Annotated in this window: 47 protein-coding genes and 3 pseudogenes; 27 read left to right on the top strand and 23 right to left on the bottom strand. The window is 64.4% G+C overall.

Annotation, left to right across the window (positions count from 1 at the left end):
* Window positions 1-109: 109 nt before the first annotated feature.
* Both FVD38_RS24005 and tssA read left to right on the top strand, forming a co-directional pair.
* A complete protein-coding gene (locus FVD38_RS24005; protein ID WP_147937108.1) occupies window positions 110-2746 on the top strand; it encodes an AAA family ATPase in 2637 nt (878 codons plus the stop codon).
* 423 nt (window positions 2747-3169) lie between these two features.
* Window positions 3170-4351, top strand: a complete 1182-nt coding sequence (tssA, locus tag FVD38_RS24000; RefSeq protein WP_147937107.1) for a type VI secretion system protein TssA — start codon at window positions 3170-3172, stop codon at window positions 4349-4351.
* Window positions 4352-4388: 37 nt separating this feature from the next.
* Here the strand turns inward: tssA and FVD38_RS23995 are convergent, their stop codons facing one another.
* From FVD38_RS23995 to FVD38_RS23970, 6 genes are all read right to left on the bottom strand, one after another.
* The gene (locus FVD38_RS23995) at window positions 4389-4880 is read right to left on the bottom strand and encodes an META domain-containing protein (RefSeq protein WP_123070567.1); all 492 of its coding nucleotides are present in this window, start codon (window positions 4878-4880) and stop codon (window positions 4389-4391) included.
* A 154-nt stretch (window positions 4881-5034) separates the two neighbouring features.
* Window positions 5035-5739 (bottom strand): potassium channel family protein, encoded by a 705-nt coding sequence (locus tag FVD38_RS23990; protein WP_147937106.1) that lies wholly within the window; start codon window positions 5737-5739, stop codon window positions 5035-5037.
* The gene (locus tag FVD38_RS23985; protein ID WP_147937105.1) at window positions 5732-7060 is read right to left on the bottom strand and encodes a TrkH family potassium uptake protein; all 1329 of its coding nucleotides are present in this window, start codon (window positions 7058-7060) and stop codon (window positions 5732-5734) included. Before FVD38_RS23985 ends, FVD38_RS23990 begins: the two co-directional genes overlap by 8 nt.
* 12 nt (window positions 7061-7072) lie before the next feature.
* Window positions 7073-8293 (bottom strand): Na+/H+ antiporter NhaA, encoded by a 1221-nt coding sequence (gene nhaA, locus FVD38_RS23980; RefSeq protein WP_147937104.1) that lies wholly within the window; start codon window positions 8291-8293, stop codon window positions 7073-7075.
* A 304-nt stretch (window positions 8294-8597) separates the two neighbouring features.
* Window positions 8598-10043: a carboxylesterase/lipase family protein gene (locus FVD38_RS23975; protein WP_147937103.1), complete on the bottom strand. Its 1446-nt coding sequence runs from the start codon at window positions 10041-10043 to the stop codon at window positions 8598-8600.
* 51 nt (window positions 10044-10094) lie between these two features.
* Window positions 10095-10985: a LysR family transcriptional regulator gene (locus FVD38_RS23970; protein ID WP_147937109.1), complete on the bottom strand. Its 891-nt coding sequence runs from the start codon at window positions 10983-10985 to the stop codon at window positions 10095-10097.
* Window positions 10986-11281: 296 nt separating this feature from the next.
* Between FVD38_RS23970 and FVD38_RS23965 the strand changes: the two genes are divergently transcribed.
* From FVD38_RS23965 to FVD38_RS23950, 4 genes are all read left to right on the top strand, one after another.
* Entirely contained in the window at window positions 11282-13009 is a 1728-nt protein-coding gene (locus FVD38_RS23965; RefSeq protein ID WP_147937102.1) for a diguanylate cyclase domain-containing protein, read from the top strand.
* A gap of 20 nt (window positions 13010-13029) precedes the next feature.
* Window positions 13030-13761 carry a helix-turn-helix domain-containing protein gene (locus FVD38_RS23960; RefSeq protein WP_147937101.1) on the top strand — a complete coding sequence of 244 codons (732 nt, stop codon included), beginning with the start codon at window positions 13030-13032 and terminating at the stop codon, window positions 13759-13761.
* A gap of 182 nt (window positions 13762-13943) precedes the next feature.
* Entirely contained in the window at window positions 13944-14921 is a 978-nt protein-coding gene (locus FVD38_RS23955) for a porin (RefSeq protein ID WP_147937100.1), read from the top strand.
* A gap of 87 nt (window positions 14922-15008) precedes the next feature.
* Complete coding sequence (locus FVD38_RS23950; RefSeq protein ID WP_147937099.1) at window positions 15009-15443, top strand: hypothetical protein; 435 nt, start codon at window positions 15009-15011, stop codon at window positions 15441-15443.
* On the opposite strand, the gene FVD38_RS23945 is transcribed toward FVD38_RS23950, so the two are convergent.
* From FVD38_RS23945 to FVD38_RS23935, 3 genes are all read right to left on the bottom strand, one after another.
* A complete protein-coding gene (locus FVD38_RS23945) occupies window positions 15405-16424 on the bottom strand; it encodes an SDR family oxidoreductase (protein ID WP_147937098.1) in 1020 nt (339 codons plus the stop codon). The genes FVD38_RS23950 and FVD38_RS23945 overlap by 39 nt on opposite strands.
* 227 nt (window positions 16425-16651) lie before the next feature.
* The gene (locus FVD38_RS23940) at window positions 16652-17653 is read right to left on the bottom strand and encodes a sulfate ABC transporter substrate-binding protein (RefSeq protein ID WP_147937097.1); all 1002 of its coding nucleotides are present in this window, start codon (window positions 17651-17653) and stop codon (window positions 16652-16654) included.
* A gap of 123 nt (window positions 17654-17776) precedes the next feature.
* The gene (locus tag FVD38_RS23935; RefSeq protein WP_123069738.1) at window positions 17777-17989 is read right to left on the bottom strand and encodes a hypothetical protein; all 213 of its coding nucleotides are present in this window, start codon (window positions 17987-17989) and stop codon (window positions 17777-17779) included.
* A gap of 139 nt (window positions 17990-18128) precedes the next feature.
* On the opposite strand from FVD38_RS23935, the gene FVD38_RS23930 reads away from it, so the two are divergent.
* Window positions 18129-18878 (top strand): phosphatase PAP2 family protein, encoded by a 750-nt coding sequence (locus tag FVD38_RS23930; protein ID WP_147937096.1) that lies wholly within the window; start codon window positions 18129-18131, stop codon window positions 18876-18878.
* Window positions 18879-18892: 14 nt separating this feature from the next.
* Window positions 18893-19729 (top strand): metallophosphoesterase family protein, encoded by an 837-nt coding sequence (locus FVD38_RS23925; protein ID WP_147937095.1) that lies wholly within the window; start codon window positions 18893-18895, stop codon window positions 19727-19729.
* A 171-nt stretch (window positions 19730-19900) separates the two neighbouring features.
* Here the strand turns inward: FVD38_RS23925 and cls are convergent, their stop codons facing one another.
* Window positions 19901-21289 (bottom strand): cardiolipin synthase, encoded by a 1389-nt coding sequence (cls, locus tag FVD38_RS23920; RefSeq protein WP_147937094.1) that lies wholly within the window; start codon window positions 21287-21289, stop codon window positions 19901-19903.
* The gene (locus FVD38_RS23915; protein WP_147937093.1) at window positions 21286-23463 is read right to left on the bottom strand and encodes a site-specific recombinase; all 2178 of its coding nucleotides are present in this window, start codon (window positions 23461-23463) and stop codon (window positions 21286-21288) included. Before FVD38_RS23915 ends, cls begins: the two co-directional genes overlap by 4 nt.
* Before the next feature lie 258 nt (window positions 23464-23721).
* On the opposite strand from FVD38_RS23915, the gene FVD38_RS23910 reads away from it, so the two are divergent.
* The 3 genes from FVD38_RS23910 (at window position 23722) to FVD38_RS23900 (ending at window position 25937) form a co-directional block, all read left to right on the top strand.
* The gene (locus tag FVD38_RS23910; RefSeq protein ID WP_187271691.1) at window positions 23722-24708 is read left to right on the top strand and encodes an extracellular catalytic domain type 2 short-chain-length polyhydroxyalkanoate depolymerase; all 987 of its coding nucleotides are present in this window, start codon (window positions 23722-23724) and stop codon (window positions 24706-24708) included.
* A gap of 34 nt (window positions 24709-24742) precedes the next feature.
* A complete protein-coding gene (locus FVD38_RS23905; protein ID WP_147937091.1) occupies window positions 24743-25018 on the top strand; it encodes a hypothetical protein in 276 nt (91 codons plus the stop codon).
* Between the two features lie 82 nt (window positions 25019-25100).
* Window positions 25101-25937: a branched-chain amino acid aminotransferase gene (locus tag FVD38_RS23900; RefSeq protein WP_147937090.1), complete on the top strand. Its 837-nt coding sequence runs from the start codon at window positions 25101-25103 to the stop codon at window positions 25935-25937.
* Window positions 25938-26002: 65 nt separating this feature from the next.
* On the opposite strand, the gene FVD38_RS23895 is transcribed toward FVD38_RS23900, so the two are convergent.
* From FVD38_RS23895 to FVD38_RS23880, 4 genes are all read right to left on the bottom strand, one after another.
* Window positions 26003-26671 carry a YiaD family glycine zipper/OmpA-like lipoprotein gene (locus FVD38_RS23895; RefSeq protein ID WP_123069557.1) on the bottom strand — a complete coding sequence of 223 codons (669 nt, stop codon included), beginning with the start codon at window positions 26669-26671 and terminating at the stop codon, window positions 26003-26005.
* A 105-nt stretch (window positions 26672-26776) separates the two neighbouring features.
* Window positions 26777-26923 (bottom strand): lmo0937 family membrane protein, encoded by a 147-nt coding sequence (locus tag FVD38_RS23890; RefSeq protein ID WP_005671362.1) that lies wholly within the window; start codon window positions 26921-26923, stop codon window positions 26777-26779.
* 87 nt (window positions 26924-27010) lie between these two features.
* The gene (locus tag FVD38_RS23885) at window positions 27011-27304 is read right to left on the bottom strand and encodes a hypothetical protein (RefSeq protein ID WP_229493965.1); all 294 of its coding nucleotides are present in this window, start codon (window positions 27302-27304) and stop codon (window positions 27011-27013) included.
* Window positions 27305-27417: 113 nt separating this feature from the next.
* Window positions 27418-28137: an outer membrane lipoprotein gene (locus FVD38_RS23880; protein ID WP_147937089.1), complete on the bottom strand. Its 720-nt coding sequence runs from the start codon at window positions 28135-28137 to the stop codon at window positions 27418-27420.
* A gap of 198 nt (window positions 28138-28335) precedes the next feature.
* On the opposite strand from FVD38_RS23880, the gene FVD38_RS23875 reads away from it, so the two are divergent.
* Entirely contained in the window at window positions 28336-29058 is a 723-nt protein-coding gene (locus tag FVD38_RS23875; RefSeq protein ID WP_147937088.1) for a Crp/Fnr family transcriptional regulator, read from the top strand.
* A 46-nt stretch (window positions 29059-29104) separates the two neighbouring features.
* Here FVD38_RS23875 and FVD38_RS23870 read toward each other — a convergent pair whose 3' ends face one another.
* From FVD38_RS23870 to FVD38_RS23860, 3 genes and pseudogenes are all read right to left on the bottom strand, one after another.
* Entirely contained in the window at window positions 29105-29326 is a 222-nt protein-coding gene (locus FVD38_RS23870; protein ID WP_123069561.1) for a YMGG-like glycine zipper-containing protein, read from the bottom strand.
* A 20-nt stretch (window positions 29327-29346) separates the two neighbouring features.
* A complete protein-coding gene (locus FVD38_RS23865; protein WP_147937087.1) occupies window positions 29347-29673 on the bottom strand; it encodes a BON domain-containing protein in 327 nt (108 codons plus the stop codon).
* Window positions 29674-29832: 159 nt separating this feature from the next.
* A pseudogene (locus FVD38_RS23860) lies at window positions 29833-30456 on the bottom strand (IS1595 family transposase); the annotation flags it as partial.
* Window positions 30457-30576: 120 nt separating this feature from the next.
* On the opposite strand from FVD38_RS23860, the gene FVD38_RS23855 reads away from it, so the two are divergent.
* The 7 genes from FVD38_RS23855 (at window position 30577) to FVD38_RS23825 (ending at window position 35191) form a co-directional block, all read left to right on the top strand.
* Window positions 30577-30963, top strand: coding sequence for a DUF4398 domain-containing protein (locus FVD38_RS23855; protein ID WP_147937086.1), 387 nt, complete (start codon window positions 30577-30579; stop codon window positions 30961-30963).
* A gap of 79 nt (window positions 30964-31042) precedes the next feature.
* Window positions 31043-31945, top strand: coding sequence for an OmpA family protein (locus FVD38_RS23850; RefSeq protein WP_147937085.1), 903 nt, complete (start codon window positions 31043-31045; stop codon window positions 31943-31945).
* Between the two features lie 30 nt (window positions 31946-31975).
* On the top strand, window positions 31976-32509 hold the full coding sequence (locus FVD38_RS23845) for a ferritin-like domain-containing protein (RefSeq protein ID WP_123069565.1): 534 nt from the start codon (window positions 31976-31978) through the stop codon (window positions 32507-32509).
* A 91-nt stretch (window positions 32510-32600) separates the two neighbouring features.
* Window positions 32601-32945 carry an ElaB/YgaM/YqjD family protein gene (locus tag FVD38_RS23840; protein ID WP_229414938.1) on the top strand — a complete coding sequence of 115 codons (345 nt, stop codon included), beginning with the start codon at window positions 32601-32603 and terminating at the stop codon, window positions 32943-32945.
* 16 nt (window positions 32946-32961) lie between these two features.
* Window positions 32962-33348: a phage holin family protein gene (locus tag FVD38_RS23835; RefSeq protein WP_147937084.1), complete on the top strand. Its 387-nt coding sequence runs from the start codon at window positions 32962-32964 to the stop codon at window positions 33346-33348.
* Window positions 33349-33369: 21 nt separating this feature from the next.
* Window positions 33370-33753 (top strand): hypothetical protein, encoded by a 384-nt coding sequence (locus FVD38_RS23830; protein ID WP_147937083.1) that lies wholly within the window; start codon window positions 33370-33372, stop codon window positions 33751-33753.
* Window positions 33754-34048: 295 nt separating this feature from the next.
* Window positions 34049-35191 (top strand): DUF3616 domain-containing protein, encoded by a 1143-nt coding sequence (locus FVD38_RS23825; protein WP_147937082.1) that lies wholly within the window; start codon window positions 34049-34051, stop codon window positions 35189-35191.
* A gap of 51 nt (window positions 35192-35242) precedes the next feature.
* Here the strand turns inward: FVD38_RS23825 and FVD38_RS23820 are convergent, their stop codons facing one another.
* Both FVD38_RS23820 and FVD38_RS23815 read right to left on the bottom strand, forming a co-directional pair.
* Window positions 35243-35590 carry a hypothetical protein gene (locus FVD38_RS23820; RefSeq protein ID WP_147937081.1) on the bottom strand — a complete coding sequence of 116 codons (348 nt, stop codon included), beginning with the start codon at window positions 35588-35590 and terminating at the stop codon, window positions 35243-35245.
* A 30-nt stretch (window positions 35591-35620) separates the two neighbouring features.
* Complete coding sequence (locus FVD38_RS23815; protein WP_147937080.1) at window positions 35621-36085, bottom strand: outer membrane lipoprotein; 465 nt, start codon at window positions 36083-36085, stop codon at window positions 35621-35623.
* 284 nt (window positions 36086-36369) lie between these two features.
* Between FVD38_RS23815 and FVD38_RS23810 the strand changes: the two genes are divergently transcribed.
* The 3 genes from FVD38_RS23810 to FVD38_RS23800 all read left to right on the top strand — a co-directional run bounded on the left by FVD38_RS23810 (window position 36370) and on the right by FVD38_RS23800 (window position 38612).
* Window positions 36370-36921, top strand: coding sequence for a hypothetical protein (locus tag FVD38_RS23810; RefSeq protein ID WP_123069570.1), 552 nt, complete (start codon window positions 36370-36372; stop codon window positions 36919-36921).
* 84 nt (window positions 36922-37005) lie between these two features.
* On the top strand, window positions 37006-37320 hold the full coding sequence (locus tag FVD38_RS23805) for a BON domain-containing protein (protein ID WP_147937079.1): 315 nt from the start codon (window positions 37006-37008) through the stop codon (window positions 37318-37320).
* Between the two features lie 44 nt (window positions 37321-37364).
* Window positions 37365-38612: an AI-2E family transporter gene (locus FVD38_RS23800; RefSeq protein WP_147937078.1), complete on the top strand. Its 1248-nt coding sequence runs from the start codon at window positions 37365-37367 to the stop codon at window positions 38610-38612.
* 42 nt (window positions 38613-38654) lie between these two features.
* Here FVD38_RS23800 and FVD38_RS23795 read toward each other — a convergent pair whose 3' ends face one another.
* The gene (locus FVD38_RS23795) at window positions 38655-39569 is read right to left on the bottom strand and encodes a YihY/virulence factor BrkB family protein (protein WP_123069573.1); all 915 of its coding nucleotides are present in this window, start codon (window positions 39567-39569) and stop codon (window positions 38655-38657) included.
* Window positions 39570-39632: 63 nt separating this feature from the next.
* Window positions 39633-40661, bottom strand: coding sequence for an OmpA family protein (locus tag FVD38_RS23790; protein ID WP_147937077.1), 1029 nt, complete (start codon window positions 40659-40661; stop codon window positions 39633-39635).
* A gap of 527 nt (window positions 40662-41188) precedes the next feature.
* On the opposite strand from FVD38_RS23790, the gene FVD38_RS23785 reads away from it, so the two are divergent.
* From FVD38_RS23785 to FVD38_RS27115, 5 genes and pseudogenes are all read left to right on the top strand, one after another.
* Window positions 41189-41812: a winged helix-turn-helix domain-containing protein gene (locus FVD38_RS23785; RefSeq protein ID WP_147937076.1), complete on the top strand. Its 624-nt coding sequence runs from the start codon at window positions 41189-41191 to the stop codon at window positions 41810-41812.
* Window positions 41813-42040: 228 nt separating this feature from the next.
* A complete protein-coding gene (locus tag FVD38_RS23780; RefSeq protein ID WP_123069576.1) occupies window positions 42041-42787 on the top strand; it encodes a glutathione peroxidase in 747 nt (248 codons plus the stop codon).
* A gap of 2 nt (window positions 42788-42789) precedes the next feature.
* Window positions 42790-43677 carry a M90 family metallopeptidase gene (locus tag FVD38_RS23775; RefSeq protein WP_147937075.1) on the top strand — a complete coding sequence of 296 codons (888 nt, stop codon included), beginning with the start codon at window positions 42790-42792 and terminating at the stop codon, window positions 43675-43677.
* 132 nt (window positions 43678-43809) lie between these two features.
* Window positions 43810-44364, top strand: coding sequence for a hypothetical protein (locus FVD38_RS23770; RefSeq protein ID WP_147937074.1), 555 nt, complete (start codon window positions 43810-43812; stop codon window positions 44362-44364).
* 159 nt (window positions 44365-44523) lie between these two features.
* Window positions 44524-44694 (top strand): annotated as a pseudogene (locus tag FVD38_RS27115) (SDR family NAD(P)-dependent oxidoreductase); the annotation flags it as partial.
* A 25-nt stretch (window positions 44695-44719) separates the two neighbouring features.
* Here FVD38_RS27115 and FVD38_RS27295 read toward each other — a convergent pair.
* Window positions 44720-44845: pseudogene (locus FVD38_RS27295) on the bottom strand (IS481 family transposase); the annotation flags it as partial.

The raw sequence follows: 44845 nt of genomic DNA, 5'->3' as shown, positions 1-44845 counted from the left end.
CTGAACCCAACAATCAATTCGCCCAGCATAGCTTTTGCACGGAACAAAGGCCAGCTACGGCGAGGAACATGATCGCACGATACTGAACAGTTAGGAGAAGGGGAAGTCAGTGACGATTCTGCAAGAAATACATATATGGTCTAAGGACCTCGCTGCATGGCAACAAGATGCTATTGCAAGGTTGTATTCCGATCGGACACTTAGTGCAGCCGACTTAGACGACCTCTACGCCTTGGCCAAGGTAGAGGTAGGTATCCCGGACCCACAAGGGCGTGAACACAAAAAGCTCAAGGATGCCCAGGTCGCGCCTCCGGCCGATCCAACTCGAGTGGTTCTGCTGACGGCCATCAAGGAACTCGCCAACGTCAATGCGCTGGCGAAAGGCGCGCGGCTTCCCGTTGCGCGAGCCGGCGTGACAGCCATCTACGGCGAGAACGGCGTCGGCAAATCCGGGTATTCGCGAGTGTTCAAGAAAGCCTGCCGGGCCCGTGACCGGCGTGAGCCGATTTTGCCCAATGCGAATCTGGAGCCAGGGGCGTGTGGACCAGCCGAGGCGACGTTTGAGGCGGAAATCGACGGCACTCCGATTGACCTACCTTGGAAGGATGGCGAGGAGCCACCCCATCCTCTGTCGGACATTGCGATCTTCGATACTCACTGTGCTCGTGCCTATATCGACAACCAAGGCGATTTTGCCTACTCTCCATACGGGCTAGACATCTTGGAGGGACTGGTTGGGGCATGCAACAAGCTTAAGGTTCGGGCCACAGCAGAGAAGGCTGCGAGTGCACCGAGCAACGCTGCCTATATCGTCCTCGCTGGGGAGCAGACCGAGGTCGCTAAGAAACTGCTTGGAATCCCAGCTAAAACAAAGGCCGAAGAAATCGAGACTTTGGCCACTATCAGTGAAGCTGAGTTGGAGCGGCTCGCGCTACTGAACAGGACCTTAGCCGAAGCCGATCCCAAGCAGAAGGCCTTGGCTCTTCGGCAGAAGGCGAGTCGCCTCACCTCGTTAGTCGGACGTATAGCTACTGCGATCGACGTCGTGAGCGAAGGGAAGGTCGCGTCGCTACGGGAGCTAATCGGTAAATCGAATGCCGCCAAGGCCGCGGCGGAACTCGCTGCAACTGAGTTTAAGGCGACACCCGGTCAACTGGCCGGCACCGGCGGTGAGGAGTGGAAGGCACTTTTTCAAGCTGCAAGGGCTTTTGCCGAGATCAGCCACGCGGACCATGAATTCCCCGACCTTCCCGTTAATGCAGCATGCCCCCTTTGTCAGAACGCACTCGGGCATCAGGGGGTTGCACGGCTGCTGCGATTCGACGCTTTCGTCAGAGCGGCAGCAGAGAAGGCGGCGAAGGATGCACGCGATGCCGCTGCCATCCCTTTCAGAGTCGTTCAACAGGCGAGCGTAGATCTGATGTTCCGCGATGACCTGGTCGAGGAAGTGTCCGAACTCAGCCCGGAAGTCGCGGCTGGCTGCACAGCCCTCCAGGTGTCCCTGAGAGTACGCCAACCGGCCGTGCTCCACGCCGCCGCAGGCAAACTCGCCTGGGGTGAGCTCCCCAAACTATCCGACAACCCGCAGCCCGGCCTCGACGAGATTCTCGGGCGCCTGCACGAACAGGCTAAGGCCCTCGATGCCACTGCTGATGAGAAACTCAAGGCGGTCATGGTCTCAGAGCGGATGGAACTCGACGCTCGCCGCAGGCTGGCCGAGGTGAAGGGCGCCGTGTTAGAGGCAATGACCAAGCACGAACTCTGCCGCAAGCTGCAAGCTTGCATCGATGGCATGGAGACGCGGGGAATCTCGAGGAAGTCGACTGAACTTTCACGCACGACGGCCAGCCAAGAGTTAGCTGATGCCCTCAACGCTGAACTCAAGTTCCTCAAGGTCCATCACCTCAACGTTGTGATGAGGGCCGAGTCGCCCGGGGGGAAGACGCAGTTCAAGCTGACGCTGCAGTTGCCAGGCGGCGGCACGCCGACGGCCATATTCAGTGAAGGGGAGCAGCGCGCCCTTGCTATCGCGTCCTTCATGGCGGAGATCCGACTCAGTAAGGGGCGCGGCGGCATTGTGCTCGATGACCCAGTATCGTCGTTAGATCATCGGCGTCGCTGGGAGGTGGCTGAGCGGTTGGTGAAGGAATCGTTGATCCGGCAGGTGATCATCTTCACACACGACATTTACTTCCTCCTCATCTTGGAACAAAAGGCGAAGGAGCTCGGCACGCAGCTGACCAAGAACTACATTCGAAAAACGGCAGACGGCCACGGCGTCCATTCCGAGGACCTGCCCTTTGACGTGCTTGGCACAAAGGACCGCCTGAGTCGCCTGCGGCAGATGCTCGTTGATGTCCGTAAGGCCGCGAAGGATGGCGAAGAAGACCTTCAGCGCCAATTGACGGTGAAGTGCTATGGCCAGCTACGCCTTGCATGGGAGCGCTGCATAGAGGAAGTCCTACTTAACGGAGCCGTGCAACGCTTCGGCGAGGGCGTTTCGACCCAGCGCCTCAAAGGGGTGACGGTCACAGACGACGACTATCGCGAGATCGACGCTGGCATGAGCAAATCTTCGAAGTTCGAGCACGACGCCGCAGCAGCCGTCGGCAGGCTTCCCATACCAGACCCAGACGAACTAAGTGACGACATCGAGCGCTTGGGCAAGTGGCGCGAGACCCTCAATAAGCGAGTGGACGGCATTGCCAAAGGTACGGCGAGTAGGTCAGCCCTCTTTGCTACCTGACTTTTCATTCTAGTCATGATTCAAGGAGCGTACCCTGTAGGAACGGTCGTTCGCGCTGGACGGTCGAACTTCCGCTAAGGGTCTATAACGAACGCCGGTGGACGGTATAATTCCACAGTTACAATTGCGATCAGCCTTAGAAATCAGACTGAACAGCCTTGTGGGCAGCGCGGTGGGTAGCCATAAAATTACATGCCCATTTTCATAGACAAACTACTGCTGACACCGCTTCCGCCAAGCATACTGAACAAGAGCCCCACAAGTTGGGGCTTTTTTCGTCATACACGGCCAATTCCAGCCTACACAGCCAGGAAGCTGCGCCCTCCGCGCAAGTGGCGATAACTTCGAGCGACAAGAAAGACATGGACCAATCCCGTCACGAGCGCAATAATCGTGTCGAGACCATCCATCATTTTCCGCCACATGACCGATATCGACGTTACCCAGCCAGCCTCGCCACTGAGCGCCGAACGCCACACCGAACTGGAGTCGCTCCTCCACCCAATCAGGGACGACCTGCCCACCGGACCGCCGATCCGCTTCGACCCCATTTTCGACGTATTACGCGAGGCGCGCCGGGAAGACGATCCGAGTCTGCCGATGGGCGCGTGGGACAAGCCTCGGAGGCGCGCCGATTGGGCCAGAGTCGAGGAGGGCTGCAAGGCGGTATTGAAGAGACACGCCAAGGATCTGCAGATCGCCGCCTGGCTCACCGAAGCCTGGACGCACCGGCATGGTTTCGAAGGGCTCGTGCGCGGTCTGCTGCTGGTAGAGGGCCTGCTCGTGCGTTTCTGGGAGACCGTGCATCCGCAGGTGGACGAGGATGGCGACCCCGGATATCGCGTGGCGCCGCTCGAGTGGATGAACAGTTCGTTGGCGACGACGATCAGGATGCAGGTTCCAGTGCTGGGCCAATCCGGCGAGCCGCTCGGGCAATTCAGCCTGGCGGACTGGGAACGCATGTCGAGCGACGCGTCGTCGCCGGCTGCGCAAGAGAGGGCGCGCAGGGCGGCGGACGAAAGCGGCCAGCCGCTGCAGGCGCGTGCCGACGTCATCGACCATGCCAGGGCTCGTCGGGGCGCGGACGCCGAGCGCAGCCTTCAGCAGGTTCGCCATTGCGTGGCAGCCGCGCTGTCGATCGTCAGTGTGACCCAAGCGCGCCTGGGTGAGGATGCGCCGGATATGTCGAGGCTGTGCGATACACTGCGCGCGGTCGAGCGTGTATTGCTGCAACTTGGGGCCACTGGCGACGCCGGCGCCGTCCCTCGTGATGCGGCGCAGGCGCAACTCGGCGCGGTCGTGGGCAAGATCCTGCACGAGCAAGCTATGCCTGACGATGCTGCCCCGACGAGCTACACATCGACCGGCGAAGCCTCGCCGCCGGATGTGTCGGAACTACTCGGCCGGCGCATCGACGCCATCTGCAAGGCGGCGGGTATCCATGCGCCAGGTAATGCCGAGCGCCTGATGGCGATGCAGATCGGACTGCTGCACGATCAGAATACGATCCTGCAAGGCGCCACGAGGGAAGCGGCAGATACCGCTTGCGCAGAGTTTACCGCGCTCGTTGGCGCCGTTCTGTCCAGCAAGGTGACGACCCGCTAGATCGGCGCCGTCCGCTGATGGAAGGAAGCTGGCACGTTCACCGGGTGGCCGGTGTGGTCGTCTCCGGTTTCCAGACATAGATGCCCCCATCGGCCATCAGGCTCAAGGACAGCATCCCGCCCTGCATCATGTATGAGCGAACATACGCCATATCCCTGGCGATGCGGCTGTCGAGCGACCCTGGCGGGCACATCGCCCGCGTCATCGCCAGGTTGCTGAACGTAAGTGTGCCCCGGCCCGGCTCGCTGGTCCCCATGGTGTATGACGTCGAGCCCCGATTGCAGTCGAGCTGGAACGCGGCGCGGCCGTCCGGGGCCAGCTGCATGGTATAGACCCGGTCCGGCGCCGGCCGCGTGGTGCCCGTGGCGTCGTCCATCGACTGGATTTCGTGCAGGCGCCAGGTCGTGCCGGTCAAGGCGATGGCCTGGGTGTCCCGTGCGGCGGGGTTGGTCGATGGCGCCGTGCCGGTGCTGCAGGCGGCGCACAGGACGGTTGCGAGTGCGACGGCAATACTCGATGGTTTCGACATGGTTGGTTTCCTCACGCGTGCACGGGACCGTCCCGGTGGTTTTCTTGGGGATGTGTATTTTTATCATCATCCCATGCGAGCGTCCACCACAGGTGCACAGTTGAGCCATCCGATCATCGGTGCACGACGCCCCCCGGGCTCTGCGCCAGCTTGTCTACGTCGCCTTGCGCTTCTTGCCCCCGGCCGCGAACATCTCGATCTTCTTGGTCGGCCCCGACACGATCAACAGGTCGGCCGAGCGGATCGTCGTTTCCGGCAGCGCATGCTGGAAATCCTCGTTGGCGCGCTTGACGCCCACCACCGTCACGCCGAAGCGGGTGCGCACGTGGGCTTCGGCCAGCGTCCGGTTGTGGGTCTCGGCTGGCGCATTGATCTTGGCAATCGCAAACCCGTCCTCGAACTCGATGAAGTCCATCATGCGCCCGGTGATCAGGTGCGCCACGCGCGCGCCCATGTCGGCCTCGGGATAGATCACGTGGTGGGCGCCGATGCGCTGCGCGATCTGGCCGTGCTCCGGCGTCATCGCCTTGACCCAGATGTCCTTGATGCCCAGTTCGGTCAAGACCATCAGGGTCATCAGGCTGGCCGCGAGGTCCGAGCCGATGCCGACGATCGCGTGCGAGAAGTCGGCCACGCCCAGCTGCAGCATCACGTTCTCGTTGGTCGAGTCGGCCTGCACGGCGTGGGTCAGGCGATCGCCCCAGACCTGCACCAGGTCCTCGCGCGTGTCGATGCCCATCACGTCGTGGCCCAGGCGCATCAGCGACTGCGCCACCGCGCCACCAAAACGTCCGAGGCCGATGACGACCACGCTGTCGCCGGCGGAAAACGCGAACTGCTCTGTGAAAATTCTACCCAACAATTGGATGCTCCTCAGGATAACGGTAAGGCATGCGCCGCTCGCCCAGCACCAGCGAGGTCGCGAAGGTGATCGTGCCGACCCGGCCCACGAACATGAGCAGGGCCAGCACCAGCTGGCCCGAAGGCGGCAGGTCGGCGGTGATGCCGGTCGACAGGCCGGCGCTGCCGAAGGCGGCGATCACCTCGAAGATGACCTGGTCGGTCGGGAAATGCGAGATCCGCAGCAGGGCTACGGTGCCGAAGGCGACGACGACGCTGCCCAGCACCAGCACCGTGATTGCCTGGCGCTGGGCGGACGAGCCGACCCGGCGTCCGAAGGCCTCGGTATCGGTGTGGCCCTTCGCCTCGGCAATCACCAGCAGCACCAGCACCGCCACGGTGCCTACCTTGACCCCGCCCGCGGTGCCCGCGCTGCCGCCGCCGATGAACATCAAAAAATAATGCAGGGCCCAGGTCTCGCGGGTCAGCCCCGCCACGTCCACCGTGTTGAAGCCCGAGGTGCGGGCGGCCGCCGACATGAACATCCCGTTCATGAGCTTGTCGAACAGGCCGAAGGCGCCGAGGGTCTGCGGATTCTTCCATTCGAACAAGAGGATGGCGACGTAGCCAAGGAGCAGCAGGATCAGGGTGCCGGACAGGGTCAGCTTGGTGTGCAGCGACCAGTGGCGCGGATCCCGAAACCGGTGGCGCAGGTCGTGCAGCACCGGAAAGCCCACGCCGCCGATGATGGCGGCCAGCATCACCGGCACCAGGATGCCGGCGTCGCCCGCGTAGCGGATCATGCTGTCGGGGTGGATCGAGAAGCCGGCGTTGTTGAAGGCCGATACCGCATGGAACAGCCCGACCCAGCCGGCCTCGCGCCAGGCGAGGCCATAGTCCGATTGCAGCCTGAGCGTCAGGATCGCCGCGATCGCCAGCTGGAACAGCACCGACACCACCAGCACCACCCGCGCCACGCTCGAGATGTCGCCCATGCCGATCGAGCGCGTTTCGGTCTGGGTCATCAGGCGCGTGCGCAGCTTGGGCGAGCGGTTCACCATCAGGCCGAGGAGGGTGGCGGCGGTCATCATGCCCAGGCCGCCCAGCTGGAACAGCACCATGATCGTCGACTGGCCGAAACCGGACCAGTAGGTGCCGGTATCGACCAGGACCAGCCCGGTCACGCACACCGCCGACACCGACGTGAAGAAGGCGACCATCAGCGGCGCCCCGGCGCCGTCGGCGCGCGCCAGCGGCAGCATCAGCATGGCGGTCCCCGCGAGGATCGCCAGCAGGAAGCCCAGGGCGACCGCGCGCGCGGGGTGGATGACCTTGTTCATCGACTGCTCGGCTTATCTCGCAGGGGTGGATGGATCTTCGTCGAAATCCATGGTATCGAGATCGCGGTCGGATGCGAGCGGCGCGCCCATGAGCTTGAGCCAGACGAAGCCGATCGTGCCTGCAATCACCGAAGCGGCCAGGATCGACATCTTCGAGGCGTTGATGATATCCGCATGCCCCACGAACGCAAGGTTCGTGATGAAGATCGACATCGTGAAGCCGATGCCGCCCAGCATTCCGGCGCCCAGCACGTGGCGCCAGGCCAGGTCGAGCGGCAGGCGGCATACGCCGATCGCGACCGCCGCAAAGCTGAACAGCAGGATGCCGACCGGCTTGCCGAGCACCAGGCCGACCAGGATGCCGAGGCTGTTGAGCGAGGCCAGCTCGCCGGCCCAGTCGGCGCCGATCACGATGCCGGTATTGGCCAGCGCGAAGATCGGCAGGATCAGGAAGGCCACCGGCTTGTGCAGCGCGTGTTCCAGGCGGTGCGATGGAGAATTGGCATCGTCTTCCAGCGCCGAATAGGGAATGGTGAAGGCCAGCAGCACGCCGGCGATGGTGGCGTGCACGCCCGACTTGAGCATCAGGAACCACATCAGCGCCCCGCCCAGCAGATAGGGCCACAGGGCCAGCACGCGCAGGTACTTGTTCATCACGCGCAGCGCCACGAAGACCGCGAGGGCGCCCGCCAGGTAAGCCACCGACAGCTGGGCTGTATAGAACACGGCGATGACGATGATGGCGCCCAGGTCGTCCATCACGGCCAGTGCGGTCAGGAACACCTTGAGCGAGGCCGGCACTCGGTTGCCCAGCAGCGCCAGCACGCCCAGGGCGAAGGCGATGTCGGTGGCCATCGGGATGCCGACGCCGGGCTGGGTCGGCGTGCCGCCGTTGAGGGCGAAGTGGATCCCGGCCGGCACCACGATGCCGCCGGCCGCCGCCAGGATCGGCAGCATGGCGTTGCGCAGGTCGGACAATTCGCCGTTGTACATCTCGCGCTTGAGTTCGAGGCCGACGAGCAGGAAGAACACCGCCATCAGCAAGTCGTTGATCCACAGTTCGACGGTGAGGCCGCCGAGCGGGATGTGCCAGAAGCCCAGGTAGGAAGGGCCCCACGCCGAATTGGCGATGGACAGGGAAACCAGGGTGCACAGGATCAGGATGGCGCCACCGGCCTTGCCCGATGCAATGAATTCTTGGAATGTATGGGAGAGTCGTCGTTCTATGCGCATAAATGTTTTCCAGCCGCGACGGCGCATGCGCCGTCCGGTATGTCTCATGAATTGGCAGCCGACGGTCCGGCATGGCCGGGAATGGGCCAGCGGGGGGCGGATGAAAGCGGGAAGCGGGGCGGCCAAGAGGTGGCCGGAATGATGCAACGATACTGGGTGAGTGTCATGGTAGACGTGCGTAGCCGAACCGCGTGGCGGCCCGACCAGCGCAAATCCTGTCATACCTGAGCGGTATGATCACCCAAGCAATATTATAGACGATGCGCGATGCCCGCGGCGCCCCAGTGGTGCGCCGCAGGTCGGGTCAACGGCGGGATGCTGCAGCGGAGTCGATCTCGGCGCCCCACGGATCCTTCTGCGCCACCGGCTTGCCCTCCGCCGCGAAATCCATCAGATGGTCGCCGGAGCGCGCATAGCGCGGCCAAGCCGGCAAGCCCGCCCCATTCGGATCGCCGCGCTTGGCGAAGCTCACCATATACGTGCTCATCGCCTTGCCCACGGCGATGTCCTTGGCCGTCGCCTGCTCGCCGTACTTGACCGCCACCGTATCGAAGAAGAAGGGGATGTCGGTCGCATGGCCGGCGCCGGCGCCTGGCTTGGCGACGGAATCGGCCACGTACGAGAAGCGGTAGGCGTACACCGGCACGCCGTGGTCGGCCAGCGTCGCCGCCAGGCTGCGCGCGCCCGCGACCATATAGCCGGTCTTGCCGCCGATGTCGGCGCTGGTGGCGCCGATCATCACCGGCACCTTGTGCATGCGGCCGGCGCCGAAGGCGGCGCCCGAGTCGATCGCCAGCCTGCCATCGGCGAACGGCCCGTGATAGGTCGGCATGCCCTGCATCCTGAAGTTGGCCAGGTTCATCCCGTCGACGACGCTGTCGGCCGGCAGCGCGCGCAGTTTGTCGAGCGCCTTCGGATCGTCGGCGGCGATGCCCTTGGCGACCGCGAAGTTCACGCCGATTTTTTCGGCGCCGGCCAGCGGCGTCGGCGCCGTGCCGCCATCGCCGCCCGACATCACGACGGCCTTGGCGAACAGCCCGCGGCTGGCTGGCGACGTGAGCAGGAAATTGACCGACATGCCGCCAGCCGATTCGCCGCTGATGGTGACGTTGGCCGGATCGCCGCCGAAGTTCGCCACATTGCGCTTGACCCATTCCAGCGCCGCGACCTGGTCCATGAAACCGTAGTTGCCGAGCGCGGCTTCCTGGCCGACCTTCTGGCCGACCTTCTGGCCGGCTTCCTGCGTCAGTTGCGGATGGGCGAAGAAGCCGAAGCGGCCAATGCGGTAATTGAAGCTGACCACCACCACGCCCTGTTTCGCCAGCTCGGCGCCGGAATAGGTCGGCGGCGACGAGCCGCCGTTGACGAAGCCGCCGCCATAGATCCAGACCAGCACCGGGAGCTTGCCTTTGGCGTTGGCCGGCTTCCAGACGTTCAGGTACAGGCAGTCTTCATCGGGCTTGGTACCGAGCGGCGCGGCGTCGCTGGGGAAGGGCAGTTGCATGCAGTCCGCGGCGTAGCTGGTGGCCTGGCGCACTTCGTCCCAGGACTGGACGGAGTGCGGCGCGCGCCAGCGCAGCGCGCCCACCGGCGGGGCGGCAAAGGGGATGCCCTTCCAGCTGGCGATGCCGGCGTCGACCTTTCCCTCCACCTTGCCGCTGTCGATCGTCACCACCGGGCCCGCGAGCGATATGGGGGCGGCGATGGCCAGGGCGGCGGCGAGCAGGGGGCGGAAGGGGGAACGCGGCATCGGGGTCTCCTGATTGAATATGTAAGCGTGCCTTCATGGTAACCGAATCGCTCAGCCGAAGCCGGCGAACGCATCCTTGAGGAAGTCGACGAATACCCGCACCCGCGGCGACAACTGGCGGCTCTGCGGATACAGCACATACACGGGCAGGGCCGGCGGCGCGAGCTCAGGCAGCAAGACCTCGAGTTCGCCCCCGGCCAGCTCGCGTTCGACGCGGTAGCGCGGCACCTGCACCAGCCCCAGGCCGGCAAGCGCGCCGGCCGTATACATATCGGCGCCGGTCACCGAGACCGGGCCTGGCAGGGTCAGCTGGCGCAGCGCACCGTCGACCAGGAATCCGAGCGGATACGGCTTGCCGGTCGCCGAGGAGATGAAATTCACGGCCTGGTGCTGCCGCAAGCCGTCGATCGTGGCGGGCCGGCCATGGCGCTCCAGGTAGGCGGGGCTGGCGCACGTTACTTGCGCGATCTGCGCGATTTGCTGGGCCACCATCGACGAGTCCTGCAGATTACCGACGCGCAGCACGCAGTCGATGCCTTCGCGCACCAGGTCGACCAGCCGGTCCCCTTCGCCGATCTGCAGTTCGATGCCCGGATAGCGCGCCAGGAAGGCCGGCAGGCGCGGCGCCACGACCCGGCGCGCCAGCGTGGCTTGCAGGTTCACACGCAGCAAGCCGGTCGGCGCTGCGCGGGTGAATACGCTTTCCATTTCACCGAGGTCGGCCAGCAGGCGCACGCAGCGCTCGTAATACGCTTCGCCATCGAGCGTCGGCGCGACCACCCGCGTGGTGCGGTCCAGCAGGCGCGTTGCGAGCCGCGCTTCCAGGCGCTTGATCGCGTTCGTCACGGTCGCGCGTGGCAGCGACAGCTCGTCGGCCGCGAGCGTGAAACTGCGCCGCTCCACGATGCGCGTAAAGATCTGCATCTCCTGGAAGCGGTCCATATGGGTGGTCATCGATACCGTCCTTGTGGCAGTCGGCAAAAACGAATAGTGACATGGTCGAGTGTCTTATTCCCCATATCCGATTTTTCCGAAAATGCCTGTTCTAGAATGGAGAGAAATGAATACAATTTTTTGCTAAAAGAAATGCTACAGCGACTTCAGCTTGCGTTAAAGTGTTGCGTTCTATCCAAAATCCTCAGCGTTTAATAAATTTCCCTAGTGCATTGTTTTCAGGATGAACTCACCCCTGGTTTCAGCGCTATGATGACGGGTTATTAAGTTTACGCGAATCTCCTATGCAAGGTCTGCTCTGCAAATTCCGCCTGTCCACCCTAATGACCTTGGCAGTGTGCATCACCGTGGCACTGACCGTGGCCTTGCAATTGGCGGTGGTGAACCATTTCGCCGTCCGCCAGGCGAATGCGGAAGCCCAGTTGCGCCTGCAGCAATTGTCGTGGCAGATGCGCGACGCGCTCAATCGGGTCGTGGAGCAGGCCGTCGGCGATGCCCGCCTGCTGGCCGCCTTGCCGTCGGTGCGCCAGGCACGCAATCCAGAAGTGGCGCGCGTCACGCTCGAGAGCCTGCAGCAGACCTTCCCTGACTACGCCTGGATCGGCATGGCCGACAACTCGGGCAAGGTGGTCGCCTCGACCATGGGGCTATTGGAGGGGAACGACGTCAGCATGCGTCCCTGGTTCCAGGTCGGCCGCGATGGCGTGCGCGCCACCGACTACCATCCGGCGCTGCTGCTGGAAAAGCTGATGCCGCAAAGGCCTGACCCCTGGCGCTTCGTCGACGTCTCGACGCCCGTGTTCAGCCAGGAGGGCGAGCTGTTCGCCGTGCTGGGCGTGCATCTGAGCTGGGAATGGGCTCGCCGCCAGGCGCAGATGATGCTCACGCCGGCGCTGCGCGAGTATGGCGCCGAGATCCTGGTCGTGCGCGCCGATGGCACCGTCCTGCTCGGGCCGCAGGAGCTGGTCGAGCAGAAGATCGATACCGCCAGCCTGCGCCGCGCCAATACGGGCGACACCGGCGCGCTGCGCGAAGCGTGGCCGGGCGGGCGCACCTATCTCACCGGATTCAGCCAGACCGGCCACGCCGGCAATCCCGCGACGCTGCGGTGGTCGGTGCTGGTGCGGCAGGATGAAGAAAAAGCCCTGCAGGGCGCCAGCGAGCTGAAGCGCCGCATGCTGGCCTGGAGCACTTTACTGGGCCTGCTGCTGGTGCTGGCCGCGGCGCTGCTGGCGCGCCGCCTGGCGCAGCCGATGGCCCAGCTGGGCCAGGCGATCGAAAGGGTGACCGAGGCCACGGCGAGCGGGAAAGACTTGCCGCCGATCCCGCAGATCAGCGGTTTTCATGAAGCGAACATGCTGTCGGGCACGATGCGCGACCTGGTCAGCAGCGAAGCGCAGTACCGGCGCGCGCTGCAGGAGATGAACGAGCATCTCGAAACGGCGGTGGCCGAACGCACCGCCGAGCTCAATGCGTTGCTGCTGCACGATGTGCTGACCGGCTTGCCGAATCGCCGTGCGCTGATGGAGGCCTTGCCCGAGACAATGGCCCGCGCCTCGCGCAGCACGATGCCGGCGGCGCTGCTGTTCATCGACATGGACGGCTTCAAGGCGGTCAACGACACCCACGGCCACGAGGAGGGCGACGAGCTGCTGCGCCAGTTCGGCGCGCGCCTGGCCGCGGCTGTGCGCAAGACCGACCTGGTGGCGCGGCTGGCCGGCGACGAATTCGTGGTGGTGCTCGAGATGCTGGCCAGCCCGGGCGACGCCGAAGATACCGCGCGCAAGCTGCTCGCCTGCATCCGCGAACCCTACACCTTGCGCACCACCGACGTCACGGTGGGCGCCAGCATCGGCGTGGCGCTGTTCGCGCCCGCCGACAAGCCCGACCTGGATGCCTGGCTGGCACGCGCCGACCATGCGATGTACGCCGCCAAGCGCGGCGGCAAGAACGCCGTCAGGCTGGCCGCGGTGCCGGTCTGGCATGCGGCGGTGACCGGTACCGTTTCCTGATCGTTCCTCGAGTTCCCATCATGACCCAAATCAGCCAGATCATCGCCACCCTCAAGCGCCAGCTGAAGCTGCAAGGCTTGACCTACCGCGACGTCGCCATCGCGCTCGACCTGTCCGAGCCCAGCATCAAGCGCCTGTTTGCCAGCGAGCAATTCACGCTCGAGCGCATCGTGGAAATCTGCAGCCTGCTCGGCTTTACCCTGGCCGAGATCGCGCAGGAAACCCAGAACGGCCAGCGCCGCCTGCGTACCCTGAGCGCTGAGCAGGAGAGTGAACTGGTGCAGGACGACAAGCTGCTGCTGGTGGCGGTGTGCGCGCTGAACCATTGGCGCATGCTCGATATGCTCAATGTCTACCGGCTGAGCGAGGCCGAGTGCCTGCAATACCTGTTGCGCCTGGACCGCCTGCAACTGATCACGCTCTTGCCCGGCAACCGCATCCGGGTCAATGTGGCGCGCGACTTCGACTGGCTGGCCGACGGCCCGATCCGGCGCCACTTCAATGGCCAGGGCATGCCCGAGTTCGTCGCCGGCGACTTCGACGGCAGCGGCGAGACGCTCGACTTCGCGCACGGGATGCTCACCGACAGCGCGCGCGCCAAGCTGCAGCACGAATTGCGCCTGATGCGCGCTCGCTTCGCCCAGTTGCACGAGGAAAGCCTGGCGGCGCCGCTGGCGCAGCGGCGCGGCAGCGGCCTGCTGCTGGCGCTGCGCGAATGGGAGCCGGCCGCCTTCGCCGCGTTGCGGCGTTGAAGGCGACATTTCTGGAAATCTCGTAAAGATTGCACCGGTTCACCATTCGGTGTACGGTGGACATCAATGCCCTAATCGTGCGTCGGATCAAGGGCGAGCCGAAACTCTCGGTTATGTGAGGTATTAGACAGATCAGGTTGCCATAACAGGCGGATAGTAGGTGTCAGGGAGAGAATGACGCCATGAGAATGTCCATCGTCGTATTGGCCGTGCTCGGAGGGAGCGCGGCGTGCGCTTCGGCGCAGAACGAACCGGCCCGTCCGCATGCGGAGGTTGCCGGCGCCGGGGCGATCCAGGAAGCCGTTTGCGGGGCCGACTGCCTGGCCGAGCTGCAGCTGGCCGCGCGCGCCGAGACGGTGCCGGCCGAGTCGTCCATCTTCACGCGCGAGGCCGAAGCGGAGATTCCGCTTTCGTCCGAGCGCGAGTGGCGCAGCACCGTCACCGCCGGACGCCAGTACAACGTCGACTACACGGCCTTGAACGACGTCGGCGATCCCTTCCAGGGCGGTCTGGCGGCGCAGTCGGCTCCGCGCGGGATGCGTGCCGACGACAGCGAGGGCTTCGAGGGCCGCTTCGCCGGCGTCAGCGCCGGCGCCAAGTGGCGCAAGGGCGACGTCGACGGCTCGCCGTCGGGACGCGCCTGGGGCATGACGGTCGGCGTCAACCTGGGGCCGCTCAATATCCGCGCCGCCCACCAGAACCGCAACGTGGCCAAGGTCACCCGCTACAACGAGGTCGACATCACGATGGCGGCCCGCAATTCCATCGTCGCCGCCAATATGCGCTTCGACTGGGGCACGGCCTATACCGCCTACAGCGCCAACCGCGGCTGGGGCAATTCGCCGCTGTTCAATCCCGATAATCCCTATGGCGCCAGCGTCGCCGCCACGCGCTCGACCGACAGCCGCGACGTGCTGATGGGGGTGGCGGTGCCGGTATCGCGCCAGACCACGCTGCTGGCGTCCTACGTGCGCCGCAACGACCGCGATCCGGCCAACGACGATGCGCGCCAGCTCGCTGTCGGCGCCACCTATGCGATGTCGCGCCGGATGGATTTCTATGCCGCCTACTCGCGCGTCCAGCACTTGGCCGGCGCCCACCTGGGCGTCAAGCCGGGCAATGGTTCCTCGCTCAACGTGGGCATGCGGCGCGCGTTCTGAGTTTCGGCGTGCCGCCCTGCGCTGCGACACCGGGCGGCGAAATTCAGTACTCTGTCTCCATGGTTCATCAACACTTATGGAGGCAATATGACTGGCACCAGCACACTTGATCCGGACAACTTCCCGGAACGCCCAGACCGCAACCTCGGCAAGGGCCACGGCATCGACGCGCTCGGCCCGAGCGATATCTCGGACACCGGCAGCGACGTCGTCGGCGGCCCCGGTTTTGCGGCCAATCTCGATCCCGAACAGATGCTCGACTTCGATGAAGGCACGACGTCCGACCTCGAAGCGAGCCACGCCGGCGACACCGCCGGGCCGGACGTCGGCGACGCCGATTTCTCGGGCGACAGCGACGTGGGCGGCACCGGCGAACGCGCTGCGGCCGGCCGCGACGCCGTGTCCAGGGACGGCGCCGACATCGACACCGACCGCATCGAGTCCATCCCCGATCTGCCGCTGACCGAGGAGGACACCGAGTTCTTAACGAGCCGTCCGCCGACTGAGGGCGAAGGCCGCTAGCAGGGCGCCGCCGCCCAGCAGGGCGGTGGTGATCTGCTTCGAGCGCAGCTGGGCCGTGGTGTACGGGCTGCGCTCATGGGTCTGGTAGATGCCCTGGCGCTCGCGCAGCTCGCGCGTGTGGTCGGGCTTGTGCAGCGCGTCGCGCCGGCCCGGATCGGCCGGCGCGTCCGACTTCTGGCCCTTGAACATGGTCGCCGTCACGTATTTGTCGAAGGCGCGCGGCAGGAAGCGGGCGCCCGACGAATTCATCTTGGCCGCGCCGCCGACGAACACGTCGCGCTTCGGATGCTGGGCCGCATACAGGATGGCGTCGGCCACCAGTTCCGGCGCGTACACCGGCGACGGCAGCTTCGGTTCCTTGTCCATGTAATTCTTGGCGTGCACCGCGAACATGGTGTCGATTCCCGACGGCTTGACCAGGGTGACCGACATCGGCGCGCCTTCCTTTTCCAGCTCCATGCGCAGCGAATCGGTGAAGCCTTTCACCGCGTGCTTGGACGCCGCGTACATGCCCTGCAGCGGGATGCCGTGGTCGGACAGTTCGCTGCCCAGGTTGATCAGGGCGCCGCCGCCGCGCAGCTTCATGCGCTTGACCGCTTCCAGCGAGCCGTTCACGACGCCCCAGAAATTGGTCTGGAACAGGCGGTGATGGTCTTCGGGCGAGATGTCCTCGATGCGGCCGAAGATCGAGATGCCGGCGTTGTTGACCCAGGTGTCGATGCGGCCGAATTCGCGGATGGCGGCGTCGCCGATGCGCTCGACGTCCTCGATCTTGCCGACATCGGCGGTGACGGCGATGACGTCGGTGCCGCGCGCGCGCAGCTCGGTAACCAGCTCCTCCAGCGCAGCGTCGGCGCGCGCCGCCAGCACCAGGCTGGCGCCGCGCTCGGCGGCCATGCGCGCGGTCGACAGGCCGATGCCGCTGGTGGCGCCGGTGATGACCATGACTTGCTCGTTGATCTTGCGGAGTTTGACTGACATTGGTGATCCTTTCCGTGTTCGGGTCATGCGGGGAAGGACCGCCGCGTTCGCGACAGCGATGCGCGGCAGGCCACGGGTTAGTGAATTGTTCACTTCGTGACCGAGTTTGCTATTTCAAGGGATTTCTTGGCGCGCGGGTGAAGCGATGCGCCATCCGCCGAAAAAAAACGCCGCCCCACCAGCGGCGTGAACGGCGTCCAGGAGACAGGGATGATGCGGTGTAGGGCTTACTTCTTGGTGTAGATCTGGTCGAAGATGCCGCCGTCGGCGAAGTGGTTCTTCTGGGCCGCGGTCCAGCCACCCAGCTCATTGATCTGGAACAGCTTGATCTGCGGGAACTGCGACGCATACTTCTTGGCGAACTTGTCGACCGCCGGGCGATAGTAGTTCTTGGCGATGATGTCCTGGCCTTCGTCACTGTACAGGTATTCGAGGTAGGCCTGGGCCACCTTGCGGGTGCCTTTCTTGTCGACGTTCTTGTCGACCACGGCGACAGGCGGCTCGGCCAGGATGCTTAGCGACGGCGCGACGATCTCGAATTTATCCGGGCCGAGTTCGCGCAGCGCCAGCAGCGCCTCGTTTTCCCAGGCCAGCAGCACGTCGCCGATGCCGCGCTCGACGAAGGTGGTGGTAGAACCGCGCGCGCCCGAATCGAGCACCGGCACGTTCTTGTACAGGGCGCCCAGGAATTCGGCCGCCTTCTGCGGATTGCCGCCCGGCTGGCGCAGCGCGTAGCCATAGGCCGCGAGGTGGTTCCAGCGCGCGCCGCCCGAGGTCTTCGGATTCGGCGTGATCACCGAGACGCCCGGCTTGACCAGGTCGTTCCAGTCCTTGATCTTCTTCGGATTGCCCTTGCGCACCAGGAACACGATGGTCGAGGTGTATGGCGCGCTATGGTATTGCAGCTTTTTTTCCCAGCCCGGATTGATCAGGCCCTTGTCGCGGATGGCGTCGATGTCGTAGGCCAGCGCCAGGGTGACGACGTCGGCCTGCAGGCCGTCGATCACCGACCGCGCCTGCTTGCCCGAACCGCCGTGCGATTGCTTCACGGTGACGTTGTCGCCGGTTTTTGCTTTCCAGTGCTTGGCGAAGGCCGCGTCAAACTCGTGGTACAGCTCGCGGGTCGGGTCGTACGACACGTTGAGCAGGTTGACGTCGGCGGCAAACGCCGAGGTCTGCACCAGCAGGGTCAGTGCTGCCAGCGAACGGATGAAGGTTTTGCGAAGCATTTATTATCTTTCTGGAGGGTGGGAAACCGTAGCGTACGGTCTCGGCCCATAGAAAGAAAAGGAATAAATTCAAGCATCCATATGAATTTTTCCAACGTAGATCAGCTTGCGCATCGCCTCCGATCAGTGTGCCTTGGACAGAATGAGCAGCCAGCGGCGAAACAGCAGGATCTCGACGTGGCCGGCCTCGACGCCGGTATCGCATTCGATGACCGGGTTGACCGCATAGAAGCGCTTGCGGAAATCACGGGTGATGAGGATTTCGCGGCGGCCAATGCGCGCCAGGAAGGGGACAGGTGCGTGTTCCAGGCCGAAGGAGCTGTTCAGAGTCGTCATGTTCGTTTCCTTGAATCGTAGTGGTTGTGCAGTGAGGAAAGAATAGCACAACTACTGTACAAATACACAGCTACTGTTCGGATATACAGTAAATTTTTGCGTGTGTGGTTTTTTCGCCAAGTCAGTCATAATCAATATCATGAGCAATGTCCTGCCCCGTCTTCAGCGTTTTGCCGCCGCCCGCTTCTCGCCGGAAGGCGAGTATGGCCTCCATCTCACCGTCGGGATCGCCTTCCTGCTGCTGGCGATGGCGGGCTTTGCCCGGCTGGCCGGCGCCGTCGTCGCCGGCGCCCCGATCACCCAGCTCGACATGGTGGTGGCCAACTGGCTGCACGCGCACGCGAGCCAGGGCGGCCTGCTGCGCGATGCGCTGCTGGTGCTGACCCATATCCACAGCACGCCCGGCGTGCTGGCGATCGCCTTCGGCGTCGGCATCTGGATGGTCCGGCGTGGGCAGCGCTACTGGGTCGTGGCGCTGGTCTCGAGCGTGCCGGGCGGGATGCTGCTCAATGTGGCGCTCAAGCATACCTTCGAGCGCGCGCGTCCCCATTTCGAGGAACCCATCCTCACCCTCACCACGTATAGTTTCCCGAGCGGGCACACGATGGCCGCCACCGTGCTGTACGGCCTGCTGGCCTGCTACTTCGCGCGTCACGCCAGGTCCTGGATCGGGCGCCTGCTGCCCTTCGTGCTGGCGGCGCTGATGATCGGGCTGATCGCGTTCTCGCGCATGTACCTCGGCGCACACTACCTGACCGACATCCTGGCCGCGCTGGCCGAGGGCTGCGGCTGGCTGGCGATCTGCATCGGCGGCGCCGCCACCCTCAACCGGCGCCAGGCCGCGCGCGCGCGGCGCGCCTCTGGCCGGGCGCCGCAGCAAGAAATATAAAAGGAGATTCCCGCATGCGCACCCTCGTTCACCTGTCCGACCTGCATTTCGGCCGCGTCGACCAGGCGCTGCTCGGCCCCTTGCGCGAACTGGTCGAGCGCATCGCGGCCGATGTGGTCGTGATCTCGGGCGACCTGACCCAGCGCGCGAAGGTCGAGGAATTCGAAGAGGCGCGCGCCTTCCTCGATTCGCTGCCCGGCCCGCAGATCATCGTGCCCGGCAACCACGACATCTCGCTCTATAACGTGTTACGCCGTTTCATGCGGCCGCTGGCGCGCTACAAGCGCTTTATCACCGACGATCTCGAGCCCGTGTTCATCGACGACGAGATCGCCGTGGTGGGCGTCAACACCGCGCGTTCGCTGACCATCAAGGACGGCCGCATCAGCCACGAGCAGGTGGCGGGGCTGCGCCAGCGCCTGGCCGGCCTGGGACCGGAGGTGACGCGCATCGTCGTCACCCATCACCCCTTCGATTTGCCGGAACACTTCGAAAAGCGCGACCTCGTGGTGCGCGCGCCGTTGGCGATGGAGGTGTTCGCCGAGACCAATGTCGACATCCTGATGGCCGGCCACATGCATGCCAGCCACGCCGGCAGCACGGCGGCGCGCTACCAGATCGACGAATACGCGGCGCTCGTGGTCCAGGCCGGCACCGCCACCTCCACCCGCGGGCGCGGCGAGGTCAATTCCTTCAATGTGGTGCGGGTCGAGCCGCAGCGGGTCGAGATCGACCGCTATGGCTGGGACGTGGTGGGCGGCAGGTTTGCGCTGGTCACGACCGAGAAGTTCGTGCGCGCCGGGAGTATCTGGTCGCCGCACAGCGACGGGATGCTGGCGGCCGGCCTTTGAGACGGCCAGCAGCGCGCGCACGTCGTTCCCGCGAAGGCGGGAACCTAAGGTTGCATGCGTTGCCACTACTGTTTAATAGCGTGGCGGCTTAAAGGGCTTGGGTTCCCGCCAAGGCGCCCGGCGAGGGCGGAAACGACGTGCATGCGGTGGTGATCGATGCGGGGTCCCGCATCAGATCCAGTACTCCGTCAACCTCGACATCATCTCGCGCAACCGATCGCCCCACGGGCGACGTTTCCAGTCGGCCAGCTTGATCTCTTTCGAGTGGCGCAAGTCTTCCCTGAACGCCGCTTCCATATCGCGCCCGAAGTGCGGATCGAGTACCACCACATTGACCTCGTAGTTGTGGATGAAGCTGCGGCGGTCGATATTCGCCGAGCCGATCGACGACCACATGCCGTCGATCACCGTGGTCTTGGCGTGCAGCACCGCCACCTGCAGCTGGAAGATGCGCACGCCGCCTTCCAGCAGCTCGTGGTAGAACGACTCGCCCGCATACTTGATGAAGTCGTGGTCCGACACGCCCGGCAGCACCAGCTGCACGTCGACCCCGCGCTTCGACGCCGCGACCAGGCCGTCGACGATCTGCTGGTCCGGCACGAAGTAGGCGGCCGTCAGGTGGATCGATTTCTTCGCCTCGCTGATCGCCAGCACCAGCGATTTATAGATTTCCGAATCGCGGTCGGGCGAGGTCGCCAGCACCCGCACCACTTTCTCGCCCACCGGGGCGAGCTTGGGGAAGTACTCGATCGCGGGCAGCTCGCCCGCGTCCTGGTGCACCCAGTTGTCGATGAAGGCCCATTGCAGGGCGCCGACGGCCGGTCCCTCGATCTTGATGTGGGTGTCGCGCCAGCCCACGTCTTCTTCGTTGACCTTGCCGGCGCGCTTGTTCGAGCGGAACAGCGAGCTGTTGGCATAGGTGCTGCTGATGTTGATGCCGCCGGTGAAGGCGACCTTGCCGTCGACGATCATGATCTTGCGGTGGTCGCGGTTGTTCAGCGCCCACTTGCCCGGCCGCTTGGTCGGGTTCACCGGATTGAACACCAGCACGTTAATGCCGGCCTGCTGCAGGCGCTCGAAGAACTCCTTCGGTGTGGACAGGGTGCCGACGCCGTCGACGATGATGTTGACGGTCACGCCCTCGGCGCGCTTCTGTATCAGGATCTCGGCGAACTGGGTGCCGATCTCGTCGTGGTCGAAGATATAGGTCTCGAGGTTGATCGAGGTTTTGGCATTCTTCGCCGCCTCCATCATGGCGCGCATCGTGGCCGGACCGTCGAACAGCAGCGAGACCTGGTTGCCGGCGATCAGCGGCACGCCGGTCGCCTGCTCTTCGAGCACCGCCAGTTGCTTGAGGTCGGGCGAGGCGCGCGCCCAGCGCCGCTTGAGCAGCGCCGCCGCCTGTCCGTCCTTCATCTCGCCGCGTTGGGTGGCGACGGTGGGCACGGCCTTGTCGGGCGCTCCGGCGATGGTGCTGCGGTCGGGCAGGGCCTTGCATGAGGCGACCACGCAGACGAAACCGATGAAGCCGAACCAGGCGGCGAAGCGCTTCTTGTTCATTTTGTTCCCCTCGAGGAGACGGTATCGGGCGGCGGCAACTGGCGATGCCGCGGGCCCAGGAAGAATTCGACCGGCGAATAGGCGAAGCGCCGGCCCAGTGCCTGCACCAGCAGGATCCAGCGCTTGAAGACGATCTTGCGGGCGCGCAGCGCCACCCACAGCGCCAGGCCGAAGCTCACCAGCAGGTTGACGGTGCCGATCATCAGCACGCCGGCGGTGGCATTGGCGATCTGGGCCCAGCTCATGCCGTAGTCCAGCGCCACCAGCGCGGTGGCGAAGTTGGCGGCCGAGAAGGTGATGTGACGGATGTCGATCGGCAGGCCGAGCAGGAAGCCGATGGTGCCGGTGGTGCCGAGCAGGATGCCGAAGAAGAAGTTACCCATCAGGCCGCCGAGATTGTCCTCGACATAGCGGCCCAGGCGCGCCGTGCGCTCGGCGCCCAGCAGGCGGCGCAGGCCGCGGATCTGCTGCACCCGCTGGCCCATGCGCGTGTACAGCGCCTTGTTGTCGTAGTAGCCCGAGATCAGGCCGGCCACGAACAGCCAGACGCCGGCCACGGCGGCGTAGAACAGGGCCGGGCTGTGCAGCGGGTCGATGTCGTTGAGCAGGTGCAGCGCCTTGATCGGGTCGACCAGGTGGTGGCCGGTGTACCAGCGCACGCCCTCGGCGATCGCCCAGGCCACGGGGAAGGCCACCAGCACGTTGCCGAGCACTGCCACCATCTGGGTGCGGAACACTTTATTGACCAGTTCGGCCAGCTTGTCGACGTCGATGCCGCGTCCGGTGGCCGAGCGGTGCAGCGAGGCCGCGATGCGCTGGGCCGTCATGGCCGGCTGCTTGGTGGCGACCGTGAAGTGCAGCATGTGGATCAGCACGAAGCCGAGCGAGTAGTTCATGCTGAACAGGAAGGCCTCGACCAGCGGCGGCGTCCTCAGGTAACCCAGCAGAATCTTGAACAGCGCCATGAAGCCGACGATGAAGCCGGCGCCGGACGAGGACCACAGCATCTTGCGCAAGTCCTTGCGGTCTTCGGCGATGTAGTGCTCGCCGGTGCGGCTGGCGTTCTCGGTGACGTTGCGCGCCAGCAGGTGCACATTGTCGCGCACCAGGCCGCTGACCTGGTACTTGGTGTTATGGGCCTCGATCAATTCTTCGGCCAGCGAGATCGCGGCGTGCTGGCGCGGGGTGAGCAGCGGGGAATCGGGCAGTGCCAGCTGGCCCGGCTTGTCGGCTTGCGGCGCCACTGGCGGCAGCACCTCGCCGTCGATGACCAGCTCGTCCATGACTTCATGGGCCGAGGCGGGGGCGGGCGAGGGAGTCGAACCCTTTTCGTCTGTCACATCGACCAGGAACAGCAGCTTTTGCAGGCGGTCGATGCTTTGCTGCACCGCCACCAGCAGGTAAGTCAGGGCGATGCTGGTGCCGTTCGACAGCGCCAGGCGCCGGATCTTGAGCACCACGTCCTCGCATTGGTCGAGCATCACCAGCAGGTGGCGCGCGTCGTCGGGACGCTCGCGCTCGCCGGCGAGATAGCGCGCGTATTCGTCGAGGTAGCGGTTGGCCTCGATGTTCTGCATCAGGAAGGGCGAATCGAAATTTTCGATCTGGCTGTAGCTGTGCACCAGGCGCGGCTCGAGGCCGAGCGCGCAGATGCGGCAGGACAGGGTGCGGATCGCGTCCAGCAGGCCCTTGAGCGTGACCACGCGCGCGCGGCCGGGCGCGCTGTCGTCCATCGGCGGGGCATTGGCGATCACGTCGAACAGCTGCATCCAGTCGCCGTCGGGGACCGCGCGGATCCATTCGTAGTCGTCCTCGCGATACAGCACCTGGTCGAGCGCGTCCGATAAATACAGGTTGTCGAGCGCGGGCGGCAGGAAGCGGTAGGTGATGCGGCTCTTGAGCTCGGTGACGAAGCCGTCGTTCGACAAAATCCCGATATCGCTGTAAAGACTGGTGTGCCGCCGCTTCTCGAGCAGGGTCGTGATGTAGCGGTGCAGCGCCCAGGCCTGGGCTGGATTTCCCTTCAGGAGCTGGGTCAGCGTGCGCACCGCCTGGGCTGGATCGTCCCCGTCCTGCCACACCCAGCGCTGGCGCGGGCGCAGGTGGCAGACCAACTCGACCAGCAGGTCGATGTCGTCGCTGTAGGGATCGATCCGTTCGAGAGTAGCAAGCATGAAAACAATTTCTACTGGAAAGCCGTAGTGTACGCGACGAGGCCGGTAAATATGGTGTGGCAACGAACAGTAAGTCGGTGGATGACGCCGCCGTCAGTTGCATATTTGCCAGTGCCGAAAAAATAGTGCTTGCACCCGAATGTATTTCCTTGGAGCATGTATTCATTCCATGGCGCGCCGCCATCAACGCAAGGAGAACACGTGAAACGGATGATCTTGTCGACGCTGTTGACCTGGACCGCGCTTGCGGGTGCCGCCATGGCCGAGAACAGGCCCCTGCCGTCCCTGGGCGCCGATCTGGCCCAGACCTCGGTGTCCGGCCTGGGCGCCGGCGGATTCATGGCGGCCCAGCTCGCGGTCGCGTATTCGAGCCGGATCGTGGGTGTCGGCGTCATCGGCGGTGGCCCGTTCTACTGCGCCGGCACCTATCAGAGCGGCAGTTTGATCGAGGTTGCGCAGACTACCTGCATGATGCCGTTCTCCAGGGCGGTCGGCGCCAATGGCGGCGTCTCTTACCAGAATGCAATGCGGTTCGCCGTGGATGGTCGTATCGATTCCACGGGGAACCTGCAGCGACAGCGCATCTACGCGGCCACCGGCGGCCTTGACGATACGGTCAAGTCCATGGTGGTCGAGGAGGTGGCGGAGTTCTATCGGCTGGCGGGTGCGCCCGCAGCCAACATCCGGTATGTCTTCAGTCGGGAGGCCGGCCATGGGATCAGCACCGACAACCCGGACGATCCGCCGTGCGGGACGACCGGGATGCCCTACATGAACAACTGCGGTTTCGTGCAGGCGCACGACGTGCTGCGGCACCTGTATCCGGAACGAACGGGCGCGGTCGACGGCAGCGCCCGTGGCATGCTGATCCGCTTCGACCAGAGCGAATTCCTGAACAACCCGCGCAGCAGCATGGATGACGAGGCATACGTCTACGTGCCGGACGCCTGCCGCGATGGCGGTTGCGCCGTGCACGTCGCCTTCCACGGTTGCCGCCAGGGTGCGCACGAGGTCGGCAGCCGCTTCTATCGGGGCGCAGGCTATAACGGCTTCGCCGACGCCAACCGCCTGATCGTGCTGTATCCGCAGGTACACAACTCCAGAGGTATACCGTTCAATCCCAGGGGATGCTGGGACTTCTGGGGCTATTCGAACGGTCACCAGCCAGACTGGGCTTTCGCTACCAGACAGGCCCCGCAGATGCAGGCCGTGATGGCCATGATCGAGCGCCTGGGCCGCAAGTGACCGAACTCCACCATGTCGATGAAAGAGGAACATCATGCTGAACAACCCCCTGGAACTCGCGAACTTCCGCTTCATCAAGCGCATCGTGGTCGGCAACGACAATCCGGACCAGATGCGTAGCGAAGCCGAAATCCAGTCGCAGATGGACCTGGTGAACCTCTGCCTGGCCTCGACGCCGCGCGGACGCATCCTCGGCCTCGAGAAGAATGTCAGCGTCCGCGATATCGGCGGCCACGAGGTCATCATGCAATCGCTCGTGTATCACATCGGCTTCGAGCGCAAGCCTTACTTCCTGGATGAGGCGAAGTAGGCGAGGCGGCGCGGCCGCGGGTCTGGACGCGCCCGCGCCAGACCCTATACACTGCCATGGTTCAGCAATGTAGAAGGCAACCATGTACCTCACTTATTACAACGGCCAGTGGGCCGAAGGCAATACCCCCCTGTATGGCGCGATGGACCACAGCCTGTGGCTCGGTTCGTCCGTGTTCGACGGCGCGCGCGCGATCCGCGGCAAGCTGCCCGACCTGCGTCCGCACCTGGAGCGTGTCATCACGTCCGCCGAGAAACTGGGTCTGCGTTGCCCGCTGACGGTCGAAGAGATGGAAGCGCTGGTGCGCGAAGGCGTGGCCAGGTTCCCGCCTGATGCCGAACTGTATATCCGTCCACTGGTGTTTGGTTCCGAAGGCTTCCTGATTCCGGTCGCCGAAAAAAGCCAGTTCGCGCTGACCCTGTTCGATGCACCGCTGCCGCCGTTCACCGGTTTCTCGGCCTGCCTGTCGACCATGCGCCGTCCGCAGCCGAATATGGCGCCGACCGACGCCAAGGCCTCGGCCCTGTACGCCAACTCGACCCGCGCGATGCGCGAAGCGAAAGAGCGCGGCTTCGACCAGGCCATCATGCTCGACGCCGAAGGCCACGTGGCCGAATTCGCGGCCTCGAACCTGTTCCTGGTGACGGAGGACAGCAAGGTGGTGACGCCGGCGCTGAACGGCACCTTCCTGGCGGGGATCACCCGTGCGCGCGTGATGGCGCTGCTGGCCGAGGCCGGCGTGCAGGTCGAAGAGCGCAGCGTCAAGGCCACCGAGCTCAATACCGCGCGCGAGATCTTCAGCACCGGTAACTATGGCAAGGTCACGCCGTGTACCCGTTACGAAGACCGCACGCTCGAAGCGGGCCCGGTCGCACGCCAGGCGCGCGAGCTGTACCTGGCATTCACCGAAGCGGCATAAGCAAGTTGCACCGGAAATGACAAAGGCCGGCATTGCCGGCCTTTGTCGTTAGTGGGGGAGAGCGATCAGCCGCGCGCAGGTTCGGCGACGTAGATCTCGACGCGGCGGTTACGTGCCTTGCCCGCGTTGTCGTTGTTCGAGGCGATCGGTTCGCGCGAGCCGCGGCCTTCGATGGTGATGCGGTTCGGGTTCACGCCGCGGCCGGCGAGGTAGTCGCGGGTACGCGAGGCGCGGTCGACCGACAACGGCTGGTTGATCGAATCGCTGCCGGTGCTGTCGGTGTGGCCGATGATGACGACGTTGGTGTTCGGGTTCTCTTGCAGGGTCTGGGCGAAACGCTGCAGGATAGGCTGGAAGTTGCCCTTGATGTCGGAGCGGCCGGTGTCGAACGAGATGTCGCTCGGGATTTCCAGCTTCAGGCGGTTATCCTGGGTCTGGGTGACTTGCACGCCGGTGCCCTGGGTGGCTTGTTCCATCTGCTGCTTCTGCGCTTCCATTCGCTTGGACCAGATGTTGCCGATCACGGCGCCTGCGGCAGCACCGATGGCTGCGCCGCCGGCAACGCGGCCGCCGCCGCCGCCGCTGGTGGTACCGCCGATCAGGCCGCCCAGGCCGGCGCCGATGCCAGCGCCGGTCGCGGTGCCGCGCTGGGTGGTGGACATGTCGGCGCAACCGGTGGCGGTCAGGGCGACGATGGCGATGGCGGCGGTGGTTTTGATGAAGTTTTTCTGCATTGTGGAACTCCTTAAGTAAAAAATCCGTTTCGTCGTCACGCCGTTACAGGCGCGACCGCGAAACGGATTGGGGTACTGCGACAAGTGGAACTTGTCATTCTACTGCTATATGCCGCGTCCGCTGATCAGGCGCACCAGGATCATGATGACGGCGACGACGAGCAGGATGTGGATGAAGCCGCCGATGGTGTACGAAGTCACCAGGCCGAGCAGCCACAGGATAACGAGAACGACAGCGATGGTATATAACATGGTGGTTTCTCCTCTACTGTTTGCGCCGGTTGCGCTGTGATTCCAGTATGTAGTTGCCAACAGTCGCGTACCGTTCGATAACGTACATTAAACGCAACTTTTTTGTTTTCGCAAGCCGGGGATCCAGCCCATCATGCCCACCAGGCCGGTGCAGCCGATCAGGCAGGTGAGCAAGCCACCTGCGATCAGGAACACGATGTCCTGCGGCTGCAGGTGTCCGTTCCCATCGGGCGCCGGCCCGGCCGACAGCAGGCCGAACAGAGTCAGTAAGATTCCCCAGACGATAATGCCGATCCACGCCATGCTGTTCATGCGCTTCTCCCACGGTTGATGGTGTCCCGCTTTTCGTTTCAGCGTGATTCGATTGTCGGGGCAGCTCATCCATAATTCCGTGCGTTGGCGCACATTGCACTCAGGAAAAAGTTTGGCCGGGACGCTTGCGCAATCCCGGCCATGTGCTAGCCATGCAGCCTGAGTGGATCAGGCCATTGGATTCAGGCCACCGAGCGCAGCCGTCCCTTGACGATGCGCACGCGGTCGCCGCTGCGCCATTGCGGCTGGCTGTTCTGGCGGAAGGTGCGCAGGGTGCCGTCGTCCAGGCGCACGCGGATCTCGTAGCTGGTGGTGGCCTTCATATTGCCCTCGACCTGGTTGCCGACCACGGCGCCGCCGATCGCACCGGCCGCGGTGGCCAGGGTGCGGCCATTGCCGCCGCCGACCTGGTTGCCCAGCAGGCCACCGATGACGGCGCCGCCGGCGGCGCCCAGGCCGCTGCCTTCGGCGCGCTGGGTAATGGTGCGGACCGATTCCACATTGCCGCAGCTCTCGCACCAGTTGCGCTCATTGGCGGCGACCTGGGTCGGCTTGCTTTCCTTGACGGGCGTCGCCACGACTGGCGCGGCGACCGGTGCGGGTGCTTGCACCGGCGCCGGCGCATAGGCCTGCTGCTGTGCCTGCTGAGCCGGTGCGAGCGGTGCGCCTGGATAGGCGGCGTAGCCCGGCGCCTGCTGCGGAACGTCCTGCGGCAGGGTGGACGCCAGGGCCTGGCGGTCGGCTTCGGTCAGCTGGCGGTTGGCGGTGCCGCCGGTGGACGAGGGCAGCCAGCCCATGATGGCGGCGGTGCCGACCAGGCTGAACAGTACAACAGCGGCCGCGGCCAGCAGCAGTAGTGGATGGGTGCGGTTCTTGACAGGATTGTGTGGGGGCGTATTCATCTTTATTCCTTTCGTATGGCGTTGACGCCTCGGTACGATGATTGTCGTCAGGAACAACCCGAGCTTCCGTGCGTCACCGTACATACTCGCTCATGGGGCGACGGTTACGCTGGCTGAAATTGTTTGCAAATGTATCTGGAACGGGGCGTATCCGGCTTGCGCTGCGTACTGATCCTTACAATTTTCTCTGAGGAAAGAATGAATTCTGCCGTCCATCCGCCCGTTACCGATTGCAGCAGCAACCTGCTGCTGGCTGCATTGCCGTCGCAAGAGATGGCGCGCATGGTGCCGATGCTGGACCAGGTCAGGGTAGAGGCGGGGCAGGTGCTGTGCGAAGCCGGTGATCCGATCGAGCACATTTATTTTCCCCACGATTGCCTGGTGTCCCTGCTGGGTGTGGCCGAAGGACGGATGACGCTCGAGGTCGGCCAGGTGGGACGCGAAGGCATGCTGGGCGTGACCACCGCACTGGGCCACGACACGACCCAGGTGCGCGCCGTGGTCCAGCGCGCCGGCAACGCCAGCCGCATGGATGGGGCACGCTTTCGCAGCGAGGTCGAACGCAATCCGGCGCTGCAGAAGGTGCTGTACCGGTATACCGATGCGCTGCTGGCGCAGGCGATCCAGATCGCCGTCTGCAGCCGCTTCCACGTGCACGAGGCGCGGCTGGCGCGTTCGCTGCTGGTCACGCGCGACCGCCTGCAATCCGACAAATTCCACCTGACCCATGAATTTCTTGCGCACTCGCTCGGCGTGCGCCGCGTCGGCGTCACCAAGGCCGCCAGCGCGCTGCAGCAGCAGGGCCTGATCGACTACAGCCGCGGTAATATCGAGATCCTCGATCCCGCCGGCTTGGCCGCGGCGGCCTGCAGCTGCTACGCGATCGTCAGGGAAGCCGGCGCCATGCCGGTCGCCAAGTAGAAACGCCCGGCAAGCCGGGCGTTTTGCTGTCGGACGCGGGCGTCGATCAGTTGGTGGTCTTGACCTGATTGCCGATCACGCCGCCGACGGCCGCGCCGCCCACGGTGCCGAGCGCGCTGCCGCCGCTCACAGCGCCACCCAGCACGGCGCCGGCGCCGGCGCCGATGGCGGTGTTACGGTCCTGCTTCGACATGTTCGAGCAGCCGACCATGCCGAAGGCGGCGGTTGCCAGGGTTGCGGTCACTACCAGCGATTTAATGGTTTTCATGATGATCTCCTTTGGTGGGGTTACTTCAGGCGCAGGTCATTCCTGACCGATTTGACGCCCTTGACGGTTCGCGCGACCGAGGCCGCCGCGGCTACGCTGTCGGCCGAGCTGACGAAGCCGCTAAGCCGGACAATACCTTGGTACGTGTCGACATCGAGATCGGAAACCGTCAGTTCCGGATCGAGCCTGATGGCGCTGCGCACGCCGGCACTGATGGCTTCGTCATTGACGGTTTCGATGCTGCCGAAACCGGGAATGCCTGAGGCACAACCTGCCAGCGGTCCGCAGGCCAGGAAGGCCAGCAGGACTGGAATGCTTGCATAACGCTTGATGCTTGATCCGTTCATTCGGGTATGTCGTTTTCTCGGTGACTTGGCTCAAGACTAGAGTCCGTTGCTAATTTGATCTGTTCGGCAACACACAATCGGCGCGCCGTGTTGTTACAGGTTGTTTCACCCGACACCTGTCGCGTGCGCTGTTCGGCTCCTGTGGAAATCAAGGCGCTGTCATCGTTTAGTGTTGAAACTGCCCAATGCCGCTCGCAGCAATGTCTCCGGCGAATCGATGCGTTCCCCATCCACGGCCCAGCGCCAGCCCAGATAGTTGGGCAGGTAATGCGATGCCACGCCGTTGAAGCGCGCCAGCTACTGGCGAAAGCGCCGATGGTAGCCATTGACGTTCTGGACATGCACCGCGCCGCGCACCCGCTCGCCGTGACGCAGACTGACGGCTTCGTGGTTGATGCCGGCCTCGCGGGCGAAAGCCCGATACGCCGTGTGCGCATCGGTGACCAGCAGGATGTCCGCTTCGAGCACCGGCAATAAATGCGCATGCAGCTGCGCCTTGGTGACCGCGCCCCGGCCTGGCACGAAGTCGAAGGTGCGACCGTCGCGGTCACGCGCCACCAGGACGCAGTCGTGCTCCTTCGAGATGCCGCGCTTCGTCGCGACACCACCGCGCTTGCGCGCCGGTCGGGTCAGTCGGCGCGATCCTTTCTGCGATTCGAGCAGGAACAGTTCGTCCGCTTCGGCAATGCCGCTCAGACTGCTGGGCCGGTCATGCTTGCTGAGGTGAAGAAAGCGGTGGCGCCATCTGACGCTCGTATTGCGGTGCACGCCGACGGCCTCAGCAGTTCACGCAATTCCACACGAAACGGTGACAGCGCCGAAATCAATGTGCGTCAACGAACTGAGTGCCGGACATAACAGGTTTATAACGTTCTCTACAACACTTCCCCAGGAGAATATGCGATGAATAAACATCAAACGATGACCGGGCTTCGCCTCAGCTGCGCCGCAGCCGTGCTGGCACTGACGGCATGCGCGAGCCCCGACCAGGCCCCTGCGACGGCCGACGTGGCGGTATCGCGCCACGCGGTCGAGAACGCCGTGTCGGCAGGCGCCGCCGAACTCGCGCCGGCCGAGATCAGCGCCGCCCGCGACAAGATGGGCCGCGCCAACCAGGCCCTGGCCGCACGCGACTACAAGCTGGCGCGCGAACTGGCGGTCCAGGCCCAGGCCGATGCCAAGCTGGCCCAGAGCAAGGCCGTATCGGCCAAGGCGACCGCCGCCTCGACCCAGCTGAACGAAGACCTGCGCGTGCTGCGCGAGGAAGTCGACCGCGCCAACAGCCAGTAATACAAAACCTTCGAGGTTCGCATTTAACGCATGAGTCCGCGCCGTCGAACGGCGCTCCAACAAGAAGAGGAACAAGAACATGAAAAACCGTAAATCCGCCGTCTCGATCCTGGCCGCCGCCGTGCTGGCCGCCGCCTGCGCCAGCGCCCCGGTGACCACCGCGACCCTGGACCAGGCGCGCGCCGACTTCGTCAGCGCCAACAACAATCCGCAAGTGTCGACCTACGCGCCGATGGAATTCAAGCAGGCCAGCGAAGCGCTCGACCAGGCCAACCAGGCCGCGCATCGCCGCGAAAGCCTGGAAGACGTCGACCGCCTGGCCTATGTCGCCAAGCAGCGCATCGCCACCGCGCAGGAAGTCGCCAAGGCCAAGGCCGCCGAAGCCAATATCGCCGATGCCGGGCGCCAGCGCGACCAGGTCCGCCTCGAGGCGCGCACCGCCGAAGCCGAACGCGCCAAGCGCGAGGCCGAAGCCGCCACCGCCGCCGCCCAGCAGGCCCAGGCGCAGGCCCAGGCCGCCCAGCAGCAGAACGCCGCCCTGAGCGAGCGCGCCGCCCACCTGGAAGCCTTGCTGAACGACATCCAGGCCGTCAAGACCGAGCGCGGCTATGTGGTGACGATCGGCGACGTGCTTTTCGCCACCAATCAGGCGAACCTGAATCCGAACGGAATGTCGACCCTGCGCAAGCTGGCCGACGTGATGCGCGAGAACCCGGACCGTACGGTGCTGGTCGAAGGGTTTACGGACAGTACCGGCAGCGCGAGCTACAACCAGGACCTGTCGCAGCGCCGCGCCAACGCGGTCGCCAGCGCCCTGGGCGAAATGGGCGTGCCGCGCGACCGCATCTCGATGAAGGCCTATGGCCAGGCATTCCCGGTGGCGTCGAACGACAACGCATCCGGCCGCCAGCAGAACCGCCGCGTCGAGATCGTGCTGTCCAACGATGGCGCGCAGATTCCCCCACGCGCAGCAATGCGTTGAACCACACTGAACACTGATTAAGGAAACACCATGGAACAGACGAACAACCTGGCACACGGCTTCGACATCGAGGCGATCCGCCGCGCGGCAGCCAACCTCGACGACGGCGCCGTCACCGAGGGTTACCAGGCCGACCGCGAAGCGGTCATCGCGATGCTCAACGACGCCCTGGCCACCGAACTGCTGTGCGTGATGCGCTACAAGCGCCATTACTACACGGTGGCCGGCCCCAACACGGGCCACATCAAGGCCGAGTTCCTCGAGCACGCCCAGCAAGAGCAGGATCACGCCGACCGCATCGCCGAACGCATCGTGCAGCTCAACGGCTCGCCCAACTTCAACCCGTCCACGTTCACCGCGCGCAGCCATGCCGAGTACGACGAGTCCGACGACGTGCAGGCGATGGTGCGGGCCGACCTGATCGCCGAACGGGTGGCGATCGAGTCCTACCGCCAGATGATCGCGGCGATCGGCGACAAGGATCCGACCACGCGCAATATGCTCATCGACATCATGGCGATGGAAGAAGAGCATGCCGACGACCTGCGCGACCTGATGGCGTGAGTCGTCAGCCGCGGACAAGCCGGGCCAGGGTCACGGCCCCGGCTTGTCCGCGGCCGGTTTTCCAATGATTTTTCAGTGACAGGAGTAGAACATGCTTGAAACTTCCCGCAACACCAACGGCAGCATGCACCCGATCAGCGGCAGCACCTATGCGACCCAGTCCGACATGAAGGCGCTGGTGCGCGATGCCCAGTCGATGCTGACCGCGGCCGCTTCGCTGACCGGCGAGAAGGCCGAGGAACTGCGCGCACGTGGCATGGAGCTGCTCGACCGCGCCCTGGGTGGCGCCAGCCTGCTGCCGACCCAGGCCGTGGAGAAGGGCAAGGAACTGGCCCACACGGCCGATGTCTACGTTAAGGACAATCCGTGGCGCACGATGGCGATCGCGGCCGGCGTCGGTGTGCTGCTTGGCATCCTGCTGAGCCGCAAACATTAACGCCGGGGGAATAGACGTGGATAAACAAGAAGCGATCGTACATAACCCTGGTGTCATCAGCGGCATATCGAGCCTGTTCAAGAGCCTGTTCGGGCTGGCAGTCTCGCGCGTCGAACTGGCGGCGCTCGAGCTGTCCGAGATCCGCAATCACGTGATCGAGCTGCTGGCCATCTTCGCTGCGGCGGTGCTGGCGGTCTGGTTCGCCGTCGCCTTCGGCGCGATGACGGTGGTCGCGCTGGCCTGGGAGTCGATGGGCTGGACCATCCTGCTGATCATGTTCGCGGTGTTCGCCCTGATCACGGCGGTGCTGGTGACGAAAGGCCTTGCGCTGCTCAAGCAGAACAAGCTGGCCTTCCCGGCGACGATGAAAGAACTCAAGAACGACCGCGAGATGTTGCTGTAAGCGTTCACCAAGGGAGAAGGTATGCAGAATCAGAATGGAACGACAGGATTGGCCGGTCACCAGCATAGCCTGGATCCGGCGGTGCGCAAGGCTGAGCTATTGCGTGAAGGCGAGTTCTTCCGAGCAGGCGTGGCGCACGCCAAGGCCAGCATCCAGTACGGCATCAAGCCCGAAGTCATGCTGCACTCGGCGATGGATCACGCCACCTGGGCCTTGCGTGCCCGGGCCGATGCCATGCTCAAGCCAACCGGAACCAATGTGTCGGTGTTGTTGCCATATGCGCTGGGCGTGATCAATTTCGTGCGCCAGCGTCGGCTGGGCAAGCAGGCGGCGGGCGCCGCCCTGGTGCTGGGCGCACTGGGCTGGTACGTCAATCGCAAACGAGCGCAGCAAATACCAGAATAAGGGTAAGCTGTATTCCAGACGTTGCCGCAAGGGGTCTTGCGGCAACCGCTGGCTGGCGCACGGGCTGGACCATGCAGTTGCAACATGGCTATGAGCGATCGCGCCGCCATCAAGAACGGCAGGGCGGATTGTGTTGTACAGAATATGGTGGGGCTTGAGCGGCGTCGCAATCGGGGATTGGACGCCGTCTTTTTTTTGTCGGCTGCACCCTATAACGCACGCCGCGGCTGGCGGTTGACGCGCCGCGCGCAGGCTTGGGGTCATGCCGGCGTCAAAACCGATCGCGAGGCGCAATATGCATCCGTCCAATATCGTCCTGCTCGAATTCCATCCCGAACGCGATGACCTCAGCCCCGACAAGGAGTTGCGCAACGGCCTGTCGGTGGCCCTGCGCATGGGCGATACCTTGTGGCTGGCCAATGACGAGTCGCTCAGCATCGAGCGCCTGACGCTGGCGGCCGAGGATAGCCGCGGCAAGACCAGTTTTGCGCGCGCACACCATCAGTTCGCGCTGCACGACTTCCTGCAACTGCCTTTGCCGCCGCATGACGAGGGGAGCAAGCGCATCAACGAAGCCGATATCGAGGGACTGGCCAGCGACGGCGACTACCTGTGGGTGACCGGCTCGCACAGCCTGCGCCGCAAACGGCCGGACCAGGGCGACGGCGTGCGACGCTCGCACAAGCGCCTGGCGGCCGTCAGCGCCGACGGCAACCGCTACCTGCTGGCGCGTATCCCGCTGGTGAAGCAGGATGGCGGCTTCACGCTGCAGAAGGAGGCGGAGCACAAGGGCAAGCGGCGCAGCGCGGCGCTGCTGCGCGGCGACGAACACGGAAATCAATTGACGGCGCTGCTGCGCCAGGACGAGCACTTCGGTCCCTTCCTGGCCATCCCGGGCAAGGACAACGGCTTCGATATCGAGGGCATCGCCCTGGCCGGCAAGCATGTGCTGCTGGGCCTGCGCGGCCCGGTGCTGCGCGGCTGGGCCGCGATCGTCGAGGTGGCGCCGGTCGACGATGACGAAGATGGGTGGCTACGGCTGGCGGCGCTCGACGAGGAGGGCGCCCTGTACCGAAAGCACTTTCTTGACCTGGATGGCCTGGGCATCCGCGATCTGTGCGTGGATGGCAAGGATCTCCTGATCCTGGCTGGGCCGACGATGGACCTCGATGGTCCGGTGACGGTGCTGCGCTGGCCCGGCGGGGCGCGGCCGGACAAAGCCTCGGCGGTGAGCCGGGACATGCTGGAACACGTGCTGGCGCTGCCGTTCGGGCAGGGCGTCGACCATCCGGAAGGCATGTCGCTGTTCTCGAGCCAGGACGGGCGCGAAGAAGGGCTGCTGGTGGTGCACGACGCGGCCTCGCCCAGCCGCCAGATCGGCGACAGTACGCTGGTGGCCGACGTGTATCCGCTGCCGCCGCGGCGTAAAAAGAAATAGACGAAAAAAAGCGGCCATCGGAATGGCCGCTTTCGTCGATGCTTGTCCTGCCTATTGCCGTGGCATCGGCTTGCCGAGCTGCGCCGTCTCGCGCTGCCAGGTCGCGCGTGCGTCCTGCATGCACGACTTGCGCTCGGCCGTTGGCGCCTTGCGGCAGGTGTTCTGCGCTTCCTGCAGCGCTGCGCCGAGTTCCTTGCGCAGCGTCTGCTGCGCCGGATCGTCGCGGTACCAGCGCGGCGGGTCGCCCTTGGCGATTTCCTGGGCCTGCTGCCGGGCGACGGTCGGGTTGACGGTCGCGTCGGTGCCGGTTTGTGCCAGGTCCTGGGCCGAAACCGCGTAGGCGGCGCCGGCCAGGGCGCAGGCGCAGGCGCCGCGCACGATGCGGGTGAGAGTAGCCATGGTTGTCTCCAGCTGTCTCATGCCGGTGGATCAGTAGCGGTAGACGCGGCCGTCGACGATGCGCACGCGGTTGCCCACGCGCAGATCGTAGGCGCTGTCCTGGTTCACGGCGCGGTATTCGCCGTTATCCATGCGCATATTGATCTGGTACATCTCCGGACCCGGGGCATTGCGGTTCTTCTCGACGTTGTTGCCAACGACGGCGCCAGCCAGGCCGCCGGCCACCGTGGCCGCGGTACGACCGCCGCCGCTACCGATCTGGCTGCCGGCCAGTGCGCCGACCACGCCGCCCAGTACGCCGCCGGCGCCGCTGGTGCGGTTCTCGCCCTGGACCACCTGGATCGATTCGATCACACCATAGCCGGCCGAGGCGGTGCTGCCGCCCGAGCCGTATCCAGCGTTGTTGCCGTAGGGCTGGGAGCTGTTGCTGGCGCAGCCAGTGAGAAGCGCGCCGGTCGCCAGTAAGGCGACGATAAATTTACGGTTAGCATTCATGTTGTTCTCCTGACAAAAGTATGAGTCCAGAATAGTCAGGTGGCCGGCGAGGGTCTGTGCGTTGCCGCACCCACCTTGCTTCGAGGGTAGAGCCTGCTGCTATCACTATTCCGGTTGGCAAAAAGTTGACCGACGCAGTCCGCTTTCAGTCGATCGGCTTGTTCTATATCTGCTCATCTATATGTGTACGCTAAGAGTCTGCTAGTTGTGTTCGGCACCGAACAGAAACCGGGTGCGCGGCATGTAAAGATGTCTCCAATGTTGACAAATGGAGAACAAAAATAATGAAGACGTCACACGTACTCCTCCTGATCGGTGCAGCGCTCGGCTGGGCCGGCCAGGCTGTCGCCCAGCTGCCGGCGCCGGAGGCGAAGACCGTCTATCAACAGGCGATGGACGCCGCCGAAGCCGCCTACGACGCCGCCAAGGCGCGCTGCGATGCGCTGGCTGGTGTCCCGCACGAGATCTGCGTCGCCGACGCCCGCGCCGCCCGCGTGCGCGTCGAAGAAGAAGCGGGCGCCGCCCACAAGAACACGCTGGCAGCCTATACCCAGGCACGCATGCGCATCGCCTCGGCCTATTACGAGCGCGACAAGACGCGCTGCAGCGCCGCGCTCGGCAACGACCGCGACGTCTGCCAACGCCAGGCCAAGGCCACCCTGGTGGCCAGCCAGGCCGATGCCCGGGCCGACCGCAAGGCGATCGAGGCACGTCTGGAAGCGCAGGACGCCAGGATCGACGCCGAATACCGCGTCGCACTGCAGAAGTGCGATGCCTTCGCCGGTGACGTCAAGGAAGGGTGCGTCAGCACCACCCGGACGGCATACGGCAAATAAAGAACCCGCGGGCCGGATTGCCGGCGCCGCCCAACCCGCCCGCAAGGGTATTGCACCACCATGATTAATCAATAAGGAGCCATCATGAAAATCGCCAAGAACCTCATTTCCGCCGCTTTCGTCGCCACCGTCGCCATCACCGCCGTCGGTTGCTCGTCGACCCCTAACCAGTCGAGCACCGGTGAATACGTCGACGACGCCGTGATCACCACCAAGGTCAAGGCCGCCCTGGTCAACGACCCGAACGTGAAGGCACGCGAAGTCAACGTCGAAACCTTCAAGGGCGACGTCCAGCTGTCGGGCTTCGTGGCCGATCCACGCGATGCCCAGCGCGCCGTCGAAATCGCCCGTGGCGTCAAGGGCGTGACTTCGGTCAAGAACGACATCCGTGTGAAATAATATGCGCTTAGCCGGGGCGGCCCGGCATCTCGTTCAGGCATACCATGCAGCTAGCACCAACCGATCCGGCCACGCCGGCAGCATCCAACCCTTCGCCTGAACCAGCCGCCCCTCCTGGCGACGCCGCCCGCGCCGACGCGCGCGGGGGCGGCGACGACATCGCCTTGCACATCGGCGGCATGCGCGTGCCGCTGCACGTCAATGCGCGCGGACTGTCGCTCGGCATCCTCGCCACCATCGCCTTCGTGTTCGCGCTCCAGTGGGCGCAAAAATTCTTCGTGCCGCTCTTGCTCGGCATCCTGATCGCCTACACCCTCAATCCCGTCGTGCGCTGGCTCGAACGCTGGCACATCAAGCGCATCATCGGCGCCACCCTGGTCACGGCCGTGATCGTGGGCGCGATGGCGGGCACCCTGTATCGGTTGCAGGGCGAATTCTTCAATATCCTCGACGAGTTGCCGACGCTGACCCATAAGGTCACGCGCATCCTCACCAATACCAGCGGCCAGCGCTCGACCCTGCAGCAGATGCAGGCGGCGGCGGCCGAGATCGAACGCGCCGCGAGCAATGTCGGCGCCGATGCCAAGCGCCTGGCGCAGCAGCGGCGCCAGTATCCGCCGCCGGCCGCCGCAGCCAGTTCGCCGATCCGCGTGATGGACTGGGTGCTGGCCGGCTCGATGAGTCTGGCCGCCTTCATGTCGCAGGCGACAATGGTCGTGTTCCTGGTGTTCTTCCTGCTGCTGGCGGGCGACACCTTCAAGCGCAAGCTGGTCAAGCTCACCGGCCCCTCGCTCACGCGCAAGAAAGTCACAGTCCATATCCTGGACGACATCAATACCTCGATCCAGAGCTATATGTTCATGCTTCTGGTGACCAATATCTTGCTGGCCCTCCTGATGTGGGGCGCGCTGCGCCTGATTGGTCTCGAGAACGCCGGCGCCTGGGCCGCCTTCGCCGGCGTGGCCCACCTGATGCCGTACTTCGGCCCCCTCGTGATCACGGTCGCGACCGGGATGGCGGCTTTCCTCCAGTACGAGACCCTGAGTATGGTGATGCTGGTGGCCGGCGCCTCGATGGCGATCGCGACCCTGGTCGGCATGGTCGTGGCCACCTGGATGACCGGCAAGATCGCGCGCATGAATCCGGCCGCGGTCTTCGTCAGCCTGCTGTTCTGGGGCTGGTTATGGGGCGTCTGGGGCTTGCTGCTCGGCGTACCGGTAGTGATGGTGCTGAAGGTGGTGGCCGAGCGGGTCGAGGGAATGGAAGTGGTGTCGGAGCTACTGGGAGAATAAACCGGGCAGGGTGGAAGGCGCGGCCTCCCACCCCACAATGCCTTACGCGGTGCTGGCCTTCGGTTCGACGCCCGTGATTTCCTTCGGCTTGTTGTGCAAGCTACCCATTTGCAAGGCGTACTGGCGCGCGAATTCGGCGCCCAGGAAGAAAATCTGCGCCGAGTAATACACCCACAGCAGCAGGGCGATCAGCGAACCGGCGGCGCCGAAGCTGTCGGTGGTGCCGCTGTTGCCGATGTATAGCCCGATTCCGAACTTACCCAGCGTGAACATTGCGGCGGTGCCGAGCGCGCCGATGGTGACGTCTTTCCACGACAGCCGCACGCGCGGCAGCAGCTTGTAGATCACGCCGAACAGGGTGGCGATGACCAGGAAGCCGATGCCGGAGGCAACCCAGCCCATGACGATGGCGGCTTCCTGCCACACACCGGTGATGAACTTCTCGGCCACCGTGGTGGCGGCGCTGACGACCAGGGACACCATCAGCAGGAAACCCAGCACCAGGACCATGCCGAACGACAGCAGGCGGGTGCGGATCGTGTTCCAGATGCCGGCGTCGGCCGGCGCCGGCAGGCCCCAGATCTCGTCCAGGCTGTCCTTCAGCTCGGAAAACACGGTGGTCGCGCCGACGATCAGCAGCAAGGTGGCGACGATCGTGGCGAAGCGGCCCGATTCCTTGTTCTGGGCGCCGGCCAGGATGGCCTGGATCGTGTCCGCCCCCTGCGCACCCAGCAGCCCGCGCAGCTCGGCCAGCAACTGGCCTTGCGCGGCTTCCTCGCCGTAGAAGAAACCGGCGACGGCGATCACCAGCACCAGGATCGGCGCCAGCGAAAACAGGGTGTAGAAGGCCAGTGCTGCGCCCTTGCTGGAGGCACGGTGGTCCAGCCATTCCGTTACCGCGCAGCGCAGGACTTTCAGAATCTGGTGCGTGTAAGGGAACCATTTCTTAACTGCCATATCCCATCCTCCAAATGAAAAGGGGGCCGAAGCCCCCTCGAATAAGCGTTGCCGCCTAAGGAATTACTGCTGCACTGGCACTTCGACCGTGATCTGGTCGACTTCGACGCGACGGTTCGGTTCCAGGCAAGCGATCAGCTGGGCGCGGTTCTTCTGCTGGCACTCGACCAGTGGGTTGGCTTCACCCTTGCCGATGGCGCGCAGGCGGTTGCCGTCGATGCCTTTGCCGACCAGGTATTCACGCACGGCGTTGGCGCGACGCTCCGACAGCTTCTGGTTGTAGGACTCTTTGCCCAGGCGGTCGGTGTAGCCGGTGATTTCGACGTTGGTGACCGAGGTGTCGGCTTGCAGGGCAGCGGCGATCTCGTCCAGCTTCGGCGCCGGGGTGATCACTTCAGCCTTGTCGAAGGCGAACAGCTTGGTGGCTTCCAGGGTCACTTTCTGGAAACGCGGTGCTGGTGGTGGTGGCGGTTCGACTGGCGCCGGTGCTGGAGGCGGAGCCTCGACCACTGGAGCTGGAGCCGGTGCCGGTGGCGCTGGTGGCGGGTTGAACGCATAGTTCAGGCCGACGGTCAGCATCTTGTTGTTGCTGCGCTTGAAGCCGAATTCTTCGTCATCACGCAGGAAGCCGCGCACGGTGCGCAGGTCGGCTTGCAGCGACCATTGCGGGGTCAGGCTGGCCTGGAAACCGATACCGACGGTGGCGTACGGCGAGTTTTTCTCGACGTTGCGCAGTGGGTTGTTGACCTTGTCACGCTCGGCGCCCAGGCCGAACAGGACGAACGGACGGAAGCGATCGCGGCTCAGCATCAGCAGGGCATCGACGCCCAGCAGGGTCTGACGATACTCGCTTTGGCCTTGCTCGAAGCGGGTCTGGCTGGCGCCGATCTGGATATCCCAGTTCTGGTGGACCGCCTTACCGAACTTCAGGCCACCACCGGTGTCGCGATCATCCACGCCGAAGTCGGCATCCGGCTTCACGTGGTTGACGCTTGGCTGGATGTACCACGACGGGTTGAGCTCTTGGGCGAGGGTGGCGCTGGATGCGCACAGCAGCGCAGCAGCCAGGGCGATCTTCTTGGTATTGTTCACAGGTAACTCCCGTAGGTTAAAAGTTGATGACAACGCATACGTCAGCAGCGATGTTGGATAAAGAATAACAGTGCAAGTTCCGTATGCTCGGTGCGGTAGCGCACCCAACGTGGAATGGCAGTGCGATTTTACAACAGTGGTAAAAACTCCACATTTCCAAGATGAAACGAACTGTAACGACGTTGTCATGTATAGAGCGGGCATGCGACGCGCGCGGGCCGTCACCCGGCTGTCATGTCGACATATTCATATTAGGTATGTTACATGACATTCTGACATCGCCATGTCATGCGCGCATGTTCGCCAAAAGGGAGAGGAAGTTTTTTGCAGCGGCGGGCGCCGGGAGGGGGGGCGGGTAAAGAATGCTTTTGGGAATGTTGTCGAATGTTGGATGGCGCACAGACCATGATGTCTGATGCAGGCAATCTTGAGTCCAGTTAAGCGGAACCGAGATGTTGTCAGGGTGTCATACGACACACAGCGACCCGGACCACACAGTCTCACTCTCTATATTGGAGCTCATCGATATGCATGCAACGACTCAGCACAACGCGGTACCAGGCGAAACCGGCGCAGTGCACACTTCCAGCAATTCGGCGCTGATCGAGCGCGTCCCACCACAACCGACCGAGCGCGCCCCGATTTCGCTGGCCCCGATCGAGCGTGTGCGTTCGACCTCGGCCACCCAGCGTCGCATCGAAAACATGCAAAAGCTGATCAATGAACTGTCGAGCCACGAAATGCTGGCCGACGAGATCGCCTGGTTCCTCAAATTCTCGCCGTCGGGCGCCCGCAAGTACATCCGCGACCTGCGCGAAGCCGGCGTGATCGAACTGGCGCGCTATATCGAAGGCACCGCCACCTATCTGGGCAAGGCCGTGTACCAGATCTCGCCAGATCCAGAACGCGTCAAGGCCTTCCTGGCCGCGATCTGCCAGCCGAAGCGCGAAGGCGCCGCCCCACGCAAGGAGCGACCAGGCCTGCGCGAACAGAATATGGCCGGCAGCGGCCGCCATTTCCACATCCTGGCCGATGACACCCATTACGCGATCCGCGTGAACCGTAGCCCGGTTGCCCGCGACCCGCTGGTGGCAGCACTGTTCGGCCCGGCGCCAGGCCAGAACGCCGTCACCGCCAAGGAACGCGCCTGAGTGCGCGCCCGGGGCCGCTGCGGTAGAGACCCGCAGCGACTCCGGTTCGACGATCGCTGTCGTCATTTTTGCCGCGCTTTATGCGCGGCTTTGTTTTTATGGGCACGCCCCGCTGGGCCATCCGGGTGAGCAACTTATTGCAACTCTCGTGTTGAAAACCGGTCAATAATCCTCACTTGTCTGCAATGCAGCCGCTCAGCCGGCAGGTTCAACCAGATAGGAGTGACGATGTTACCGAGTGCCGAATCGCTGGAAGGCAAAGCAATCCCGAACGTGGTCTTCAAGGCCAGGCCCGACGACCAATGGCGTGATCTCAGTTCCGACGAGCTGTTCAAGGGGCGCACGGTCGTCGTATTTTCCCTGCCGGGCGCCTTCACCCCAACCTGTTCCTCGACCCATTTGCCGCGCTATAACGAACTGGCGCCAGTGCTGCGTTCGCATGGCGTGGACGACATCCTGTGCGTCTCGGTCAACGACGCCTTCGTGATGAACCAGTGGAAGGCCGGCCAGGACGCCGCCAATATCACGGTCATTCCGGATGGTAATGGCGATTTCACCGAGGGCATGGGCATGTTGGTCGACAAGCGCGAGCTGGGCTTCGGCCGCCGCTCATGGCGCTATTCGATGCTGGTGCGCGACGGCGTGATCGACAAGATATTCATCGAACCGGAGCGCGAAGGCGACCCATTCGAGGTATCGGATGCCGATACCATGCTGGCCTACCTGGCGCCGGATGCCGAAGTGCCGGAACCGGTCGTCATGTTCTCGCGTCCCGGGTGCCCCCATTGCGCCCGTGCCAAGCAGGCGCTGCGCGACAACGATATCCACTACACAGAGATCTCTGAAGACCAGAAGATCAATACCATCGTCCTGCGCGGCGTCACCGGACGCATGACCTGGCCGCAAGTCTTCGTCGGCGGCGAGCTGATCGGCGGCGCCGACGAGGTGCAAGCCTGGCTGGCCGGCAAGGCTTGACCATGGAAGCCATCGCAGTCGGCGCAGTGGGGCTGGCCGTGCTGGCGGCCTGGCTGTGGCCGAAGTGGCGCCTGCGGCAGGCGCTGGCGCGGCCCTTGCCGGCCTCTCATGCCGCCATCCTGGCGCGTAACCTCGCCCAGTATCGCGCGATGGACGAGGGGCAGCGCCGGCGCCTGCAACGCATGGTCCAGCAATTCCTGCACGAAAAGAAATTCGTCGGCTGCGCCGGCCTGGACGTCACCGACGAGATGCGGGTGACGATCGCGGGCCAGGCCTGCCTGCTGCTGCTGGGGCGGGTCGCAGACACCGGCAAGCCCGCCATCTATCCCACGCTCGACCTGATCCTGGTCTATCCCGGCGCCTTCCTGGCGCCGCGCAAGCAGGTCGACGTGTCGGGAGTGGTGACCGAGGAACGCCAGGACTTGCTGGGTGAATCGTGGGGCGATGGGCGCGTGATCTTGTCGTGGGACCATGTGCGGCGCGCCGGCCATGCCGAGACGGCCGGCCATAACGTGGTGCTGCACGAATTCGCCCACCAGCTCGACAGCGAGTCGGGCAATACGAATGGCGCCCCCTACCTGGGTAGCAGCGAGCGCTACCGCAGTTGGTCCGAAGTCCTGTCGCGCGACTATGCCAACCTGCGCCACGAGGCGATGTGGGGCATGCAGGGTGTGCTCGACCACTATGGCGCGACCAATCCGGCCGAGTTCTTCGCGGTGGCCACCGAAAGCTTCTTCGAGCAGCCGCACCAGCTGGCGGCGCAGCATCCGGCCCTGTATGAGGAATTCCTCAAGTATTACCGGATCGATCCACGTCAATGGCAGAGCGCTCCACCGCCGCCGGTGGCGGAACCGCCGAGTTATGGGGTGGTCTATGGACAGTGGCGGTAGCAGCGGCTCCGGCGTGGCTATATCGGTGGCAATGAGCAGCGTGCGATCGCGTACAGAGCGGCGGACGCGGCCCGCGTACGCTTGAGCTACCGGATTTGCCACTTATTAGCCATATAACGGGAGGAATCGCCGATGTCCACCATCATCGCAGGACGTTTCCAGCTTCAGGACGACGTCGACCGTGCGCGTGACGCGCTGGTCGACGCCGGATTCGATGCCGACCGCATCAGCGGGTTTTACCTGAGCCAGCCCGGCCAGCACGATATGACGCCCATCGGCGGCGACCATCTCCAGTCGCCGGGCGCCAAGGAAGCGCCAGAAGGCGTGGTGAAAGGCGTGGCCACCGGCGGCGCCGTCGGTGTGGCCGTGGGCGCCGCCACCTCGCCCGTTACCGGACCGCTGGGTCCGATCGTCGGCGGGCTGGTGGGCGGCCATGTCGGCTCGCTGTTCAGCTTCAGCAAGATGAAAGACCGGGGCGAGCCCGAAGAGGGCGGCGAGAACGCCGTGCCGCCGCGCACGGCCGGCATGCTGGTGGCGGTCGCCTTCGACGACCCCGACCTGCAGGCGCGCGCCGTCGATCTGCTGCGCCAGCTGGGCGCCCACCACATCGAGCGGGCCCAGGGCAATATCGTCGGCGGCGACTGGGCCGATTTCGATCCCAGCAGCAGGCCCGACGTGATCGCCTGAACCATCGAGATGCGGCGCACCGTGTTTGCTGCGCTGCTCTTTGCACATGGGCTTTGCCCCGTTCACACTTGATCCTAATCAACAACCTACTGTTGTCGTTTCCCTACACTCGGATGCTCGCAGTCGCGCCATCGGCGCCAACGAGAATAGGAGTGAGACATGGCAGGAGACACGGTAGCAAGGCAAGAGAGGCGGGTATCCGAGAAGCGGGTAGCGCTGGTGACGGGGGGGATGGGTGGGCTGGGCACGGCGCTGTGCCGGCGCCTGCATGCGGAAGGGTTCCTGGTGGCGGCGACACACTCGCCGCAGAATGGGCGCCGCGACGCCTGGCTGGCCGGCCAGGAGACGGACGGGATCAAGGTGAGGGCCTACGAGCTCGACGTCTCCAACGGCTGTCGAGTCCCGTTTGATCATAAACGCGTTTAACGAATAACTCAGGTCGCTTCTGTTGCCATTCCTTGAGCGCGAGGACGGGCGTTTT

Source organism: Massilia arenae (assembly GCF_008014745.1).
Classification (GTDB): Bacteria; Pseudomonadota; Gammaproteobacteria; order Burkholderiales; family Burkholderiaceae_D; genus Telluria; species Telluria arenae.
Note: the sequence above shows the minus strand (reverse complement) of the source record. Positions and strands in the feature narration are given on the sequence as shown.

Bases quoted from the DNA above. Each gene is read 5' to 3' on its own strand.
- tssA (WP_147937107.1), top strand. From the start codon at position 3,170: ATGACCGATATCGACGTTACCCAGCCAGCCTCGCCACTGAGCGCCGAA.
- FVD38_RS23995 (WP_123070567.1), bottom strand. From the start codon at position 4,880: ATGTCGAAACCATCGAGTATTGCCGTCGCACTCGCAACCGTCCTGTGC.
- FVD38_RS23985 (WP_147937105.1), bottom strand. From the start codon at position 7,060: ATGAACAAGGTCATCCACCCCGCGCGCGCGGTCGCCCTGGGCTTCCTG.
- nhaA (WP_147937104.1), bottom strand. From the start codon at position 8,293: ATGCGCATAGAACGACGACTCTCCCATACATTCCAAGAATTCATTGCA.
- FVD38_RS23975 (WP_147937103.1), bottom strand. From the start codon at position 10,043: ATGCCGCGTTCCCCCTTCCGCCCCCTGCTCGCCGCCGCCCTGGCCATC.
- FVD38_RS23970 (WP_147937109.1), bottom strand. From the start codon at position 10,985: ATGGACCGCTTCCAGGAGATGCAGATCTTTACGCGCATCGTGGAGCGG.
- FVD38_RS23965 (WP_147937102.1), top strand. From the start codon at position 11,282: ATGCAAGGTCTGCTCTGCAAATTCCGCCTGTCCACCCTAATGACCTTG.
- FVD38_RS23960 (WP_147937101.1), top strand. From the start codon at position 13,030: ATGACCCAAATCAGCCAGATCATCGCCACCCTCAAGCGCCAGCTGAAG.
- FVD38_RS23955 (WP_147937100.1), top strand. From the start codon at position 13,944: ATGAGAATGTCCATCGTCGTATTGGCCGTGCTCGGAGGGAGCGCGGCG.
- FVD38_RS23950 (WP_147937099.1), top strand. From the start codon at position 15,009: ATGACTGGCACCAGCACACTTGATCCGGACAACTTCCCGGAACGCCCA.
- FVD38_RS23945 (WP_147937098.1), bottom strand. From the start codon at position 16,424: ATGTCAGTCAAACTCCGCAAGATCAACGAGCAAGTCATGGTCATCACC.
- FVD38_RS23940 (WP_147937097.1), bottom strand. From the start codon at position 17,653: ATGCTTCGCAAAACCTTCATCCGTTCGCTGGCAGCACTGACCCTGCTG.
- FVD38_RS23935 (WP_123069738.1), bottom strand. From the start codon at position 17,989: ATGACGACTCTGAACAGCTCCTTCGGCCTGGAACACGCACCTGTCCCC.
- FVD38_RS23930 (WP_147937096.1), top strand. From the start codon at position 18,129: ATGAGCAATGTCCTGCCCCGTCTTCAGCGTTTTGCCGCCGCCCGCTTC.
- FVD38_RS23925 (WP_147937095.1), top strand. From the start codon at position 18,893: ATGCGCACCCTCGTTCACCTGTCCGACCTGCATTTCGGCCGCGTCGAC.
- cls (WP_147937094.1), bottom strand. From the start codon at position 21,289: ATGAACAAGAAGCGCTTCGCCGCCTGGTTCGGCTTCATCGGTTTCGTC.
- FVD38_RS23915 (WP_147937093.1), bottom strand. From the start codon at position 23,463: ATGCTTGCTACTCTCGAACGGATCGATCCCTACAGCGACGACATCGAC.
- FVD38_RS23910 (WP_187271691.1), top strand. From the start codon at position 23,722: ATGGCCGAGAACAGGCCCCTGCCGTCCCTGGGCGCCGATCTGGCCCAG.
- FVD38_RS23905 (WP_147937091.1), top strand. From the start codon at position 24,743: ATGCTGAACAACCCCCTGGAACTCGCGAACTTCCGCTTCATCAAGCGC.
- FVD38_RS23900 (WP_147937090.1), top strand. From the start codon at position 25,101: ATGTACCTCACTTATTACAACGGCCAGTGGGCCGAAGGCAATACCCCC.
- FVD38_RS23895 (WP_123069557.1), bottom strand. From the start codon at position 26,671: ATGCAGAAAAACTTCATCAAAACCACCGCCGCCATCGCCATCGTCGCC.
- FVD38_RS23890 (WP_005671362.1), bottom strand. From the start codon at position 26,923: ATGTTATATACCATCGCTGTCGTTCTCGTTATCCTGTGGCTGCTCGGC.
- FVD38_RS23885 (WP_229493965.1), bottom strand. From the start codon at position 27,304: ATGAGCTGCCCCGACAATCGAATCACGCTGAAACGAAAAGCGGGACAC.
- FVD38_RS23880 (WP_147937089.1), bottom strand. From the start codon at position 28,137: ATGAATACGCCCCCACACAATCCTGTCAAGAACCGCACCCATCCACTA.
- FVD38_RS23875 (WP_147937088.1), top strand. From the start codon at position 28,336: ATGAATTCTGCCGTCCATCCGCCCGTTACCGATTGCAGCAGCAACCTG.
- FVD38_RS23870 (WP_123069561.1), bottom strand. From the start codon at position 29,326: ATGAAAACCATTAAATCGCTGGTAGTGACCGCAACCCTGGCAACCGCC.
- FVD38_RS23865 (WP_147937087.1), bottom strand. From the start codon at position 29,673: ATGAACGGATCAAGCATCAAGCGTTATGCAAGCATTCCAGTCCTGCTG.
- FVD38_RS23855 (WP_147937086.1), top strand. From the start codon at position 30,577: ATGAATAAACATCAAACGATGACCGGGCTTCGCCTCAGCTGCGCCGCA.
- FVD38_RS23850 (WP_147937085.1), top strand. From the start codon at position 31,043: ATGAAAAACCGTAAATCCGCCGTCTCGATCCTGGCCGCCGCCGTGCTG.
- FVD38_RS23845 (WP_123069565.1), top strand. From the start codon at position 31,976: ATGGAACAGACGAACAACCTGGCACACGGCTTCGACATCGAGGCGATC.
- FVD38_RS23840 (WP_229414938.1), top strand. From the start codon at position 32,601: ATGCTTGAAACTTCCCGCAACACCAACGGCAGCATGCACCCGATCAGC.
- FVD38_RS23830 (WP_147937083.1), top strand. From the start codon at position 33,370: ATGCAGAATCAGAATGGAACGACAGGATTGGCCGGTCACCAGCATAGC.
- FVD38_RS23825 (WP_147937082.1), top strand. From the start codon at position 34,049: ATGCATCCGTCCAATATCGTCCTGCTCGAATTCCATCCCGAACGCGAT.
- FVD38_RS23820 (WP_147937081.1), bottom strand. From the start codon at position 35,590: ATGGCTACTCTCACCCGCATCGTGCGCGGCGCCTGCGCCTGCGCCCTG.
- FVD38_RS23815 (WP_147937080.1), bottom strand. From the start codon at position 36,085: ATGAATGCTAACCGTAAATTTATCGTCGCCTTACTGGCGACCGGCGCG.
- FVD38_RS23810 (WP_123069570.1), top strand. From the start codon at position 36,370: ATGAAGACGTCACACGTACTCCTCCTGATCGGTGCAGCGCTCGGCTGG.
- FVD38_RS23805 (WP_147937079.1), top strand. From the start codon at position 37,006: ATGAAAATCGCCAAGAACCTCATTTCCGCCGCTTTCGTCGCCACCGTC.
- FVD38_RS23800 (WP_147937078.1), top strand. From the start codon at position 37,365: ATGCAGCTAGCACCAACCGATCCGGCCACGCCGGCAGCATCCAACCCT.
- FVD38_RS23795 (WP_123069573.1), bottom strand. From the start codon at position 39,569: ATGGCAGTTAAGAAATGGTTCCCTTACACGCACCAGATTCTGAAAGTC.
- FVD38_RS23785 (WP_147937076.1), top strand. From the start codon at position 41,189: ATGCATGCAACGACTCAGCACAACGCGGTACCAGGCGAAACCGGCGCA.
- FVD38_RS23780 (WP_123069576.1), top strand. From the start codon at position 42,041: ATGTTACCGAGTGCCGAATCGCTGGAAGGCAAAGCAATCCCGAACGTG.
- FVD38_RS23775 (WP_147937075.1), top strand. From the start codon at position 42,790: ATGGAAGCCATCGCAGTCGGCGCAGTGGGGCTGGCCGTGCTGGCGGCC.
- FVD38_RS23770 (WP_147937074.1), top strand. From the start codon at position 43,810: ATGTCCACCATCATCGCAGGACGTTTCCAGCTTCAGGACGACGTCGAC.